A 57073-nucleotide genomic window follows, 5' to 3' on the forward strand; every position below is an offset into this window, starting at 1 on the left:
CAGGCTCGCCTGACGCACCGGGCGCCGGGGCCGTGGGTGCCGCCGGCGTTGGCACGGTCGGCGTGGGCGCAACCGGCGCGGAAGCACCAGGTACGGCCGTTCCCGGCGTGGGCGATGCCGGTGCCGGGGCTGCCGGTGCCGGCGGCGATGGCGCAGGTGTCGGCCCGCCTGGCAGCACCGGCAGGACCGAGCCCGACCCGCCGCCTTCTCCCTGGCCGGAGGATTGCGCCGGCTGCTGGTCGCGTATCAATTCGTCGAACACCGACCCGGTGCCGCCGCGGCTGTGCATGAGGGTGAGCACGATGGAGGTCAGGAAGAAGATGCCGGCGAGAATCGCGGTCGCCCGGGTCAGCACATTGGCGGCGCCGCGGCTGGCGAACATCGAGCCGCCTCCACCGATGCCCAGCGCCCCGCCCTCCGAGCGCTGCAGCAGCACCACGGCAACCAGTGCGATTGCCACGATCAGGTGGATAACGAGAATGACTTCTTCCATCGTCCCAATCCAATGGGCGCCGACCGCACCGACGCCCTCATGCGGCGGCAGGCTTTAGCGCGAAACATACCCGAGTGCAAACGGCCATTTGGGAAGCCCCGTCGGCGAATCAAGCGCCCGGTCGGGCACTCTGCCTCGGCTGCGCCGTTTAGCAGGGCGCGAACTGGCCGATAATGCCGAGAAAGTCCTTGGCCTTAAGGCTCGCCTGGCCCACCAGGCTGCCGTCCACGTCGGGAATGGCGAAAATGTCGGCCGCGTTGGTGGACTTCACCGAGCCGCCATAGAGAATGCGCATAGCCCGCGCCGCCTCGTCGCCCAGCCGCTCCGCCAGCCAGTGGCGCACGGCCCGGTGCACCTCGCCGATCTCGTCGGACGTGGGCGTCACCCCCGACCCGATGGCCCACACCGGCTCGTAGGCGATGATGGTGTTCTCGGCCCCGGAACCCTTCGGCACCGATCCGGCGAGCTGGCGCGAGACCACGTCCAGCGTGTCGCCTGCCCCGCGCTCCAGTTCGGTCTCGCCGACGCAGATGATCGCCACGAGGCCCGCCCGATGGGCGGCTTCCGCCTTCCGGCGCACCAGAGCATCGCTTTCATCGTGATAGTGGCGGCGCTCCGAATGGCCGAGAATCACGTAACGGGCGCCGGCGTCGCGCAGCATTTCCGCCGATATGTCGCCGGTGAATGCGCCGTTCGGCTCCGGGTGGCAATCCTGGCCGCCGGTGCCGATCTTGCTCTCGCTGAGCATTTCGTGCACTTGGCGGATCAGGGTCGCCGGCGGGCAGACCACCACATCGCAGCCGAGTTCCACACCGTCGAGCATGCCGGTCATCAGGCGGATTTCGCCCAGCGACTCCGATGTACCATTCATCTTCCAGTTGCCGATGATGATCGGCCTGGGTCCATTCACCGCCATTCGTCATCCATGGGTATCGGGCCCGCCCTGGACGGCACCATCCATGCCGCCCGCTCATGGCGCTATAATGAACCCCGTGCGTCGCCGGGACGCAAGCGTCCTGCAACGGATCGCTCGGCATTGCGGGGGGCTGGCAGGCTTGCCCCCGGGGCCCTGGCCGCCCATATCATGCCGTTGACCGCGGCAGGCTTGCGTCTGCCGCGGCATTGGTGTTTATGCGCGGATAGCGCAGAATGGGCGATAGCGGCCAAGATGCCGGCGAGTGCCAGTTGAAACGAGCTCTTAGACGTCGGGACTGACGAGATATGCTCACAACAATGCGAAGCAAAGTGGCCGGATGGGTGGCCAAGGCATTCATTGGTCTGATCGCCATGAGCTTCGCCGTCTGGGGCGTGGCCGACATGTTCACGGGTCCGCGCAACCGCGCGCTTGCCACCGTCGGCGACCGCGAGATCAGCCAGGAGCAGTTCCAGGACACCATGCAGCAGCGGCTTCGCATGATGTCCCAGCGTCTCGGCCGGCCGATCTCCGTCCAGGAGGCGCGGCAATCCGGCTTCGACCTGCAGGTCCTGAATGATCTCATCCGGCAGACCGCGCTGGAGGTGCAGGCCCGCAATCTCGGGCTCGAGGTCCCGGATCTGGCAGTCGCGCAGCGTGTGGCGCAGATCCCTGCCTTCCGCAACGCCCAAGGCCAGTTCGACCGCAGCACATTCCTGCAGGTGCTGAGGGCCAACAACCTGACCGAGCAGCAGTTCATCGCCATCGAGCGCGCCGACCTGCTGAGGGAGGCGGTCGCCAGCACCATCGATCGCAACTTCAAGGTGCCAGAGACCTTGGTCCGGGCGGCTCACGAATTCCAGAACACCGAGCGTTCCGGCAAATATCTCACCCTGCCACTGGCCATGGCCGGCGACGTTCCGCCGCCCACCGATCAGGAGATCCAGGCCTATTACGAGGACCACAAGCGCACCTTCACCGCACCCGAGTTCCGCACCCTGACGGTGGTGAGGCTCGAGCCGGCCGACATCGCCGATCAAGTCACCATTTCCGACGCGCAGCTGGAGCAGGCTTACAAGCAGCGTATCGCCGAGTTCACCACGCCGGAGCGGCGCACCGTTCTGCAGATCCCGTTCAAGGACGAGGCCGAGGCCAAGGCGGCGCGCGCCCAGCTGCAGACCGGCGCCGATTTCGAGACCTTCGCCAGGGAGCGCGGCCTCACGGAAGCGGACTATAGTCTCGGCACCGTCACCAAGAACCAGATCCCGGACGAGTCCCTGGCCGATGCGGCCTTCTCCCTGCAGCCGGGCCAGATCAGCCAGCCGGTGGAGGGCCGCCTCGCGGTGGTGCTACTGAAGGTCACCAATGTCGAGCCCAGCGTGGTGAAGCCGCTCGCCGAGGTGCGCGACCAGCTTCTCCAAACCCTGAAGCTGGAGCACGCGCGCGAGGAGATCGCCGCCATGTATGACCGCTTCGAGGACGAGCGGGCGAGCGGGCTGAGCTTGCGCGAAGCGGCGGAGAAGCTGGACTTGCCCGTCCTCCAGGTGGATGCGATCGACCGCTCCGGCAATGGCCCGGACGGCAAGCCGGTGGCCAATGTGCCGGTGCGCGACAAGCTGGTTGCCGCCGCCTTCGACAGTGACGTCGGCGTCGAGAACGACGCGATAGCCACCGATGACGAGGGCTATGTCTGGTTCGAGGTGGTCGAGGTGACGCCCGAGGCGGTGAAGCCGCTGGACGAGGTGCGCACCGAGATCATCGGCCTGATCAGCGCCGAGCGCCGCCGCGAAGCACTGGAGCAGAAGGCGCGCGACCTCGCGGCGGAACTGCGCGACGGCACCAAAACCATGGAGCAGCTGGCGCAGGAACTCTCCGTGCCCGTTGCGACGACGCCGCTGCTGAAGCGCACGGGCGAGGTGCCAAATTTCGGCAAGCCTGCCGTGGCGTCCCTCTTCTCGACCCCGATCGGTGGCGCCGGCGTGGCCTTTGACCCCGCCAGCAACGTTGCGCAGATCATCCGACCGACCGAGGCCAAGCTGCCGGAATTCGATCCCGACGGCGCCCAGGCCAAGGCCTTCGCGCAGGCTTTGAGAGGCAGCATGGCCGAGGACCTGTTCGGCCAATATGTGAGCAGCCTCGAACGGGAGATCGGCGTCACGGTCAATAACGAGCTTTGGTCGAGCATCACCGCACCGCAATCGTGACCGCTCGTTCCAACCTCATTTCGAAGACGTGACATCATGCCGACCGAAGCCGAATTCGAAAACTTCGCGCGCCTTTATGACCAGGGCGCCGCGCAGGTCGTATCCACCCGCCTGGTCGCCGATCTCGAAACCCCCGTCGCGGCCATGCTCAAGCTGGCCCGCGACGAGCGCTACAGCCTCCTGCTCGAGTCCGTCGAGGGCGGTGCCGTGCGCGGCCGCTACTCGATCATTGGCCTGAGGCCCGACATCGTCTGGCGGGTGCGCGACGGCAAGGCGGAGATCAATCGCCAGGCCCTGGCCAAACCGGACGGCCCGTTCACACCGCTGGACGAGGAGCCGCTGACCGCGCTCCGCAGCCTCATGACGGAATCGCGCATCGACTTGCCCCGTGATCTGCCGCCCATGTCCGCCGGCGTGTTCGGCTATATGGGCTATGACATGGTGCGCCTGATGGAGCGCCTGCCCGAGCCCGGTCCCGACGTGCTCGGCGTGCCTGACGCCATCCTGGTGCGGCCGACGGTGATGGCCATCTTCGATGCCGTCAAGGACGAGGTCACCATCGTCACCCCCGTCTTCCCCAAGCCCGGCCTTTCGGCCAAGGCGGCCTATGCCCAGGCCGCCGAGCGGCTGGCGGAGGTGACCGCCTCCCTCGACCGGCACTTGGACCATGGCATGCGCGAGCGCTGCGATGCGGCCGCCATTGCTGCGCCGGTGTCAAACACGCCGCCGGAAGAGTTCAAGGCCATGGTGCGCCGCGCCCAGGACTACATCCTCGCCGGCGACATCTTCCAGGTGGTGCTGAGCCAGCGGTTTGAGACCGCGTTCTCGCTCAGCCCCTTCTCGCTCTACCGCGCCCTGCGTCGGGTCAACCCCTCGCCCTTCCTCTATTTCCTCAATTTCGAGGATTTCTCCCTGATCGGCTCGAGCCCCGAGATCCTGGTCAGGGTTCGCGACGGCAAGGTGACCATCCGTCCGCTGGCCGGGACTCGGCCGCGTGGCGCCACCCCTGCGGAAGACGACGCGCGGGCGAAGGAGCTGCTGGCCGATCCGAAGGAACGCGCCGAGCACCTCATGCTCCTTGACCTCGGGCGCAACGACGTAGGCCGCGTCGCCAAGATCGGCTCCGTCACGGTCACCGACCAGTTTGCCCTCGAATTCTATAGCCAGGTGATGCATATCGTCTCCAATGTCGAAGGCCGGCTCGACGAGCGCTATGATGCGATCGCCGCCCTGGTCGCCGGCTTTCCCGCCGGCACGGTATCGGGCGCACCGAAAGTGAGAGCCATGGAGATCATTGCCGAGCTCGAGCGCGACAAGCGCGGCCCCTACGCCGGCTGCGTCGGCTATTTCTCGGCCAATGGCGACATGGACACTTGCATCGTGCTGCGCACGGCCCTGGTCAAGGATGGCAAGATGTATGTGCAGGCCGGTGCCGGCGTCGTGGCCGACAGCGACCCCGAGGCCGAGCTGCAGGAATGCGTGAACAAGGCGAAGGCGCTGTTCCGCGCCGCCGAGGAGGCGGTCCGTTTCGCCGGAGAGGCGAGGATGGGACAATGATCATTCTCATCGATAACTACGACAGCTTCACCTATAACCTCGTGCACTATCTCGGCGAGCTCGGCGCCGAGGTGCGCGTCTTTCGCAACGACGCGATCACCGTGCCCGAAGTGATCCAGGCGGCCCCGGATGCCATCGTGCTCTCTCCTGGGCCCTGCACGCCCAACGAGGCCGGCATCTCCGTCGAGCTCATCGAGAAGGCCGGTGCCAGTATACCGGTCCTCGGGGTGTGCCTCGGCCACCAGGCCATCGGCCAGGTCTATGGCGGCAGGGTAGTACGCGCGCCGAAGGTGATGCACGGCAAGCTGTCCACCATCCACCATTCCGGACGTGGCGTGTTCCGCGGCATCAACGATAACTTTCAGGCGACCCGCTATCACTCCCTCATCGTCGAGCGGGACACCCTGCCCGACAGCCTTGAGGTCACTGCCGAGACCGACGACGGCGTCGTCATGGGGCTGCAGCACAGGCAGCACCCCGTCTATGGCGTGCAGTTCCACCCGGAAAGCATCGCCTCGGAATATGGCCATCAGCTGCTGCGCAACTTCCTCGACCTTGCGCAGCGTGCCAAAGCGGCCTGAGCGGCGTCATGGCGGATCTCAAACCCTTGATCGCCAGGGTCGCTGAAGGCCGCTCCCTCACCCGCGAGGAGGCCAAGCAGGCCTTCGACATCATGATGTCCGGCGAGGCGACGCCCACCCAGATCGGCGGCCTGCTCATGGCCCTCAGGGTGCGCGGCGAGACGGTGGACGAGATCACCGGCGCAGTCGAAACCATGCGCGCCAAGATGACCCGGGTGGCCGCGCCGGCTGACGCCATCGACATCGTCGGCACCGGTGGCGACGGCGCCCGCACCTACAACATCTCCACCTGCGCGGCTCTCGTCACCGCCGGCTGCGGGGTCAAGGTCGCCAAGCACGGCAACCGGGCCCTGTCCTCGAAATCCGGCGCCGCCGATGCCTTGGCCGCGCTCGGGGTGAATATCGAGGCCTCGCCCGAGACCATCGCCCGCTGCATCGAGGAAGCCGGCGTCGGCTTCATGTTCGCCCCGTCCCATCACGCCGCCATGCGCCATGTGGGCCCGAGCCGGGTCGAGCTCGGCACCCGCACCATTTTCAACCTGCTCGGTCCCCTGTCCAACCCGGCCGGGGTGCGCCGTCAGGTGGTCGGCGTCTTCGCCCGGGAGTGGCTGGAGCCCCTCGCCCAAGTGCTGCGCAATCTCGGCACGGAGCGGGTCTGGGTCACCCATGGCGCCGATGGGCTCGACGAGGTCACCACCACCGGGCCAACCTATGTGGCCGAGCTCAAGGACGGCGCCGTCCGCACCTTCGAGATCACCCCCGAAGACGCTGGCCTCCCCCGTGCGAGCTTGGATGCCTTGCGCGGCGGCGAAGGCGCCGAGAATGCGCGCGCCATCCGCGACGTCCTCGCCGGACATCCCGGCCCGTTCCGTGATATCGTGCTTTTGACCAGCGCGGTCGCGCTGCTGGTGGCCGATGAGGTGTCCTCGCTGGGCGAAGGTGTCGAGCGGGCAGCGGCCTCCATCGACAGAGGTGCCGCTGCCGCCGTGCTGGAACGGCTGGTTTTCGTATCGAACGGACGATAGCGCCATGGCCACCATCCTCGACGAGATCGCAGCCTACAAGCGCGAGGAAGTCGCCGCAGCGAAACGGGCAAGGAGTTTCGCCGACCTCGATCGCGAGGCCCGTGCTTGCCCCACACCCCGCGGTTTTGCCACCGCCCTGCGCGAGAAGCTCGCGGCGGATGCTTACGGTCTCGTCGCCGAGATCAAGAAGGCCAGCCCGTCCAAGGGCCTCATCCGCGCCGATTTCGACCCGCCCAGCCTTGCCCGCGCCTACGAGGCGGGCGGTGCCGCCTGCCTCTCCGTGCTCACCGACACACCGTCCTTCCAAGGCCATCCGCGCTTCCTTACCGAGGCGCGCAACGCGACTGCCCTGCCCGCCCTGCGCAAGGACTTCATGCTCGATCCCTATCAGGTGGCGGAGGCCCGTGCTTGGGGCGCCGACTGCATCCTGATCATCATGGCCATGGTGGATAATGCGCTTGCCGCGGAGCTCGAACAGGCCGCCCTAAGCTACGGAATGGATTCACTCATCGAGGTTCATGACGAGGCCGAGCTCGACCGCGCTCTCGAGCTCTCCTCGACCCTGATCGGCATCAACAACCGCAACCTCAAGACCTTCGACGTGTCGCTCGCCACCACCGAGCGCCTCACGCCCCGCATCCCCGGCGACCGCCTCGTCATTGCCGAAAGCGGCTTGAGCACGACAGTCGATCTCGCGCGCCTCGCCCGCATTGGCGCCCGCTGCTTCCTCGTGGGCGAAAGCCTCATGCGCCATGGCGATGTGGCGGCCGCCACCCGGCAGCTTCTCGGCCTTGCACCGGCCCAATCGACCGTGGCTGTGCCATGAGCAACCCCCGCCTCACCCATCTCGATGAAAAGGGCGAGGCGCGCATGGTGGACGTGTCCGACAAGGCCGTCACCACCCGTGTTGCGACTGCCGCCGGCAGCGTGTGGATGAAGCCCGAGACCCTGGACCTGATCCTGTCGGGCGAGATCCAGAAGGGCGATGTGCTCGCCACCGCCCGTATCGCCGGCATCATGGCCGCCAAGCGCACCCATGAATTGATCCCGCTCTGCCATCCCCTGGCCATCACCAAGGCCGAAGTCACTCTCACGCCCGATAGCAACGCCTCGCGCATCGATGTGACTGCCACCGTCAAGGTCGACGGCAAGACAGGCGTGGAAATGGAAGCGCTCACAGCCGTCTCCGTCGCCTGTCTCACCCTTTACGACATGTGCAAGGCGGTGGACCGCGCCATGCGCATCGGCGACATAAGGGTGGTCGAGAAGACCGGCGGCAAATCCGGCCCCTATCGGGAGGCCTGACCATGGCCGGGCCGCTGCTGCCGGTTGAGGAAGCGCTCGCCCGGGTGCTGGACGGGGTTGCGCCCATGCCCGCCGAGCAGGTGCCCCTCGATGAGGCCTGGCAGCGCACCTTGGCGGACGATGTCATCGCCACCCGCGACCAGCCGCCCTTCGATGCCTCGGCCATGGATGGCTATGCGGTGCGCGGCGATGATGTCGACCAAAAGACCCCCCGCCTTTCCGTCATCGGCACCGCGCAGGCCGGCCACGCCTTTCGCGATACGCTCGGCCCGGGCCAGGCGGTGCGCATCTTCACTGGCGCGCCACTGCCCGATGGCGCCGATACGGTCGTCATTCAGGAAAACACCCGCCGCGAGGGCGACGCGGTCGTCCTCACCGAGCCCGGCCAGCGCGGCCGACACGTGCGCCGCCGCGGGCTCGATTTTCGTGCCGGTGATGTGCTGATCCCCGCCGGTGTCCGGCTCAATGCCCGCCATATCGGCCTTGCCGCAGCAGCAAATCATGGGATGCTTGCGGTGAGGCGGCGCCCGCGCATCGCCATCCTGTCGACCGGCGATGAGCTCGTTCCACCCGGCGGCAATCCGCGCGCCGATCAGATCATTTCCTCCAATGATCGCGCCCTGGCGGCTTTCGCGCGTGCCATGGGCGCTGAACCCATCGATCTCGGCATTGCCGGAGACAGCCTGCAAGCCCTGGACGAGGCCATCGGCCGCGGGCTCCATGCGGACGTGCTCGTGACCATCGGCGGCGCGTCCGTCGGCGAGCGCGACCTGGTACAGCAGGCGCTGACGGCGCGGGGCCTCGCCCTCGATTTCTGGCGAATCGCCATGCGCCCCGGCAAGCCGCTGATGTTCGGCCGCCTTCCCTCGACACGCGTCCTGGGCCTGCCCGGCAATCCCGTATCTGCCCTGGTCTGCGCCCGCATCTTCCTGAGACCGCTGATCGCCGCCCTGCTCGGCCGCCCCCATCGGGACGAGCTGGAAATGCTGCCGCTCGCCAAGTCGCTTCCCGAAAACGATCAGCGGCAGGACTATCTCCGGGCCCGCTTCGTGCACCGGCCGGACGGCAGCCTCGCCGTCGAGCCGTTCAGTCTCCAGGACAGTTCGCTGCAGCAGAGCTTTGCCGCCGCCGATTGCCTCGTCATCCGCCGCCCCTTCGCGCCCGCCGCCCCCGCGGGCAGCCTGGCGGAGATCCTCCGGCTGGATTTTTGAGCCAGCCCCGGCTTCCTCCCCGGGCCACCAACAAGCCTACAACCTCATACCAACGTCGAATCGCATTAACAGTTTGTAATGTTATTATGATGCTTGGGCCCGTCGAAGAAATCGGCCGGCTACCGGATTGCTGTTGCCAGTTCCAGAACAATAAAGTCGTTCGGTCAACCGGGCGATTAACGGGTGGATACCGGAAGGAGTGTCTTCATGACTGTCGACTCCTCATATGTTGGCGGACAATCTGCCGGCACGCAAAAGATGAGCGCCGAAGACAAGAAGGTTATCTTCGCCTCTTCACTTGGCACAGTCTTCGAGTGGTATGACTTCTACCTTTACGGATCGCTATCCGCGATCATCGCGGCGCAGTTCTTCTCTGGCGTCAATCCGACGGCAGCCTTCATCTTCGCCCTGCTGGCCTTTGCCGCCGGCTTCGCGGTGCGTCCATTCGGCGCCATCTTCTTCGGCCGGCTGGGCGATCTGGTCGGCCGCAAGCACACCTTCCTGATCACCATCGTGATCATGGGCCTGTCCACCTTCTTGGTGGGCATCCTGCCGACCTATGCCTCCTGGGGCGTGCTCGCGCCGGTGATCCTCATCGTCCTGCGGCTGCTGCAGGGCCTGGCGCTGGGCGGCGAATACGGCGGTGCCGCCACCTACGTGGCGGAGCATGCACCCCGCAACCGCCGCGGCTTCTACACGAGCTGGATCCAGACCACGGCCACGCTGGGCTTGTTCCTGTCATTGCTGGTCATTCTCGGCATCCGCACCTCCATCGGCGAGGAGGCATTCCGGGACTGGGGATGGCGTATTCCCTTCCTGCTGTCCATCATCCTGCTCGGCATCTCCGTCTGGATAAGGTTGCAGCTCAACGAGAGCCCGGCCTTCCAGCGCATGAAGGCTGATGGCAAGGGGTCCAAGGCGCCGCTCAAGGAAAGCTTCGGCCAGTGGTCGAACCTGAAGATCGTCATCCTTGCCTTGCTCGGCCTCACCGCCGGCCAGGCGGTGGTCTGGTACGCCGGCCAGTTCTACGCCCTGTTCTTCCTTACACAGATCCTCAAGGTCGACGGCGCCAGCGCCAACATCATGATCGCCATCGCGCTGGCCATCGGCACGCCGTTCTTCATCCTGTTTGGCTGGCTCTCCGACAAGATCGGCCGCAAGCCGATCATCATGGCCGGGTGCCTTCTGGCGGCGTTGACCTATTTCCCGATCTTCAAGGGCCTCACCCATTTCGTGAACCCGGCGCTTGAGGCGGCCCAGGCCTCCGCTCCCGTGACCGTCGTCGCCAATCCCGACGAATGCTCGTTCCAGTTCAATCCGGTCGGCACGGCAAGCTTCACCAGCTCCTGCGATATCGCCAAGTCGGTGTTGGCGGCGTCATCCGTGAACTATGAGAACGTCTCGGCCCCCGCGGGCACCGTGGCCTCGATCAAGATCGGCGACCAGGAGATCCCGAGCTTCAACGGCACCGGCCTGCCGGCGGATCAGCTGAAGGCGCAGCAGGACGCGTTCAAGAAGACGGTGACGGAGGCGATCACGGCCGCCGGCTACCCGACCAAGGCCGATCCGGCCCAGATCAATCGCGTGATGACCGTGATCCTCCTGACCATTCTGGTCATCTACGTCACCATGGTCTACGGTCCGATCGCGGCAGCCCTGGTCGAACTGTTCCCGACCCGCATCCGCTACACCTCCATGTCGCTGCCCTATCACATCGGCAATGGCTGGTTCGGCGGGTTCCTCCCTCCCACGGCCTTCGCCATCGTGGCCGCGACCGGCAATATCTATTCCGGCCTGTGGTACCCGATCGCCGTTGCGGTGATGACCCTGGTGATCGGCATGCTGTTCCTGCCGGAAACCAAGGACCGCGACATCTACGCCAACGACTGAGCGCTCTCTCGCGTCGGCACCCGCGCCCCGCCCTCCACGGCGGGGCGCTTCGTTTCCCGCCCCTCCGCACGCCCGGTGGCGCGGAACTTTCTACGCCGCTTGCCCGTTTTCCCAGCCGGACAGCCCCCGACCAAGCCGCTCTCGGGGGCGAGTTCCGGGAGATACCACATGGAAATCGGCACCATCCTGCTCATTATCTTGATTCTTTTGCTGATCGGCGCTGTGCCGGCCTGGCCCTACAGCCGCGGCTGGGGCTATGCACCCGGAGGGGTCATCGGGGTCATCCTCATCATCGTCCTGATTCTGGTCCTCCTGGGGCGGATCTAGCGCCTTCCCGCGACCGGCATAGCCGGTTCGCGGACTATTCCTCGCGCAACTCGAAGCGGTCGCCGAACTGCGCAGGCGGTCTGATCGACTGGCGCTCCGCGGCCGGCGCGGCCTCGATGCTCGCGAGCAGCGCATTCTGCAGCAGCGCCTGGACTGTGCTGATCCTGTCCCTGACCTCCGCCATGGTCCGCGCGAGAACCGCCCTGTCGAGCGGATCGGCGCGCATCTGTGCAAACATGGCTTGCCGCGCCTGGCGCAACTCGGCCACGGCCTCCATGAGTTCGGCGCGTTCCGCAATGAGCCGGCGCATCACATCCCGGCGAATGGCCGGGGGATAGGCTTCGAGCACCCTGCCGGCGGCCACCGCGACCCGACGTTCGGTCAGGTGGCCACCCAGCATGGCGCCGGCGGCGAACAGATTGAAGCAGATCGACACGAGCAGCGCCGCCGCCAGAGCCATGGTCGATCGGGACGTCCTGGTCACAGCAGCCCTCCAATGTCGCCTTGACCCGCGGCGAGCGCAATGAAGGACAAGGGCACGCCGAGCACGTCTTCCGGCGCCAGCGTCTGCAGCATCAGTACGACGCCCGCCACGAAGGAGAGCGCCGACAAGCTCGCGCCGGCGATCCAGAAGCTCTTGCCCGGGCGCCAGCCCGCTTCCGCCGCGTCAACGGCCGACAAGACCCGGCCAATGTCCGCCGCACCGAACGGCTGCGGCTGGACCGCCGCACGAAGCTGCCGCTCCCAGGCCCGAAAATCAGCCAGGAGCGCTGCACAAGCCGGGTCTTCGCTCACCAAGGCCTGCGCCTGTGATCGCAATTCATCGGGCCATAGAGCGAAATTGGCACCCAACCGTAAAAGCGCTGCCTCGAACTCATCTCTGCTCATAGCGCCGTCTCCCTGCTCATCCTGCTGCGCAGTGTGCGGCGGGCCCGCACCAGCAACTGCTCCGCTGCGCCCTCGCTGATGCCGAGAATCCCGCCAATTTCCGCATTGCTTCGCTCGCCCTGAATGGCCAGCAGGAGGGCGAGCCGCTGTTTTTGCGGCAAGCTGCGGATGAGGCGGGCGGTCGCCGCCAGATCCTCGCGGCCGCCGAGCGCATCGAGCGCGCTCGGCCGTTCGTCCGGTGGCTCCACCGCGGCGCCGAAGGGCAGCCATCGGCGGAGGCGCTGCCGGCGGGCGAGGTCGAGGCAGCGGTTCACCACCACGCGATACAGCCAAGTCGTGAAGCTGGCTGGGCCCGGCCGCCACGCGTCGGGCCGGCGCCAGAGCAGCAGGAACACGTCCTGGGTAATGTCGTCCGCGTCCGCTGCCCGGCCACTGAACGCGAGCGCCAGTCCGCGGACGCGCCCGCCATGCCGCTGCATCAGCATGGTGAAGGCCCGCCGGTCGCCAGCCGCAACCTTGGCGAGAAGCGCCTCGTCCGAAGCTGAGTCATCGGCCGGCCCAGCCACGTCGTTTGCCGCCTCCCGCATCTCGCCGCCGCCCTGGCCATCACCAGTGGCGCCAGACCCGCCGGGTCACATAGGTGTTTCCTGCCGGGCCGGTCACCCTCGAGTACCGATAGCTGCGGTATGGCCCATGGACAACACGGCTTGACCGCGACCACGTGGCGCCGCCCGGCCCGGTGGTGGTGACGTGGCGGCTGCAGCCATAGGGCCCACAGCGGGAGGTCTTGCTGCGGCTCGCTCCATCCGGACCCACGCTGTGGACGTGCCGGTCGCATACGCCCCCTGAGCAATGGCCGCTGACCGACCGGCTTGCCCCGTTCGGACCGATCCAGCTCCGCGACCAGCTGTCCGCCTGGGCGGTGCTTGCCGTGAGGAGCAGGGCCACCGCTCCAGCGAATATCACGGAATATTTCATGTGCTTCCCTCCTGTTGGAAATGCATTTCAACGGGCGCCGCCGAGCAGCGCGCCCAGGCTTTCGCGTGAGATGCCGCGGCCACCCTGATCGAGGCGATCGAACCAGGGGGCCGGCGCACCGACATATTCCTCGCGGGAGACCCTGCCGTCGCGATTGCCATCCATGCTCGCCAGCCGCTCGGCCGGCGTGGGCATCTCGTTGCCAAGCTCCGCCACCCGGGCCAACCGCTTGGCAAAATGCTCCCGCGCCCGGCCCTTGCCCGCTTCCACTTCCGCGATGGTGAGCGCGCCGTCGCGATTGCTGTCCAGCCGGTCGAAACGCTGGGCGCGTGCTGCACGCAGCTCCTCACGGCTGATGAAGCCGTCCTTGTTCCCATCGAGCTGGTTGAAGACCGCTCGCCCGGCAAAGCCCAGTTCCTGGGCTTCGGCCAAGCTTGCGCCGGTCAGCATCACCGCGGCGGCCACCGCGGTAACGAGAGAAGGGCGATTCGCCATGTCCAAGTCTCCTTCGTCTATCGGCCGCATCCTGTTTGCTGCCGTTCAACGAAGCTCGGGCCTCCTCCCTACGGTCGGAGCGAAATTTTTCCGCCCGGCGCGGGGGCCATGGCCCTTCGTATGCAGAAGCGAACGCAAGAAGCCATGCTGCCGGCCAGGGCTCACCCGCTTGAATCCGCATCGAGCCTTGACAACAGCCCTGGCTCACCGCTAACTGCTTCTGTTCGTTATTTCGAACGATCCGCGGGATTTGAGGAGCAGCTTGCGCCCGCGTTACCAATCGCTAAAGCGCCACGGACAGCGGTCCGTGACACGCAATCGGCCTTTGCGGAGATCGAACCCATGTCCCTCCACCACCCTTTCCTTGATGCAGGCACGGAACTCGCCAAGCCTCTGTTCGTTGATGAGGTGCTTGCGGGATTCCTCGTTGCACATGAGCGCGCGTTTCGGTTTCACGCGGCCAATGCGGCATTCGCGCTCCTGGACGGCAGCCGCTTCGTCTCGCGCGAACGGGCCGAGCAGGCAGCCTCGCGCCTGAAGCGCGCGATGGAGCAACGACCGCGCCCGCGGGCCTGACCACCTTTCGTCCGTGGTTAGCTGTCTGTTTGGGTTCCTGTCACCGCGCCGCGGTGGCAGCGTTGAGGCCCGGCATCTTCCCTCCCCTGGTGCCGGGCCTCCTTTCTCTAGAGAGCGAAACTTTCCGCGCACCGACATTGCCTGTCCTCGCCCGGTCTGCTCTATTGGCGCGGGCTAGACGGAAGGGCAAGCCGCGTGAACTCGCAACCATCAGCCACGTCATCAGCCGGTCGTGCCCGAGCCGCCCAGGCCATCGCCGATGCACCCGTTATGCTCGCCGACGGCGGCGTCGAAACCAGGCTGATCTACGAGTTTCACCGGGCGCTGCCGGACTTCGCGTCCTTCCTGCCCCTGTTCGATGAGGCTGGTCGCCGCGACCTGACCGCTCTTTACCGCAGCTATCTCGCCATCGCCACGGAGTTCCGGCTGCCCATGCAGGTGGGCACGCCCACCTGGCGCGCCCATCCCGAGGGCCTTGCACGCCAGGGCTTCACCGCGCCGGACGACCTCGCCCGGGTGAACGGCGAGGCGGTACGCTTCCTGATCGACATGCGCCGTGAGATGGGCCTCGATGATCTGGTGGTGATTGCCGGCGTGATCGGTCCGCGCCGCGACGGCTACGATCCCCATGGCGCCCCTCAGGCCGGTGCGGCGCAGGCCTATCATGCAGCTCAGGCCGCAGTGCTCGCACAGGCAGGGGTAGACCTGCTCTATGCTCCGACCTTCGCCAGTGTGGAAGAGCTGCTCGGCGTGGCCCGCGCCATGGCCGCAACCGGCTTGCCCTACGCGCTGGCGCCGGTGGTGGATGATCAGGGGCTGATGCCCGATGGCACGCCGCTCAACGAGGCGGTGCCGCGGATCGATGCGCAAGCCTCGCCTGCCCCCGTCCATTGGCTCATCGGTTGCGTGCACCCGACCCGGTTGCGGACCGCCCATGAAAGCCCCGCCTGGCCTGCCGCCAGCAGCCCGCGCGTCGTCGGTCTCAAGGCCAATGCTTCGAGCCTGCCGCCCGAGGAGCTCGACAAGCTCGACCATCTGGAGGAAGGCAATCCAGGCCGCTTTGCCCAGGAGATGCTTCGTCTCCACCGCGATTTCGGCCTCAAGGTGCTTGGCGGCTGCTGCGGCACCGACCACCGCCACATCCGCGCCATCGCTGAAGGCCTGACCGCCCGGATGACAGAGGAGATGACCTAATGGCCAACAGACCCGCCGCCGTGCCCACCACCCTGCTCGATGACGAGGTCGTCCGGATCACCCGATGGGACTTCGCGCCGGGGGCCGAAACCGGCCATCACGTCCACGCCTACGGCTACGTGGTGGTGACCATGACCGACTGCGCCTTCGCGCTGGAGGAGGCCTCCGGCACCCGCCGGGTCGATATGCCTGCAGGCTCCGCCTACCACCGCGAAGCTGGCGTTTCGCACAATGTCATCAATGCTGGCGCGGCACCCATGGCCTTCATCGAGATCGAATACAAATAGCCCGTCGCTAACCTTCCCCCGAACCAAACCCCAGCCGGCCACGGATGACCTCCGCTGCGGCGAGCAGCCTGTCCAGATGCTTCGGCTTGTTGCGCTCGACCATCTGCGGCGCCAGGGTCGAGAGGCTCACCGCGCAGATCACCTTGCCGTCCGGGTCGAGAACGGGCACGGCGAGTGCCCCCAGCCCCAGGGCCACGTCGTCGACCGCGAACTCGTAGCCCTGCTGGCGGATCTTGTTGAGCCTGGCGCGCAGCTTGTCGCCATCGGTGATCGATTTCGGCGTCAGCGCCGCCAGCGGCCCCGACAGGACCCGCTCGATCTCCTCCTCCGACTGATAAGCCAACAGCACCTTGGGGGCGCCGCCGCAATTGAGCGCCATCGAGCCGCCCACCGGCCACCAGCGCAGTTCCATGCCGCCCGCCCCGTGGATCCGCTCCAGACAGATGGCGGCGCCGTTCTGGTAGATCGACAGAAAGGCCGTCATGTCGAAAGCCGTGGCGAGTTCCTCGAGCAGCGGGGTCGCAGCCGCGCGCAGATCGAAATTGTCGATGACGTTCTCCGCCAGCCTGCGGATCATCCGGCCCAGCCCATAACGCTGCGTGGCCGGGTCCTGGGCGATGAAGCCACTGTTCATCAGCGTCACCAGCAGGCGCCGGGTGGTGCCCTTGTCGAGCCCCGTCTGCGCCGCGATCTCGGCCAGCCCCTGCAGGCTCTTCCCCTCGAACGACTTCAGAATGGCGATCGCCCGGGTGACCGCGCGCACATTCATCGAGCTCCTGTCCTCGCCGGCTGACGGTATTCCCGCGCCCTCGGACGGCCTGGCATTGTCCCTCACGTCCACATCGCCTCCCCTGACCTACCCCTTGCGCAACCGTGAATAGCGGAGTTCCCGCACCCGTGCACCCGGTCTGATTCACCCGTTCGCCACGCCGAGATCATCGCACAATCATTTCGTATCATGAAATGAATTTTGTATATTGACACGACCAGGCCGCGGTGCTTGTTTTGACCCAATCAAAAGAACCGGAGGATCCCTTGGCGGGCAGCGTGAGAATTGGCGAGGTCAGTGTTGCGCGCATCGAAGAGATGCTGACGCCCGGCTTCGATCCGGCCTTCCTGTTCCCGGCCTACAGCCCGGCGCTGCTCGAGGCGTTCCCGATCCTCAAGAGCCCGAATTTCCTCGACCCGGCGTCTGGCAAGCTCATGTCCAGCATGCACAGCTGGCTGTTGCGCGTGGGCGATGATGTCGTCCTGATCGATACCGGCTGCGGCAACCACAAGCACCGCGCGCCGGCCGCCTTCCAGCGCTTCCACATGCTGAACCTGCCCTATCTCGACCGGCTCGCCGCGGCAGGAGTGGCTCCGGAAGACGTGACCTACGTCATCAACACCCATCTCCACGTCGATCACGTGGGCTGGAACACCGTGCTCATAGATGGCCGCTGGGTGCCCACCTTCCCCAAGGCGCGCTACATCTTCGGCGCCCGGGAATATGCCAACTGGACCAGCGACGGCCGCAGCCTGCGCGCCCAGCCCGAGGGCGGGCCGGTCATCACCGACAGCGTCATGCCGGTGGTGGAGGCCGGCCTCGTGGATTTTGTCGAGCCGGGCGACAGGCTGCTGGGCGTCATCACCTTCGATGCAGCCCCTGGCCACACGGACGGCCAGCTCAACATCCGCGTCGAATCCAACGGCGAAATGGGCATCTTCACCGCCGACGTGCTGCACCAGCCCATGCAGATCGTCTGCCCCACCCTCAATTCCCGCTTCTGCGAGGACAATGAGCGGGCACCCGCCACCCGTGCCCGTCTCCTGAACATGGCCGCCGAAGCCAATGCCATTCTGTTTCCCCAGCACTTCGGCGCGCCGCACGCGGGCTATGCCCGGCGCGAGGGCGCAGGCTTCGCCTTCGAGCCGGTCGTCTGGACGAATTGAGGAGAAAAGCTGCCGATGTCCCTGGCCGAGAACATTGCCGCCGGCACCCATCCGGTCATCGACCGCCTGACCCAGGATCTCGGTCCCGACACCGTGCTCGCCGATGATGCGACGAGGACCTACTACGCCAACGACATCTTCTGGCAGCCGGGTATTCTGCCGCTCGCCTTGGTCCTGCCGAAGACGGCCGAAGAGGCGGCTCATGCAGTGGCGACCGCAACCCGCGCCGGCATCGCCGTGGTGCCGCGGGGCGGCGGCATGTCCTATACCAAAGGGTACCTGCCCGCCTTGCCCGACTCGATCGTCATCGATGCCCGCCGCCTGGACCGGATTATCGAGCTCAACACCGACGACATGTATGTGACCGTCGAGGCCGGATGCACTTGGGCCAAGCTCAACGAGGCCCTGGAAGGCACCGGCCTGCGCAGCGCCTATTGGGGGCCGCTCTCCGGCATCAACGCCACCGTGGGCGGTGCCCTCTCCCAGAACAGCGCCTTCTTCGGCTCGACCACCCATGGCACGGTGGCCGAAAGCGTCATCGGCGTCACCGTGGCGCTGGCCGATGGTCGCATCGTCACCACCGGCTCCGGCGGCCGTAAGGATGCCAAGCCCTTCACCCGCGAAGGCGGGCCGGACCTCACCGGCCTGTTCCTCGGCGACAACGGCGCCATGGGCCTGAAGCTCGCCGCCACCATTCGCCTCCACCCGAAGCCCGCCGAAATCGGCTTTCTCTCCTTCGGCTTCGAAACCATGCCCATCATGGCCCAGGCCCAGGTGGAGATGGCCCGCACCCGCGCCATTTCCGAAGGCTTCGGCATCGACCGCACCAAGGCGGAGCATTCCGCCTCCGTGAACAAGCTGATGGACGGGGTGAAGACCCTCGGCAACCTGGTCGCCGGCGGCAAGACCATGCTCGGCGGCCTCAAGGACGCGGTCAGCGCCGCCACCGGCGGCACCGCCTTCCTCAAGGCCCACAACTACACCCTTCACCTCGTGCTCGAAGCCCGCACGCCGGGCGAGCTTGCCGAATCCATGCAGCGCGTGCGCGACATCGGCAACCGCTATGGCAAGGAGATCGAGAACACGGTGCCGAAGGTCATGCGCTCGAAGCCCTTCGGCCCCACCCGCGGCATGCTGGGGCTCGACGGCCAGCGCTGGGTGCCCATCCACGCGGTCTTCCCCTTGAGCAGCGGCCGCAAGGTGGCCGAGGCGAACGATGCTTTTTTCGCCTCCAAGCGCGATTTTATGAGCAAGCACGGCATCGTCTATTCCGTCATGTCCATGACCGTGGGCAACGAGTTCTTCCTCGAGCCGGCCTTCTACTGGATGGACGAGATCACCCCGCTTCACGCCAAGAGCCTGGGCGACGACGTGGTGAGGCCCTGGCGCGACCGCCCCGCCAATGTGGAGGCACGCAACGCGGTGGCCGAGCTGAGGCGTGCCACGCAGGAGCTCTATGTCAGCCTGGGCGGCGTCAGCTGGCAGGTGGCTCGCGATTATCCCTTCAAGGACGTTCTCGCGCCCGAGACCTGGTCGCTGCTCGAAGGCATCAAGCGCGCGGTCGACCCGCAGGGGCTGATGAATCCGGGTTCGCTGGGCCTGGCTCAATAGGAGAGGAACGACGATGGGTTTCACCATCACCGAAAAAATCCTGGCCCGCGCCGCCGGCGTGCCCTCCGCGAAGGCGGGCGACGAGCTGATGGCCAAGCCCGATTTCGTGCTCGCCTATGACTTCCCCGGCTATACCGATGTCTATTTCAAGAGCATGAAGGAGGATTTCGGCATCGAGCGCGTGGCAGAGCCCGAGCGCTTCGCCATCTTCATCGACCACATGGTGCCGGCCACCACGCCCAAGGAAGAAGAGCTGCACATCGGCACCCGCACCTGGTGCAAGGAGAACAACGTCCCCCTGTTCGAGCGCAAGGGCATCGGCCACCAGGTGGCCGCGGAAGTGGGCTATGCCACGCCCGGCGCCTTCGTCGTGCATTTCGACGGCCATATCAGCCAGCTCGGAACCTTCGGCACCCTCGCCATCGGCATGCGCCGCAACGTGCTCGAAGCCTTCGTGCGCGAGAAGGTTTCGATCCGCGTGCCCCACACGGTGCGCGTCAACCTGTCGGGCGAGCTCACCCCCGGCGTCATGGCCCGCGACGTCTTCCACCACCTGGTGCGCACCATGGGCCCGGCCTCCTGCCGCTTCCAGGTGTTGGAGATCGGCGGGCCGGCGCTCAAGTCCCTGACCACCGAGGGCCTGCAGACCATCACTGGCCTCGCTATGTTCACCGGCGCCATCACCGCCATCGTCAATCCGGACGAGGAACGCCTCGCCTATGCCCTGCCGCGCGCCCGCAAAAAGCTGGAGCCGGTATTCAGCGACGCGGACGCGGACTATGCGGCGGTCTATGACATCGACTTGACCGGCCTCGAGCCCGTGGTCGTGATCCCGCCCACCCCGTCCAACACCCGCAACCTCTCCGACTATCTCGGCCTGGAGATCAATGCCGGCTATCTCGGCTCCTGCGCCTCCGGCCGGCTGGAGGATTTGCGCATCGCCGCGCAGATCCTCAAAGGCCGCCAGGTGAAGGAAGGCTTCATGCTGAACGTCATCCCCACCAGCCAGGAAATCATGGCCGCCGCCGGCCGCGAGGGCCTGATCTCGACCCTCGCCGAAGCGGGCGCCTTCGTCTCCTCGCCCAGCTGCGACTACTGCTTCGGCCGCATCGCCACCATGACCGAGAAGCAGCGGGCGGTTTCCACCGGCACCCTCAACGTCCGCGGCCGCATGGGCAGCCCGGATTCCGAGATCTATCTGTGCAACGCGGCCACCGTCGCCGCCACCGCGATCGAGGGCAAGATCGCCGACCCCCGCAAATATCTGTGAGGCTCGAGCCATGCCGTTGAACAACCTGCGTGGGCGTGTCGCCTTCATCTTCGAGGAAGAGGACTTCGACGTCGACCAGATCGTCGGCGTGAAGAACATCAAGATCACCGACGTGAACGAGCTGGCATCCCTCGCCATGTCGTCCTACGACCCGGATTTCGCCAAGAAGGTCCAGCCGGGCGACCTCCTGGTCGGCGCCGGCAATTTCGGCTACGGCCACCCGCATTACCCGCCCATGCGCGCCATGCGCCATCTCGGCATCGCCGGGGTCATCGCCGAAAGCTTCTCGCCCGGCTACTGGCGCGGCGAGATCAGCATGGGGTTCCCGCAGGTGAGCTGCCCGGGCATCCTGAAGCTCGTCGAGCGCTGGGACGAGGTCGAGGTCGACTGGCAGGCCGGCCTCGTGCGCAATCTCACCAAGGGCACCGAGCTTCCCTTCGAGCCGCTCTCCAAGAGCGACGAGCAGATGCTCTTGGCTGGCGGCCTCGTGCCCTACCTCAAGCAGACGACGCCTCCCAGCGAACTGACCGCCGAAAGAAAGGGCCACTGACATGGCGAGGACCAGCGAGTTCCGCGACCGCGTGCTGAACCAGAAGACCGTTTGGGCCGCCGGCGCCTATGACGCCCTGTCCGCCAAGCTGATCGAGGACACGGGCTTCGATGCGGTCATGACCTCGGGCTTCGGCGTCTCCGCCTCCCATCTCGGCCTGCCCGATGCCGAGCTCTACACCATGTCGGAAAACCTCAGCGTCGTGCGCAATGTCATCAACGTGGTGAACGTGCCGGTCATTGCCGACATCGACACCGGCTATGGCAATGCCATCAACGTCATGCGCACCGTGCGCGAGTTCGAGGCCGCCGGCTGTTCGGCCGTCATCCTTGAAGACCAGGTCGCGCCCAAGCGCTGCCCCATCTGCGTCGGCGGGGTCGAGGTGATCGACAAGGACGAGGCCGTCTCCAAGATCGCCGCCGCTGCAGCCGCCCGGCGCGACCCGAACATGCTGATCATCGCCCGCACGGACGTGGTGGACGAGCAGGAGGCGATGGAGCGCGGCAAGGCCTATGTGGCCGCTGGCGCCGACATCATTCAGCCTATCAGCCGCTGCTTCAAGTCCATCGAAGGCTTGCGCGCCCTGCGCCAGGCGGTGGGCGTGCCGCTGTCGCTGCAGCTGCTTGGTTGGCTCGAAGGCTTGGCGCCGAAGGAGGTCGAGGAGGTCGCCGGCATGGCCACCTTCGCGCTGGTGCCGCTGATGACCGCCGCCGCCGCCCTGCGCGAGAACCTTTCCGCGCTCGCCAAGTCCAAGACCACCAAGGACCTGCCGCGGCCGCGCACCGACCACAATGATTTCATCGACTTCATCGGCTTCAAGAAGGTCGAGGAGCTGCAGCTCAAATATCTGCGTGCGAGCTGATGAGAGGACGCAAGGATCTCAGACTGGGGAGGACCAGACCAATGTTGACCCGTAGATTTATCCTGGCCGCGACGGGCGCGGCTCTCATGGCCGGCAGCTTGGCGGCGGGCGTTCACGCCCAGGACAAGCCGCCGGTGCGGATCGGCGCCATTCTGCCCCTGAGCGGCGCCGGCGCCTTCGACGGCCAGCTCGCCGCCGAAGGCATGGAGGCCATGGCCGCCCTCATCAACGACAAGGGCGGCATCCTCGGCGGCCGCAAGATCGAGCTCGTCAAATATGACGACAAGGGCACGCCGGAGGAAGGCGTGAGCGCCGCCAAGCGCGCCATCGAGCAGGACAATGTGGACGTGCTCGTCGGCGGCTGGTTCAGCGCCGTCGCCTTGAGCCTGAAGGAAGAGACCCGCGACAAGATCATCACCGTGATGACCTCGTCCCAGCACCCGAAGGTCACCGAGGAAGGCCACAAATACCTGTTCCGGCTGAACGCCACCTCGACCATGAACTCGCAGACCTACTCCAAGTTCATCTGCGACAAGATGGGGCTGAAGTCGGTGGCCTTCATCACCATCAATGACGACTACGGCCGCCTCGAAGCGCAGAACTACGAAAAGCTGCTCGGCGAATGCGGCATCAAGACCCTCGGCAACGAGTATTACAACCGCAACGACACGGACTTCACCACCGCGCTGACCAAGCTGCGCGCCCTTAAGCCGGATGCGATCTACGTCTCCGCCATCAACACCTCGCAAGGCGCCACCATCTACCGGCAGATTCGCCAGACCGGCTACAAGGGCACCATCATCGCCTCCGCCGGCAATATGAACCCGAAGCTGGTTGAACTCTCCGGCCCGGCGCTGGAAGGGGTCTATTCCGCCTCGCTCTATGCCCCCGACAGCGACAACCCGACCCTCAAGGCCTGGGTCGCCAAGTACAAGAGCATGTTCAAGAACGAGCCTGCCTTCATCGGCTCGCTCGGCGCGCAGGCGGTGGAGCTTCTGGCCGGCGCCATCGACGAGGCGGGCGACCCGCGCGCCTATGACAAGATCGCCGCGGCCCTCAAGGGCCATCCCTGGGATACGCTGCTCGGCACCATGAAGTTCGACGAAAAGGGCCAGGCGCTGCAGAACACCTACCTGGTCCAGGTCGTCGACGGCAAGATCACCTCGGTCAAGAACTGACCTGAAAACACCTGGCGGGAGGGTGCCCGGACACCGTGGCCCCTCCCCCTTTTTGGTTTGCGAGCGCGCCCCATGGAATTCGTCGTCTTCGCCCAGCAGGTCGTGAACGGCCTCGTCAACGGCATGGCCTATGTGCTGATCGCGACCGGCCTCACCCTCATCTTCGGGGTGCTGCGGATCGTGAATTTCGCCCATGGCGAATTCTACATGCTCGGCGCCTTCTTCACCTACTACGTGGTCTCGCTCGCCGGGCTCGACTATGTCTCGGCGACCATCATCGCGACCGCGGTGGTCGCCGCCGTCGGCATTCTCGCCAACCGGCTGTTCTTCTGGCCGCTCAGGCGCGAGCACGAATTCACCATCCTGCTGTCGAGCCTCGGCCTCGCCCTGCTGCTCACCAATGGCGGCGAGGTGGTGTTCGGCGCCGACCCGAAATATGTGTCGAGCCCGTTCTCCGATGAGATCGTCGAGATGGGCAACCTGATCGTCACCCAGCAGCGGGTGGTGATCTTCGCCGTCGGCGTCATCGTGCTCATCGCCCTTTACCTGTTCATCAAGAACTCCCGCATGGGCAAGATGATGCGGGCCACAGCCCAGAACCCGGAGGGTGCCGCCCTCACCGGCATCAATATCCGCCAGGTCCACACCTACACCTTCGCCCTCGCCTGCGGCCTGGCCGCGCTGGCCGGCGCCCTGGTCGGCCCCACCGCCATGATCTACCCCACCGTGGGCGGCTGGGCCGTGCTCAAGGGCTTCATCGTCGTCATCATGGGCGGGCTCGGCAGCATCCCCGGCGCCCTGGTCGGCGGCCTCGCCCTCGGTGTCATCGAGTCCTTGGGCGGCGGCTATATCTCGCTGGGGTTCGCCGAGGCCATCGGCTACGCCATCATCATCATCGTCCTGCTCTGGCGCCCGCAAGGCCTGTTCGGCACCGCGCGGAGGGCTTGATCCATGGCCAGCAAGCTCCTCCCCCTCATCGCCCTCGTCGCGGCCGCGCTGCTGCCGCTCCTGACCGGCTCGACCTATTTTCATCACCTCATGGTGTTGTGGCTGCTCTATGCCCTGCTCGCCCTCAGCCTCAACATCATCATCGGCTATCTCGGCGAGCTCACCTTCGGCCATGCCGCCTTCTTCGGCATCGGCGCCTATGCGGCCGCCATTCTCGGCATGGATTACGGCCTTGCCGGCATTCCCGGCATCCTCGCGGCAGGGCTCGTCGCCGGCCTGTTCGGCCTGGTCATCGGCTATGTGGCCCTGCGCATTGTCGGGCCGCAATTCGCGATCCTCACCCTCGGCTTCGGCTCGATCATCTACACCATCACCAATTACTGGGTGGATGTCACCCGCGGCCCCATGGGCATTTCCAACATCCCGCCGCTGACCTTCTTCGGCGGTGCCCTCACCTTGGAAAGCGCGCAGCAATATTATTACGTGGCGCTGATCTGCGTCGTGGCCTTCGCCTATGCCTGCTATGCCCTCGTCCACAGCCGCACCGGGCGCGCCTTCATCGCAACCCGCGAGAACCCGCAGCTCGCCGCTTCCATCGGCATCGACATCTTCCATATGAAGCTACTTGGCTTCGTGGTCGCCACCGCCATTGCCGGGATCGGCGGCGCGCTCTATGCCCACTATGTCAAGGTGATCACCCCGGAGCTGATGGGCCTGCAATACATGTCGGCCCTCATCATCATGGTCATCGTCGGCGGCCGCGGCACCATCGCCGGGCCCATCATCGGCGCCCTGATCTATGTCGGCCTGTTGGAGCTGCTGCGGCCGCTCGGCGCCATGCGCCTCGTCATCTTCGCCGCCCTGCTCATCGCCTCGGTCATCTTCCTGCCCGGCGGCATCGTCAGCCTGTGGCGGCGCTATGTGGAGCAGCCCGTGCTCCGCAAGACCGCCACACCCCAGCCCAGCGCCACCGTGGAGGCGGCGGAATGAGTCCTATTCTCGAAACCCACAGGCTCACCCGCAAGTTCGGCGGCCTCACCGCGGTCAGTGACATCGATCTCACGGTCAATCCCAACGAGATCGTCGGCCTCATCGGCCCCAATGGCGCCGGCAAGACAACCCTGTTCAACTGCATCGCCGGCTCGACCACGCCCACCAGCGGCACCGTCGCCTTCGAAGGCCGCGACTGCACCGGTTTCAAGGCGCACAAGATGGCGCGGCTGGGCGTCACCCGCACCTTCCAGATCACCAGCATCTTCCCGGCCATGTCCACCTTCGACAATGTGCGGGCCGCCACCTTCCGCACGACGTCCAAGGGCTGGGTCCCCGCCATGTTCCGCACGTCAGCCTATCGCGCCCAGGAAGCGGCCGTTGTGGACAAGGTGCATGAGATCCTCGATTTCGTTCGCTTGAGCGAGCGCGCCCATTTCCCGGCCGATGCCCTGTCCTATGGCGAGCACCGCCGGTTGGAGATCGCCATCGCGCTGGCCGCCGACCCCAAGCTCCTGCTGCTCGACGAGCCCGCCGCCGGCATGAACCCGGAAGAGGGCCAGAAGCTCGTCGGTATGATCAACGAGATCCGCGGCCGCGGCATCGCCGTGCTGCTGGTCGAGCATCACATGCGCGTGGTCATGGGCGTCTGCGACCGGGTGGTGGTGATCGATCACGGGGTGAAGATCGCGGAAGGGCCGCCGCGCGAGGTCGCCGACAATCCAGACGTGATCCGGGTCTATCTCGGACGGGAGCAGGTCAGTGCTTGAGGTCCACGGCATTACCGTGCGCTACGGCCGCCGGGAGGTCATCCACGGCATCAGCCTCAACGTCGCCGAGAAGGAGGTGGTGACCCTGGTCGGCTCCAACGGCGCCGGTAAGACCACCGCGCTCAAGACCATTTCCGGCCTCTTGCGCCCCACTGCCGGCAGCATCTCCTTCGACGGCAGGCGCATCGACACCATGGAGCCGCACGAGATCATCGCCCATGGCGTGGTGCAGGTGCCGGAAGGCCGCCTGCTCTTCGCCGATATGACCGTCTACGAGCATATCGAGCTTGGCGCCCTGCGTGCCCGCAACGCCACCCGCAGCTTCGCCGACCGGCTGGAGTGGATCTATGCCATGTTCCCCATCCTCAAGGAGCGCCGCGACCAGAAGGCCGGCACCTTGAGCGGCGGCCAGCAGCAGATGCTGGCGATCGCCCGCGGGCTCATGGCCGAGCCCCGCTGCCTGATGCTGGACGAACCCTCGCTTGGCCTCGCCCCCATCATGGTCGACCAGCTGGCCGATGCGATCCGCAGCCTGCACGAGGCCGGCCTCACCATCCTGCTGGTCGAGCAGCGGGTCGACCTCGCCCTGCGCCTGGCCCAGCGCGGCTATGTGCTAGAGACCGGCAATATCGTGCTGGAAGATACCGCCGAGAACCTGCTGAACGACACGCGGGTCAAATCAGCCTATCTCGGGACCTGACCCAGTGCTGGGACGAGCGACCGTAAAGCCCGCCTATGTGGCGACGCCCTTCGGCCAGCTACGTTACTGGCATGCGGGTTCCGGTCTGCCCCTTGTGGTTCTGCCCGGCCTGATCCTCGGTGCCTCGGTGCGCGCCAGGCAATGCGCTGCGGAATTCGGTGACCGCACCGTCATCACCCCCGAGCTGCCGGGTATCGGCGGCTCGGCGGATACGTCCGGCGATGGCATGGAAGGCGCGGCGCAAACCCTTGCCGCCGCATGGCAAGCGCTCGCCCTGGATGACGCGCCGATTCTCGCCTATGACCTTGCCGCACCGCTTGCCCTCGCCCTGCACAAGGCCCTGGAAGGCCGCCCTTGCGCCCTGTTCGCCGCCGACCTGGAACTGGCCCGCGGCTGGGCAGCGAGTGGCTGCCGGACACCCGACCTGACACCCCGCCCCGACGGCACCCATCTCACCGCCCTCTGGGCGCATCTGCGCGATCGCCACTTGCTCGACCCGCGGCACCCGACCCTCCCCGCCGCCATCGGGGCGCCGCTGCCCACCGACGCGGAGCTGGACGAGACCCTGGTCGCCGCCGCGACCCGCCCGGAACGCTACGCCGCGCTATGGAATGATTGTCTCGCGGCCATGGCTGACCTGGGCGATGCCGACTCCAGCACCGTGCTCGAAGACATCCCCATGCCGGCCATGATCGACAAGCGCTTGGCCGAGTTGGCAGTCAAAGCCCAGCCGCCCCGTGAGCTACGCCATGCCGCCCGGCCGGCGCGCACCGACGAGGTCTGGTGCGACTATGTCGAGACGCCGGCGGGCCATATCCATGTCCGCCGCGCCGGCGACGCCCCCCGGGCGCTGCTCATGTTTCAATCGGCGCCCGGCTCGACCGCACCGCTCACGCCGATCATCGAGGGGCTGGGCACCATTCGCTCCGTCTATGCGCCCGACTTCCTCGGCAATGGCCGTTCCGACAAGCCCAAATACCCGAAGACCGATATCCCGGCGCTCGCCCGCGATGCGCTCACCCTGGCCGATACCTTGGGCCTCGAAACGTTCGACCTGTGGGGCACCCATACCGGCGCCTGCGTCGCCCTGGAGCTCGCCATTCTCGCCCCGGAGCGCACCGGCCGCGTGGTTCTGGAAGCACCGCCCCTGCTGCCGCCCGGCTTCACCGCCGACATCCTCGCCAATTACCTGCCGCCGCTGAAGCCCGACCGCTGGGGCCTCCATCTGCAGCAGGCCTGGAACATGCGCCGCGACATGTTCCTGTTCTGGCCGTGGTACCGCCAGGACCGCGCTGCCGTCCGCAAGCTGGGCGTGCCCGACGCCCAGCTCCTGCATGACTGGACCATCGGCCTTCTCTCCAGCGGTGCGACTTACGACCGTTCCTACCGCGCCGCCTTCGAATACGACACTCAGGCGCGCCTTCCACTGCTCACCCGCCCGGCCATGATCTGCGCTGGCCCCGCCGACATGCTTGTGGAAGGCCTGAAACTGGCGGAGCGCATCGCCCCGCCCGGCACTGTCGTCACCCCCACGCCGGCCACCATCTGGTACCCCGGCCAGATGCCCACGGCCGTTGCGGAAACGCTCACCCTTTACCGCGACTTCCTCGGCGGCCGCACATAGCCACAGGCGACTAGACCCGTTCTGGCGTCGCAGGCCCCTCCACTCGTTGCGACGACCGGGCACAGCGCCGCCAGCTCTTTATTCTCCTTCGATGGCATGATGCGCCTAATAAGGCGCAAGAAGCTGCTGCTGTCGCCTCTGATCGCTGGCACGTCGGTAACGCCACGCCGAAGAAACATTCGCTTCGCCTATTAGACGAGCGTAGAATAGGGCTCGTAATGGGGGGAGGTGAGGTTGGTATGCGCTGTCTGAGATTGGCTTCAAGTCGAAAGGAACGTTCTGGCGACCGGACCGTTCTGCGCCGGCTTGCTCCGCTGCGGCAGGTTTTCATCTTGCTCTTGGCATGCCTGATCCCGGCGGGCGCGACGGTGGCGGACGAAACCGCCGGCACCGTGACCGGCGCGGCGAGCGAGACGGAGGACACCGCCATTGCCATGCGGCTTGCTCAGCTGCTGCAATCGGCGCGGGCCGTCGTATCCCAGCACCAGGACCTGATCAACAACCCGGATCTGGGCGAGAAGGGCCTCACCCCCGAGCGGGTGCTCGCCGAGACCGTCGCCCTCTACCAAAAGCAGACCGGCCACGACCTGAGCACCATCGACCCAAGCTCCAAGGAAGGCCGTCTGCTGCATGCCCAGATGGAGGCGATCAAGGAGGTTGTCGCCGAGAACCAGGAAACCATCAACAAGCCGGGCCTGGCCTTCAAAGGCTTCATTCCCGCCGTGTTCGGGCGGCTGGTGAACGAGGCCTTCGCCGAGCGCGTCGGAGAGGAGGCCCGCGTGAAGGTGACGGCGCCGGAAAAACTCATCCGTAACCGGAAGGCGCGGCCGGATGACTGGGAAGTGTCCATCATCAGCAAGAAACTCGGGCAGGCCGACTGGCCGAAGGGCGCGCCTTACCTGGAGAGGACCAGCGCGGACGGCCGCCCGGCCTTCCGGCTGATCGTCCCGGAATATTACACCCGCTCCTGCCTGACCTGCCATGGCGAGCCGGCCGGCAAGATGGACATCACGGGCTACCCGATGGAAGGCGGCAAGGAGGGCGACCTCGGCGCCGCCATCAGCGTCATCATATTCGAATGACCGTCGCAAGCACGACACGGGGCGACCTCTCTCCCGCGGTCGCACAGGATATGGCCCAGCAGCGCGACAGCTCGCCGGAAGACGGCCTGCCGGCGCCGGCCGGTTCCCGGTTGGAAGGGCTCGCCGCCCTGCTCCGCCGGACCTCGATCCCGCTGCGGGTGGCGGCGATCGCCCTGCTGCTGCTGGCGGGAATGATCGCAACCAACCTCATCATGATCAGGGAGCTCGACAACAACTCCCGGCAGATCACCCGTGCGACCGACCTTTTCAGTCAGCTGGAGGCTGCAAACGGCGCCGCGACGGCTTTCGGCAACGTCCGGTATTGGCTGACCGACCTGGCGGTAAGCCTGTTGACCATATCCGAACGCAACGCCGAGGCGGCCCGCGCCGATCTGCAGCGCTATCTGAACCAGCTCAGCGTCACGCACCCCGAGATCGCCGCCGAAATCGCGCGCGAGACCGACGCCTATATCGAAAGCGCCCTTCAGGCCGTCGAGGCCTATACCAACGATCAGCGCGTGATCGGCAATACGCTGCTTGCCCAGGGCCGCACCCACAGCCAGCAGGTGGAGCAGCGCCTGGCCGAGCTCACGCAAAGCCTGCATACCGATGCCTGGGACGCCCGGGATATGGCGACCAGCAGCGCGGCATCCGCCATCCGCATCGCCATCATCGTGCTGGCCAGCGTGGTCTTGCTGGGGGGCCTGCTCACCCTGCTCGTGCTCCATTCCATCGTGGTGCCGCTGCGCCGCCTCAACCGGGCCATGGGCTCCATGATCGAGGGCCGCTACGACGTCCCCTTGCCGCCGGTCGGCCGCGACGAGATCGGCATCATGGCGCGCACCCTGCGGCTCTTCCGCGACAGCATTACCGAGCGCGAACGGCTGCAGTCCATCGCGCAGGAGCAGCGCCGCACCATCGAGACGGCGATCGAGACCATTTCCGAAGGCTTTGCCCTGTTCGATGCGGATGATCGCCTGGTGATGGCAAACTCGCGCTACCGGGCGATCTATCCCGGCGTGGCGGACCTCATCGTGCCGGGAACCCGTTTCGCCGACCTCATTCGCGCGGGAGCCGAGCGGGACCTGGCCGATTTCGGCGACCTCTCGAAGGAGGCCTGGATCGAGCAGCGCCTGAGCCGCCATCGCGACGCCGAGGGGGTGATGGAGCAGCGCTATGCCGATGGCCGCTGGGTGCGCATCAGCGAGCGCAAGACCCCTGACCACGGCACCGTCACCGTCTATACCGACATTACCGAGCTCAAGCAGCGCCAGGCCGAGCTGCAGCGGGCCAAGGAGGACGCCGACGCCGCCAACCAGGCCAAGAGTCAGTTTCTGGCCAGCATGAGCCACGAGCTGCGCACGCCTTTGAACGCGATCATCGGCTATAGCGAAATGCTCATCGAGGAGGCCGAGGAACTTGGCCAAAACGACTTCGTTCCCGACCTCGGCAAGATCAAGAAGGCGGGCAAGCACCTGCTGAGCCTGATCAACGACATCCTCGACCTCTCCAAGATCGAGGCGGGCAAGACCGAGCTCTATTTCGAGACCTTCGAGATCGACGAGCTGATCTCGCAGGTCAAGGCGACCATCGCCCCGCTGGTGGCCAGGAACGACAACCGGCTGACCGTCGAGGTCGATCCCCATGCCGGCATCATGCAATCCGACCAGACGAAGCTGCGCCAGAACCTCCTCAACCTCCTGAGCAACGCCTCCAAGTTCACCTCGAACGGCACCATCGCGCTCAAGGTTCGCCGCTGTCCGGTCGAGGACGGTGGCGACTGGATGGAGTTCGAGATCGCCGATACCGGCATCGGCATGACGGCCCAGCAGAAGGCGAAGCTGTTCCAGGCCTTCACCCAGGCGGATTCATCCACCGCCCGCAATTATGGCGGCACCGGGCTTGGGCTGGCCATCACGAAGCAGTTCTGCCTGATGCTGGGCGGCGACATCACGGTGGAAACGGAATATGGCAAGGGCTCGTCCTTCACCATGCGCCTTCCCGCCGTGCACCCTCAGATCGAGGCGGCGGCAAGTCCCGAGGATGCATCGGCCATCAAGGCCACCATCCTGGTCATCGACGACGAGCGGGCCAGCCGCGACAGCCTGAGTGCCGCGCTGACCAAGGAGGGCTATCGGGTGGTCACCGCGGCCGGCGGGCGCGACGGCCTGCGGCTGGCGAAGCAGGAGAAGCCCGACGCCGTCATCCTCGACGTGATCATGCCGGAGGTGGACGGCTGGACCGTGTTGCGCTGGCTCAAGAGCGACCCGGAGCTGAGCCCCATCCCGGTGATCCTCGTGACCGTGCTGGGCGATCAGGACATGGGCGTTGCCCTCGGCGCGGCCGAGCATCTCACCAAGCCGATCGATCCGGCAGAGCTCCTGGAGGTGCTCGATCGCGTGCGCCGTTCCGGCGATCGCCCGGATGTGCTCGTCATCGATGACGACGAGACCACCCGGGACATGCTCCGCCGCACCCTCATGCGTGAGGGCTGGACCGTGCGCGAGGCCGTCAACGGAGCGGCGGGTCTGGCCGAGGCGGCCGCCGCCAAGCCGAGCGTCATTCTGCTCGATCTGATGATGCCGGAGGTGGACGGCTTCGAGGTGCTCGCCAAGCTGCGCCAGGATCCGCATCTGCGCGATATTCCCGTCATAGTGGTCACCGCCAAGGAATTGACCGCCCAAGAGCGTGAATGGCTGCGCAGCAATGCCTTGGAGATTTTCCAAAAGGGTGCTTATGGTCGCGCGGAATTGGTGGCGTCCCTGCGCAGCATGATCGAGGTGGCGCGCGGGGCCGCTGCGACGTCGTTGAAGGCCAATTGAAGCTGGGGAGGCTGAGAGGCGGACGAGGTAACAATGATGGCCAAGATCCTGCTCGTCGAAGACAACGAAATGAACCGCGATATGCTGTCGCGTCGGCTCAATCGGCATGGCTTCACCGTGGTGATCGCCCCCGACGGGGAGAGCGGCGTCGCCATGGCGGCCAGCGAGGTGCCCGATATCGTGCTCATGGACATGAGCCTGCCCGTGGTCGACGGCTGGGAGGCGACGCGGCGCATCAAGGCCGATCCGCGCACCAGCGCCATTCCGGTGATCGCCCTCACCGCCCACGCCATGGCCTCTGACGAGCAGCGGGCGCGCGAGGTCGGCTGCGACGACTATGATACCAAGCCGATCGAGCTGCCGAGGCTGCTTGAGAAGATCCAGCGCTTGCTGCCGGCGGCGCCTGGCCTTCGCTAGCCGGGCGCGGCACGAAGCGCACTGGACGGGAGCGGGAGGGAAGAGACGCCCCTGGCTGCCGTGAGGCAGCGGATATTGCGGGAGCAGGCGGGATGATGTCCGACGCCGAATTCCAGAGATGGACGAGGCTGGTTACGGTCCAGCAGGATCTCGTCACGCCCATACGCACGATCCTCGATTACCTGGAGATCCTGTGCGACGATGTGCGGCGGCTGGCGTTGCCGGACGTTCTGGAGCATCTGGACAAGGCCACCGCTGCGGCCCGCTGCTTGGACGAGATCGTCGGCCGACTGCTGGATTCGGACGGGCCCCTCGACATGGACGCGCAACGGGAGTTCGGTGGATCTCAGGCCAAGCTCCGGCACGAGCTCAGGACGCCTCTCAACGCCATTATCGGCTATGGCGAGCTGGCATTAGAGGATCTGCCGCCGGCCCCCGCTGCGGAAAAGCTGCGGCCCGAGCTGGAGAAGCTGCTGGGCGAGGCGCGCCGGCTCATCGCCTGCATCAACGCGCTGGGAAAGTTCGGCACCGGTGCCGAGCCAGGCGCGGATGACCCCGCCCAGACCGTCATAGCCGATCTCTTTCGCACGCTGCATCCCGACCGGCCGGAGACGCGCGGCTGCGAGGTCGGCCGGATTCTCGTCGTCGACGACAACGAGGCCAACCGCGATCTGCTGCGGCGGCGGCTGCTCCAGGAGGGCCACCAGGTGGAGCTGGCCCAATCCGGGCGGCAGGCGCTCCAAATGCTGGAAAAGGAGGAATTCGACCTCATCCTGCTCGACCTGATCATGCCGGGCATGAATGGCATCGAGGTGCTGGAACGCCTCAAGTCGGATCAGCGCCTCTACCAGGTCCCGGTGGTGATGATCTCCGGCTTGAGCGAAACCGATGCGGTGATCCGCTGCATCGAGGCAGGCGCCGAGGACTATCTGCCCAAGCCCTTCAACCTGGTGCTGCTGCGTGCCCGCATCAATGCCTGCCTGGAGCGCCGGCGCTGGCGCGGCCGCGAGCAGGAATATCTTGCCAAGCTGAAGATCGCCAAGGATCGGTCCGAGGCCCTGCTGCGCAATATCCTGCCGGACCCGATCGTGCTGCGCCTCAACGAGGGCGAAACCATCATTGCCGACCGCTTCGAGCAGGCGACCATCCTGTTCGCCGACATCGTGGACTTCACGCCCGCCGCCGCCAAGATGGCGCCGGCCCATCTCGTGGGAGAGCTCGCGGAGATCTTCTCCGCCTTCGACGATCTCGCCCTGCGGCTCGGCGTGGAGAAGATCAAGACCATCGGCGATGCCTACATGGCGGCCACCGGCCTGCCCTCCCCGCGGGCCGATCATGTCGAGGTCATGGCGGAATTCGCGCTCGGCGCCCTCGACGTGCTGGGCAGCATCAACCGCGACGGCGGGACGGACTACCGCATTCGCATCGGCATCCACACGGGCCCGGTCGTGGCCGGCATCATCGGCCGCCATAAATTCATCTACGATGTGTGGGGCGATACGGTGAATATTGCCAGCCGGCTTGAATCCCATGGCGCGCCCAACCGTATCCAGGTGTCGGAGCCGGTGCGCAATGCGCTCGCCCATCGCTACGAGTTCGAGCCTCAGGGTGCTCTCACCCTTAAAGGACGAGGCCAGGCCTGCGCCTTCTTGCTGGTGCCGCGGCAGCACGTGCGCTGCTGATCGCATCCCGAAATGGCTTGATCCTTGCATCGGACGACGCAGGCGGGGATCGATATGGATCATATCGAGACATCCCCATCGATCAGCCAGCTTACGAACGGGTCTCAACCTGCCCGCTCGTAGGGGAGGCTGGCTGGTTGAAGGTGGCGGCCTGTCTTTTCCTGCGTTCAGGCAGGCCGCCACTGCTCCAGCAGGGCCGCCAAGGCCTCAGGGCCTCATAAGGAGGCTTGGGGCCACTTCCCCGCCAAATCTCTCATGCGCGAAGGACTTGATGATGTGGCTGCAGCTGCGGGATGTTGCTAGACGACGCATCGGTTAGGGAGCATGATCCCGGCGTTGGCTTGGAAATGCTTCCAATCGCGTTACCCGGGAGATCGCTGCCATGGAGCCTCAGAATAGGGGCAGGCGCAAACTTCTGGCCGGTGCCGGGGCAGCAGCGCTGGTCACGGGTATCCCCGCCCGGGCGGCTTCCGGCGCCACCAATACGAGCGGCGCTTTAGAGGTCATCGATTTCCACAGCCATTTCGTCGGCTCTGCGTTCACCTCCAACGCTGGCGCAGCCGCACCCGCCGCCCAGAAAGCACGCTGGCAGCAGGTCAACCGCAATCTCTCTGATGTGCAGGCGCTGCTGTCGTCGATTGAAACGGCAGGCGTCGCCGCCCGTGTCGTGAGCACGCCCTTGGAGTTCATTCGCGGTGCAGATGGTGAGATACCGCCGGACGCAGAAAGGCGTGCCAACGACCAGCTCGCCGAGCTTGTGGGACGTAACCCCGGACGTCTCTACGGGTTGGCCACGGTGGACGCCTATAACGGAGATGCGGGCGCGCAAGAACTGACCCGTGCCGTGCGCGAGTTGGGGCTGCGCGGCGTCTTTCTAGAGGCGGCCAAGAAAGACCTTCTGCTCGACGCACCAGAAGCACGCCCAACACTCACCGCGGCCGCCACGCTGGGTGTACCGGTTTTCGTTCATCCGATCTCAGACCCGCAGCTGAGCAGGCGCCTTGCGCGCTATGGACGACTGGGAACGACCTTGAATCGGGGGACCATCAATTCGGCAGCGCTCGTCGCGCTCATCGAAAGTGGCACCTTCGATGAGCTGCCGGGCCTGCGCATTGTGGTTACGACCCTTGCGATCGGCACGGTTCTGCTCGCGGGCGGGTTCGGAGACGGTCTCGGCCTCCGGAGCGACACGCCGGAGCTAAGCCGCCGGCACGTCTATATCGATACAATGGGGCTCAGCCCGGTGCTGATCCGCAGCGCCGTGGATCTGTTGGGCGCAGACCATGTTCTTGCCGGTACGGACTGGCCGATCTTTGTCGAGAGGTCGGTACCGGAACGCCTGCAGGCGGCAATGGCGTTCTCCGGTCTCAACCCGGTCGAGCAGCAATGGATTGCCGGGGCCAATGCGCAGAAACTGCTGGGCATCGCCTAGAGCATTTTTCGAGCGGAGTGGATGCCGGTTCCCGTGAAGAAAACGCGGCCAAGCAGGAACTTGGAGCGGAAACCCTTTTGAGGCTCTACATCCAGAATGCTTGGCGCGAGCCGTCGGCCGTCATCGAGGGCTCCGGTTCCACAATCGCATCCACCGACATGGCGGCTTGGCCGCCTGGGCCGGAAGACGCGGCGCTCGACTGCCCACCCTGGCCACCCGGCTTGAAATGGGCTGTGTTGTCGCCCGGGGAAAGCTCGGCAGCAAGCGCCTCCGGACCAACCGGCGCGGCGTCCGCAATGGCAACCTCTGTATGCACCTCTGCCAGGATTGCGGGGCTCACCGGTTTGGTGAGGACTGCAACCGAGCCGTCGTTCCACAGCACCTTGACCACCGCTTTGCTGCCGGCAGCCTCTGCAAAGGTCCGGTCCCACGCGCGCGCGAATTCCACCGCATGGACATAGCGCTCGCCCACATCCAGTCCGCTCTGGAACGTCCAATACTCTGCCCCATACCAATACACGTTTCCTTGAAGACGATGGCCGCCGGCTTCGATCACCGCCCTGTCGGCGACGTCGCCGGTCGTGGGCGAAGGGAGCAAGATGAGTTCATCCGCATCGATCAGGTTGGCGGCCCCGCTCAGTGGCGGCTCTCCGTAGGAGCCTTGCGGCGTGTTCCGCGCGCGAGAGACGCCTTCCACCACGGGAATCGGCGGCGTGCTCAGGGCATATTCCCCGTCACTCAGCTCATATGCTTCCGCGGAGCCGAATCCATACTTCTGATAGGTCCTGTTCCAGGCGTCCGCCGCCGCTCGTGCGCGATAGCTCCGCATTTCCTCGACCGGTCCGGGAATGATCGACCAATATCGGCCCTCGTATTGATAAGTCGGGCCTATGGACTTGAATCCGGCATAGATGCCCTGTTGCCTCAGCGTTTCCGGGCTGGGCCCGTTGATGGCCAACGGCTGCTCCGTTTCGAGTGGACGGGCGGCAGGGTCGTCCCAACCAGCGGGCAAGCGGTTCAGGCCGGCGAAGTCGTTGAGGAACGCGGAACGCTCGGGTGCCAAGGCGTCCGACTTCCCGACAGCCGCGAGGACAGGTTGTGCCTTCTCGACCAACGGCCTCATTCTTTCGGGAAACGGGGGCAAACGGCCTTCGCCGAACCGCGATGGCGCCACGGCGGCGGTAGAGCAGCATATTCCGCCACCTTTCAGCCCGCCGCCCTTCTCGATCAGCCCGCTTTGCGGATCCATATGATAGGCCTTGAGCTCCGATCCCCGCTGCGCCTCGCCGTTGATCCAGTCCACGGCCTGGTAGGTTCGCTGCTGGCCGGGCACGCTCCGCAGCGCAACGATCTCTCCCGTGCTCTTGATCCTCGTAACCGTCAACGTCTCGCCCGTGACCGGATGATCCCACGTCCTGCGCTCGCCGTGCGACAGGGAGAGAAACCGGCGAGGAATATCCGAAAACGGCTGGCCCGGCTGCGCCTCGCTGAACTGCCCCTCCACGGAGGTGATGTCCAGTGAGGGCGAGCTCAGGTCGCCCGGTGCGGACGGCATGCTCCCCCCGGCTTCTGCTTCGGACGTGACCTCGAAGGCCATGCCGCCGCGCCGCGCCACCATGGCGACGGCGGCCTCGCCGGTAAGCGCCAACGCCCCACCGATGATCTGCTTGATGTCGTCGTGGCGGATCCCCTCCTCGATGTTGTAGATGCCGCCGACAATGGGGATCTGGCTGATATACCAGTTCTTCAGGAACTCGAGCCCGCGGATGAGGTCCCGATGGCCCTCGGTCTCCGCTTCATAGTCGGCAACGATGCGCCCGGCCTCGGCACTGATGTCATCAGGCGTCGGCATCTTGCCCCCCAGCCGCAGATTTTCCTTCGCGCGGGCCATGACCCAGGCCTGTTGCGGCAGGGAAGCATTGAACGTTTCCTCGGCGCGTTGCAGGTCGGCGCGCGGATTGATCACGTGATGATGATGGTGTTCATCATGCTCGCAGCGGAGAGCGAGCACGTGCCCCACCCCCGGCCGATCGGCGAGTTCGAGAAACCGCGCGAGCGGTGTCACGCGGACGGTTTCGGTCACCCCGAAAGCGTGGAGCGCGGAAAAATCCGTCTCCTCATATTCGAGATCGTCCCGTGATTGCCCCGTTTCTCGTTGCAGGATGTCGAGCGCGGCCGCTGCACGGTCGAAGCTTGGTGGCTTTCCGAAATTGGCGTTCCATCGCTCGGCGAAGCTCGACACCGCCTGCTTCAGCGATGCCTTTGGATCCTTTCGGTTGGGCGGCTCACCGCTTGAGCTTGCCAAATGAAATGCGGCCTGCACCAAAGGGTTGAAGCTGTCCCGCGGATGCTCCTGCCAGCGGATGATCTCGTCCTGGAAAGCCTTGAGCAGGCTTTCGCGGTCCACGAGCACCTCCGGCGGCGCCTCGCCGCGGCTGATCGCCCTTTGCGCAAGAACAGAGGCGAGCGAGAATTCGATCGTGCCGATGGTATGGTGAACATCGAGGCCGTTGTCCCGGGCCCACTCCGCGAGCAAGTCCCGGCGGTCTTCGTCGCTCAGTCCGTCCAGTCCCGGGGTATGCACGAGGCTCGCATCGTCGGCGAGTTCCGCGATCGTCTTGCCGGCCGCATTGAGGATCGTTGCATGCTTGAAAAGCGGGGGAGCGGCAGGATCTCCTTCCAGCTCATCGAAGCTGAAGATCTGCGTTTTCCGCCATTCCCGTGCGAGCGCCTCGAGGAAGGTCTTGCGGAGAACCGATAACCTGCTGGGGGAGCTGAGATCGAACGATATCTCCTGCGGCTTGACATTGTTGTACAGCAGCGCTGCCTGATCGATGGAGTGGCCGTCCCGGGTTGAGAAGATCTGCGCGATCCCTGCGCTGCCCAATGCGACACGGGCACCTAGGACGCGCGGATCGATCCGGACATGAGGATCGCTGTCATTGATCTCGGTCAGCGCGGCTGTGGCTGACATCGCCTGGCTGCGCGGGACCTCCCAGTCCACCCAACTGAGAGCGCGGCTGAGATCGCCGACCAGCGCGTCGCGCCATTCGGATCTTGAACCGCCCTCCGGTCCCTTCTCGTGGTGGGATTGTGCCTCGCTGTTCAACGGCGGGGAAGCCTGCGCAGGATCGCTCATGTCGTCCATCATGTTGCAATACGCATGTGCAACATTCGGAAAGCCTGGAAGAGGGTAAGGCGATTTTCCGGCTAAAGCCGGGCTTGGCAGCTTATGTGACGATCAGCCACGCAAGTGACCATGGTTTCCAACCGGGAGCCAAAGCATGCTGGCCGTGGCAAACACCCCAGTGGCACGAAGGTCGTGCTCTAAATCGTTGATTTCCAAGGGAATGGTGGGCCCGGAGGGACTCGAACCCCCAACCAAGCGGTTATGAGCCGCCGGCTCTGACCAATTGAGCTACAGGCCCCCGGGCGGGTGCGCGCATGCCGCGACCCGGCCGAAGCATTTCCCCTGGCTACACCAAAACGGCCGCGGCGGAAAGGTCTGCATCGCGAAGGAGCCAGCAGGTCCTGCCCTTCCTTGCGCCCCGCCCTCGGATGCCGCAGAATGGACTTATTCCGCCGCAATTCTCCCCGTCCCGTATTTCTATTGAGAGTGTTGCCATGTCTTCCCTGTTTCAAGGTGGTCGCGGGCTGTTGCCCTTGGTTTTGACAGCCGGTCTGCTCATGGGCGTGGTTGCCGCCGTCCCCGCTCGGGCCCAGGATACCCAATCCGAGGATCAGATCCGGACCCTGAGCCTCGTCGGCACCGGCGAGGTGCGCGCCGCGCCGGATGAAGCCACCATCACCATCGGCGTCGTCCACCAGGCCAAGACCGCCGCCGAAGCCGTCAAGGCCAACAATGCCGCCATGGCCGAAGTCTTCTCGTCCCTGAAGGCCGAGGGCATCGCCGAAAAGGACATCCAGACCTCCAATTTCTCGGTCAATCCGCGCTACGTTTATCCCAAGGACAACAGCGGTCCGCCGACCATCGACGGCTACGAGGTGTCGAACCAGGTCTCCGTCCGCATCCACGATCTCGGCAAGCTGGGCGCGGTTCTGGACAAGGTCGTCGCGTCCGGCTCGAACCAGATCAACGGCATCAGCTTCGGCCTGTCGGAACCCGAGAAGCTGGAGAACGAGGCGCGCAAGCTGGCCATTGCCGATGCCCGGGCCAAGGCCGAGCTTTACGCTCAGGCCGGCGGCTTCCAGTTGGGGCCGATCCACGCGGTGGTCGAGGGCGGCCGCAGTTTTCCGCCGGTACCTATGATGCGGCGCGAGGCGTTCGACATGAAGGCAGCCGCGCAAGCCGTGCCGATCGCCCAGGGCGAGCAGGTCGTGTCCATCCAGGTGAATGTCACCTGGGAGATTAGATAAACGCTAAGATTGCATCAGAAAGAAATGCAGTAACTGGTTGTTACCCCGCGGCGCTTATCCTGACCAGGTCTCCACACTGCTCAGGAGGGCGCCGGTATGGGCACGCCGGTCGCGACCAAGGCTCAGCATTTCTTGCGCCGCTATACCGAGGCCAAGATCAACACCTTTCGGCAGTTGTTCACGATCGAGAGGCTGGTAAGGGTTAGCGGAACGGAAAACCCTCACTTCGAACAAGAGGTGCGCCTGGCGATAGCGGCCGGGCGCGAGCAGCGCCACGCGCTGCGCTGCGCGCTTCTCGATGCCATCGCGGAGAGCGGCGAGGCCGCCCATTTCTGGCTGCGCAGGCTCGATGCCGCAGATCGGGCAGCCCGGCCGAACGAAGCCACGTTCGACCGCCTGCTCAGCCTTGATCGGATCGCCGATATCCGCAGGGATGCCGCGCACGCCCAGGACTTTTTCACCACGTTGCGCGTCGTGGCGAACCAGATCTTCCGGCCCTATTCCCAGCTGCTCACCGATATCGTCTTCAACCAGTCCAACCAGAAGGCGCCGCGGCCGCTGGCGCAAGCCATCGCCGCCGGCCTGGCCGCGCAATCCCTCGAGAGCGCAACGCAGGCAGCCTCAAGTCATGGCGCCGCGCGTTCCCAGAACTGAAGTTCCTTCACGGTCTCGGCTTCGCAGTTGAGATCCTTCCACGCGAGCCGCGCCACAACGCCCGGCAGCTCCACATACCCGCGCTTGCGCCAGAACGGGTCGAGCGGCCGGTAACCGGCTGGCCGCAACGGATGATCAGCCGGCCTGATCACCGCACAGAACATGGTGATGGGCAGGCCCAAGGCGCGGGCATGCGCCTCCCGCCCGTCAAAGAACATGTGGCCGATCCCGCGGCCGCGATAGGCCGGATCGAGCACTGATTCCCCGAAATAGCAGACCTGCGATATGTCGATGCCGGCGGCTGCAACCGGCGCGCGGAACGTATCGGGCTCGTCCACCAGCGGCACGCAGGTGGCGGCGCCCACCAGCTGCTGTTCTTCAGGCAATGCATCGTCGCTCACGGTGACGACGGCCGCATTGGGCGACTTGGCATAGTTGGCGAGATAGCGCTCCTCGTAGGCCAAGTCGCCGTCATAGAGGTAAGGGAACTCGCGGAACACCTGAATCCGCAGCCGCGCCAGCCCCTCGATCACCGACAGCACCTCGGTGCCGGTCAGTGTCCTCACCGAGAGGCTCACCCTCGGCCCTCCACCTGGGCGATCCAGTCATTGAGGTTGTAATGGGTGGCGATCCGGGTGATCGCCCCGTCGGCGATCTCCAGCAATCCGCCCGCCGGCAGCCGATAGGTCTGCCCGCGCGCCGGCGGCAGGCCCTCGTCGGTGGCCAGGTACTGGCCGTTCACGGTGAACGAGGCGGCGGCATGGCGGCCGTCATCGCTGGCCATCACCACGAGATCATCCAGGTGCTCTTTGTAGCACCGGGCCATGTGCTCGCAGAATTCCCGGAACAGGGCCTTGCCCTGGCGCTGGCCGCCCTGGTTCACGTCATGGACCACATCGTCGGCGAGGCATGCAAGCATGCCTTCTATGTCGCCGCGATTGAAGGCGTCGTAGTAGCGGGTGACCAGCTGGATTGATTTGATGCGTGCGTCAGTCATGACCGCCATCTGACGGAAAGGACGCACTTGGTCAAGAGCTGGGGGATTGCTTTCCCCAGTCTCGACCGCCGGCCGCAGCTGTCCATCAATTATCCAAGAAGCTCCTGAGTTTCCGGCTGCGGCTTGGATGCTTGAGCTTGCGCAGCGCCTTGGCCTCGATCTGGCGGATACGCTCGCGCGTCACCGAGAACTGCTGGCCGACCTCCTCGAGCGTGTGATCGGTGTTCATGCCGATGCCGAAGCGCATGCGCAGCACCCGCTCCTCGCGCGGGGTGAGCGAGGCCAGCACCCGGGTCGTCGTCTCGCGCAGATTGCTCTGGATCGCTGCGTCGATCGGCAGGATCGCGTTCTTGTCCTCGATGAAGTCGCCGAGGTGGCTATCCTCCTCGTCGCCGATCGGCGTCTCCAGCGAGATCGGCTCCTTGGCGATCTTCATCACCTTGCGCACTTTTTCCAGCGGCATGCCGAGCTTGTCGGCCAGCTCCTCCGGGGTCGGCTCGCGCCCGATCTCGTGCAGCATCTGCCGCCCGGTGCGCACCAGCTTGTTGATGGTCTCGATCATGTGCACGGGGATACGGATCGTCCGTGCCTGGTCGGCGATCGAACGGGTGATCGCCTGCCGGATCCACCAGGTGGCATAGGTCGAGAACTTATAGCCCCGGCGGTACTCGAACTTGTCCACCGCCTTCATCAGGCCGATATTTCCTTCCTGGATCAGGTCCAGGAACTGCAGGCCGCGGTTGGTGTATTTCTTGGCGATGGAGATCACCAGCCGCAGATTGGCCTCGACCATTTCCTTCTTGGCGATGCGCGCCTCGCGCTCGCCTTTCTGCACCATGTGCACGATGCGGCGGAATTCCGGGATCTCGAGCCCCGTCTCGCTGGCCAGGTGATGGATCTCGCTGCGCAGGTCCTTGATCGTGTCCTTCTCTTCGGCCACGAACTCCCGCCAGCCCTTGCGGGTGAGCTTCGACACGCGCTGCAGCCAGCGCGGATCGAGCTCCGATCCCTGGTACTCGCGGAGGAACTCGTCGCGCGGCACGCCATAGCTCTCGGCCAGGCGCATGAGCCGGCCTTCCAGCGACAACAGCCGCTTGTTGATGTCATAGAGCTGCTCGACCAGGTTCTCGATGCGGTTGTTGTTGAGCGACAGGCTCTTCACATCCACGATGATGTCCTGGCGCAGCTTGGCATAGCGCCGCTCCTGGGCTGGCGACAGGGCATTGGCCTGCATATGCTGCTCGACCAGCTGGTCCTGCAGCTTGCGCAGCTTCTTATAGTTCTGGGCGATGTTGTCGAAGGTCTCGAGCACCTTCGGCTTGAGCTCCGCCTCCATGGCCGCCAGCGAGACGCTGTTCTCGTCGGGATCTTCGTCATCCTCGTCGAGCGCGCCCTCGAGGCCTTCCATGCCCTCCTCGTCCAGCGGCCGCTCCTCCGGCGGCGCGGCCGTCGGTGCCGCAGCGCCATTGCCGCTGCCGCCCTCGACGGGCGCGGCGATTGGTGCCTTGGCGTCGGGCCCCGCATAGGTCGCTTCGAGATCGATGATGTCGCGCAGGAGCACGCGCCCCTCATTGAGTTCGTCGCGCCAGATGATGATGGCCTGGAAGGTCAGCGGGCTCTCGCACAGCCCGGCGATCATCGCTTCCCGGCCGGCCTCGATCCGCTTGGCGATCGCAATCTCGCCCTCGCGCGACAAGAGCTCCACCGAGCCCATCTCGCGCAGATACATGCGCACCGGGTCGTCCGTGCGCTCGACCGGCTCCGTGGCGGCGCGCTCGCGCTTGACCGGCAAGGCCGCCTCGACCCTGTCGGCCGCCTCGAGAGCCTCCTCGGTCTCCTCCTCGCTCTCCACCACGTTGATGCCCATTTCAGAGAGCATCGCCATGATGTCTTCGATCTGCTCTGAGGAGACCTCTTCCGAGGGCAGCACCTCGTTCAGCTCGTCATAGGTCACATAGCCGCGCTGCTTGGCGAGCTTGATCATCCGCTTCACGGCGGCATCGGACATATCCAGCAGCGGACCGTCCTGGTTCTCCGGCACGCTTTCCTGGACTTCCGCTTCTTCCGCCGTGCTCGTGCTCATCCGTTCGTCTCCGCCGACCTATGCTCGCCTGCCCGCCAAGGGGAAGACGCCCACTGTTTCCATCGCGATTGGCGCCCCGCGCGGGGGCACACTTGCCTAAACACAACAGCTACCGCGGCCTCGCTCCGGCCACCCGTCGCCCAGCCCTGCCATTTGCATCATGGGGCCGCAATCCCGCCATTGCGGTCTAAACGGCAGATCCCCCTTGCCGACCCGAAGCCTCCCCGAACCCCTCGATCGCGGCCTCCTCGCCGAATGTCGATCGGAATTGGGCGCTGGCTTCGTTCAACCGCAGTTCTGTCTCCTCCGTAGGGTTCTCCGCAAAGGCCCGTTCTGCATCCGCTAGCTCTCGACGCAATATACCGGCCTTCCTGTGCAACGCGACCATATGGAGCCAAGCAACGGACGTATCCTCAGCGGCAGCATCTGGAAACGCAAACCAATCGCTACGATGCGTGAATCCGGACTCGAGCCTTGCGAGGACCTCCGCGTAACCTCTCGCCGTGAGGTGGTTCCGCAATTCTGTCCTGTCAAGGCCTTCCACCAAAGCGGCGATATCTAGGATTTCGCGGCGCAGCCTGTCAAGAACCGGGCTTGACAGCTCCAGCTCTGCCACAGCCTCGGGATTCGGCTCGATCAGATACGGGTGGTTGAGAAGCGTGAGCATGATCAGCCGCTCGCGCCGGTCACCGGCCGCGGCGTCCCCTCCGGTGGCCGCGACACGGGCCCGCAAGGCGGGCGTTGGGCTTGAGGGCAGCAACCAGTGCGGCAGCGGCGCCCGGCCGCGCCGCCACTGGTCCACATTGCCCCCGGGATAACGCGCGAGGCTCGAAGGGGCCCCTGCCCCCCGGTAGCCTCGTCCCCGCGGCACGAACGGCTGGCGCCGCCCTCCCCAAAGGCCGGCTAGCCGTTCGCGGAAATGGCTGCGGTAATGTGCCTTGATTCGCGCATCGCTGATTCGCTCGACCGCCTCGTCCAGCTTCGCCTCGAAGGCGGCGCGGCGCTCCGGCGTCGTCAGGTCGGCCGCCTCGCTCTCCCGCCGCCACAGCACGTCGGCCATCGGCACCGCCGCCTCGAGCGCGCCCAGCATGGCCGCGGGGCCGCCATGCCGCACCAGGTCGTCGGGATCCTGCCCCTCCGGCAGGAAGGCAAACCGCAGGGAATAGCCGGGCCGCAGCTCCGGCAGCGCCGTGTCGAGGGCCCGGTAGGCTGCCTTGAGGCCTGCCTCGTCGCCATCGAAGCACAGCACCGGCTCGGCTGCGGCCTTCCACAGCAGCTTCAGCTGTTCGGCCGTGAGCGCCGTGCCCATGGGCGCAACCACATGGTCGATGCCGACGCCATCCAGAGCGATGACGTCCATATAGCCCTCGACCACCACGATCGCGCCCGCCTCGTAGGCGGGCTTCCGTGCCCGGTCGAGATTGTAGAGCATCGCGCTCTTGTGGAAGAGCTCCGTCTCCGGCGAGTTGAGATATTTCGCCTGCGCCGTGGGCGAAAGCGCGCGGCCGCCGAACGCCACCACCCTGCCCCGCGCATCATTGATGGGAAACATGACGCGGTTGCGGAACCGGTCATAGGGCACGGGGATGTCGTCGCCGGCAATCAGCAGCCCGGCCTCCACCATCTGCTGGGTCGTGACACCCTTCTCGGCGAGATGGGTCTTGAGTGCATAGCGGTCGTCCGGGGCGAAGCCCAGGCGGAAGCGCCGCCGCAGGTCCTCCCGCATGCCGCGGCTATCGAGATAGCGGCGGGCCCCCTCGCCGCCCCGCCCGGCCAGCTGCCCCTCGAAGAAGCGGGCCGCCAGCTCCATCACCTCGATGAGGCTCGTGCGCTTCTCCTCCCGCTGCCGCATCTCGGGCGAGGGTTCGGGCATCGGCAAGCCGGCTTCCGCCGCCAGCCGCTCGACCGCCTCGGGAAAGCTCAGGCCTTCCTTCTCGGTCAAGAAGGTGAAGATGTCGCCTGAGGCCTTGCAACCGAAGCAGTGGTAGCGACCCTTCCGGTCATCCGCATGGAAAGAAGGAGATTTCTCCTGGTGGAAAGGACAGCAGGCCCAATAGTCGCCCCTCTGCGGCATGGACTTGCGCCGGTCCCAAACGACCTTGCGCCCCACCACCTGGGAAATCGGCACACGCTGGCGGATCTCGTCGAGGAAACTGTCTGAAAACCGCATGGCACCCGTCCGTCGATCGGCCAGACTAGCGCAAGCACGCGCCTGTGTCCGGCGCAATCTGGTTAATCGACGGCGAGTGTCGGATCAACGTCCAAGCCCATCTAAGTAGGCCAGCCGTCTCAATGCATCGAATGAAAGTCCGTAGCTCCCGAAGCATCGGCATGACCGGGATCCGGCGGCCTGTGGAACGGATCTTCCACCGGCACATTCTCGGCCGCCAGCTTCTCGATCGCCTCGAGCCTGCTCATCGCCGTGCTCACCGCCCCATGGTAGTGATGAAGGCCTTGCACCTGATCGGCACTCTTCCCCTGCAAGAGCGCGGTCAGCTCGCCGCGAAGCTTCGCGTCAGTATCCTTGATGCTTTCGGTGAGTTGGCGCACTTCGCTGATGGCTTGCCGCTTCACCTCTGCGGCAACCTGTGCACCATAAAGCGACATCTCCAGGTCCGGAGCTCGCACCGCCAATGGCTTGGTCGTCTCTTTGAGCTTGCCGACCGTTTCGCTGATGAGCACCCCGCTGGGCCTGACCCCCATCTCCAATTGCCTGTTGAGAATGGCAATATTGCTGCTCAATTCGTCGAGACGGACGAGATTGGCGGGAAGAATTTCCTTAATCGGCGTTGAAACCACCTCGCGCGGACCCTCTGGCAATCTTCTCATCACAATTCCTCAAAAAATGCATTTCCAACAAATAACCTCCAGGCGATGTGGCCTCGATAGCTCAACTTGGCGGGTATTGCCACTGCCACAAGGCCGAGACGCTCACTACTTCAGCTTCTCCTTGGCGATCGCTCCGGCCTTTGCCACGTCCAGCGCCCCGGCATGCCGCGATTTCAGCTCCGCCATGACCCGGCCCATGTCCTTGAGGCCGCTCGCACCAAGCTCGGCGATGATGCCGTCGACGGCGGTCTGCACCTCCGCCTCGCTCAGTTGCCGCGGCATGAACTCGCGGATGACCGCGATTTCCTCCCGCTCCTGCTCCGCGAGCTCCAGCCGGCCGGCCTGCTCGTAGACCTGCTGTGATTCCTCCCGTTGCTTGATCATGCGGGCGAGAATGTCCAGGAGCTCCGCGTCATCGAGCTCATCGCCCTTGCCGGCCCCGCGGTTGTGGATGATCCGGTCCTTCACCGCGGCATTGATCAGGCGCAGCGTCGATATGCGGCGCTTGTCCTGTGACTTCATCGCCGCCTTCAAGCCCTCATTGACCCGCTCGCGGATGGTCGCGCTCATTGATCTCGTCTCCATTTGCAATGAGAGGCAATAGCCATGCCTATATCAGGCCCCGGGCGGCAGACGCCACCCCATTTGCCGCACCTCGCCTATTGACCTCCGTTGTCCCGTCCCATACGTAACGCCCAATTACCCATGGCGCGACCCGCTCGCCGGCTTGCCCGGCCCCGAGCCCGCGCGTCGCCGCCAGGCCTCTCCGAGGGAGATACCCATGTCGACCCCTTCCCAAACCGATCCGGCCCTGGGGCCGGAGGAATCGTCCACGGCTGCCGGCGAGCGGCTCCGTCGGGCAGGCGCTCTCGGCGGCTGGACCGTCCCGAAGCCGACAGCCCTCCTCGTCCTGGCTGACGGCACGGTCATCGAAGGGTTCGGCATCGGTGCTGAGGGCTCAGCGGTTGGCGAAGTATGCTTCAACACGGCCATCACCGGCTATCAGGAGATTCTCACCGATCCCTCCTATGCCGGCCAGATCATCGCTTTTACCTTTCCTCATATCGGCAATGTGGGGGCCAATGACGAGGATATCGAGACGGCCAATCTCGCGTCCTCCCATGTGCGCGGCTGCGTGCTGAAGACGGCGATCACCGAGCCTTCGAATTACCGGGCCCAGCGCCATTTCGACCATTGGCTCAAGGTGCGCGGCATCATCGGCATCAGCGGTGTCGACACCCGCGCGCTGACCGGCCTGATCCGCGACCGCGGCTTCGTCAATGCCGTGATCGCCCACAATGCCCGCGGCGCGTTCGACATCGATGCCTTGAAGCAGGAGGCGGCCGCGTGGCCCGGGCTCGAGGGCATGGACCTGGTGCCGGAGGTCTCGGCCACGCAGCGCTACGACTGGGACGAGACCCTCTGGCAGTGGCCCGAGGGCTTCGGCCGCCAGGAACAACCGCGCTACCACGTCGTTGCGGTCGACTACGGGCTGAAACGCAATATTCTGCGCTGCCTCGCGAGCCAGGGGTGCAAGGTCACGGTGGTGCCGGCCACCAGCGCCGCGGAAGACATCCTCGCCCTCGACCCCGACGGGGTCTTCCTCTCGAACGGCCCTGGCGATCCTGCCGCCACTGGCCAATATGCCGTCCCGGAGATCCGGAAGCTCATCTCGTCAGGCAAGCCGGTGTTCGGCATCTGCCTTGGCCACCAGATGCTGGCTTTGGCCGTCGGCGCGAAGACACGCAAGATGCACCAGGGCCATCATGGCGCCAACCATCCGGTCAAGGATCACACCACCGGCAAGGTGGAGATCACCTCCATGAACCACGGCTTCACCGTGGATCGCGAGTCATTGCCGGAAGATGTTGAAGAGACTCACGTTTCCCTGTTCGACGGCACCAATTGCGGTATCGCCCTGAAGGACAAGCCGGTGTTTTCGGTGCAATACCATCCCGAGGCCTCCCCGGGGCCGCAGGACAGTCACTACCTCTTCAAGCGCTTCATCGACCTGATCGAGCGCAAGAAGCAGGGTGATACGACGTAACCGTTTTCGGCAGGGCTTCTCCCTCGAAGCTGACCTTCACCGAACCGGCCTGCGGGAACCTTCGCGGAATCAATCTCGCAAGATTTCAGTGCATCGCATTGAAATCGCTTGGCTGCGGTCCGGCATGAGATGCCGGCTCAACGCCGAAATGATTTCCTCCAGCCTCTCCCCAATACCGGTCGGCGGCCTCGTAGCCGATCATTTCCAAATGCACCAACCCTCGGTCCACGTGCTGTCGCAGCTCGGTTGCGAGGGCGTTGACGCGCTCGATCCAACCAGGCGCCCGATTATGCAGTTCGAGGTTCAGGGCATCGGCCAAGCCCAAACCTGCTTGCTTGATATTCCATATCTGGTTCAGCAGATGTGAGTTTGGGTCAGCATCATGGATGCTGTTGCCCAGATAGATTGCCGGCTTTGACCAGTGGCGTTTGAACTCACTTATCTCATTCGACAGATAGCTGAGATCTGAAGGTCTCAACGGGCCCGCAATTCGAGCGATGTCTTGATCTCTGAGCAGGCCGATGGCGTCCACGCCCGTCTCAATTCCAAACACGCTACCGTCAACAAACTTCCTGAACTCTCCCAAATCTTTTGAAAAATTTTCTATAAATCCAGAAGGCATTTTAAGTCTCCCAAGCATATAAAAATAAACACGTTGGCTAATATAGAAAATATACTCTTACTTCAACCCCGCCGGTACTCTATACACGGGGAGACACGCCAATCCTCACAGGCGTGCTCACGCGGGTTGGATTCACTCAATGACGATCTCCTTCAGGGTAAGCCTAGGGCCTCCATGGACCGAACCGTGGGCCCGCGTGCACGGGCCGCCTCCGATTCGCCCGTCTCGGGCCAAGTCAAGCGAAATCTCGTAAACGTGAGCAATTTTAGGGAACCGCTTCCAGATCGTCCACGTTCTGGGATTGAACAGCAAACCGGAAGCACAGGACGACGCGCTGCGAGAAGTCCTTGGTTTCCAAATGATGAACGCAAAATGAACGCACTATTCAGGCCAGGTTCCTCGAAGGCGTTTTACTTCTCCGCAATCTGAGCGGATAAGAGAGAGATACCGCCGAGGTGCGGGAGCAAGAACATGACGGGACGTTTTATCATGGCAATGCTGGTCGCTGCGGGGCTGGTTAGCGGCCTGGCAACGGCGGTGACACCGTCGGCGGTCGAATCTGCTCAGCCGAAGATCGCTGCGAGCCCAGTGGCATCGGCTCACTCGGGCCGCAATGTCACGGCCATCAAGAATCAAGCATGGCCCCCGGCCGCAATGATCACGGTCGAGCCCTGCGCGATCGCGGAATGCCGCGACGCCTAAAGCAGCAGTTTCCTTGCTAGCCCGCCAGATCCGTTTTGATCTGGCGGGCTCGACTTGTTTAGCCCGCCGTTAGTAGATTCCCGGCACCAGCCGCCACGTCCGGCGGCTATAGGCGTCGTATTCGGCACCGAACTCATGCCGCAGGAAGCGTTCTTCCGCATTCATCCGCGCAACCAGCGGCACCAGCGTGAGCACCGCCAGCAGACCCCCCACCCCGGACCGGAACGCCAGCGCCCAGCCCAGAAGGTTGAGCAGCAGCCCGAGATAGCTGGGATGCCGTATGCGGCCATAAATCCCGGTGGTGACCAGCTCGTGGCCGGGCTGAATGGCAACGAGGCCGCTGAACCTGCGCCCCAGCACATAGACCGGCCACAGCCGTAACACGCCGCCCACCGCGAAGATCGCTACACCCAGCCAGCGCACCGCCTCTCCATCGATCGTCCAGAAGTCCTTGCGGTCGGTATAGGCCGGCAGGAATGCCGACAGGAGCCCGATCACCGCAAAGGCCACCAACACCCAGCGATTGGACCGGTCTTCCCGCTCGCCCGGGCTCAGATTGCCTTCGCTGAACAGCGCCGCCACCGTGAGCAGCACCGTCACGATGGCCAGCGCCGTCAACGCCGGTTCTCCGAAAAACGCTGCAATCCCGCCGCGGCCGAGCACAGCCAGCGCGAGGTAGGCAAGCGTCCCCAAGATCGCGAACAGTGCATATCTGGGTTCCGGCGGCATCGGTTCCTCCATGCCCTGGATCCTAAATGGTTGATGAATGCGCCATTCAGCAACAGTTGCAACAGCGCTCGCCAATGTGCTCGCAGGGGGCAAGGAGAGAGAGCCTATCATGGGTACACTGGTCACAATGGCGATCTGGTCTTTGGTGGCCGTCGTCCTCATCTCGGCGATGGCGATCGCCGGCCTCCCCGGCTGACCCGACGAAAGGCCATTCCGGGGCGGCAGCGGAGATTCAAAACTGGTCAGGTCCGGATCGATGGTGTAGGAAGCGCGCGACTTTCGCCGACAAGGGCGCCCCAGCCGCATGCCGAAACGCACCGACATTACCAGCATCCTGATCATTGGCGCCGGTCCGATCATCATCGGCCAGGCCAGCGAGTTCGATTATTCCGGCACCCAGGCCGTGAAAGCCCTGAAGGAAGAGGGCTACCGAATCATCCTGGTCAACTCGAATCCCGCCACCATAATGACCGATCCCGAGCTGGCGGATGCGACCTATATCGAGCCGATCACGCCGGAAATCGTTGCCAAGATCATCGAGAAGGAACGGCCGGACGCGCTTCTGCCCACCATGGGCGGCCAGACGGCCCTCAACACCGCTCTGTCGCTGCGGCGCATGGGCGTGCTCGACAAGTTCGGCGTCGAGATGATCGGCGCCACCGCCGAGGCCATCGACAAGGCGGAAGACCGCGAGCTGTTCCGCGAGGCCATGGCGCGGATCGGTCTCGAAACGCCCCGCTCGGAGCTTGCCCATTCCCTCAGCGAGGCGCTCGCCGCCCTGGAGGTGATCGGGTTGCCGGCCATCATCCGCCCCTCCTTCACGCTGGGCGGCACCGGCGGCGGCATCGCCTACAACCGTGAGGAGTTCCTCGAGATCATCGAGCGCGGCCTCGATGCCTCGCCCACCAACGAGGTGCTGATCGAGGAGTCCGTTCTCGGCTGGAAGGAATACGAGATGGAAGTCGTCCGCGACCGCGACGACAACTGCATCATCATCTGCTCCATCGAGAACATCGACCCCATGGGCGTGCACACCGGCGATTCGATCACCGTCGCCCCCGCCCTGACCCTCACCGACAAGGAATACCAGGTCATGCGCAACGCCTCGATTGCGGTGCTGCGCGAGATCGGGGTCGAGACCGGGGGCTCCAACGTCCAGTTCGCCGTCAACCCCGAGGACGGCCGCCTGGTCGTCATCGAGATGAACCCGCGCGTCTCGCGGTCCTCGGCCCTGGCCTCCAAGGCCACCGGCTTCCCCATCGCCAAGATCGCCGCCAAGCTGGCGGTCGGCTATACCCTGGACGAGCTTGAGAACGACATCACCGGGGGCGCAACCCCGGCCTCCTTCGAGCCGACCATCGACTACGTCGTCACCAAGATCCCCCGCTTCGCCTTCGAGAAATTCCCCGGCGCCGAGCCCCTGCTCACCACCTCCATGAAATCGGTGGGCGAGTGCATGGCCATCGGCCGCACCTTCCAGGAATCCCTCCAGAAGGCGCTGCGCTCGCTCGAAACCGGGCTCACCGGCCTCAACGAGATTGAAATCGAGGGCCTCGGCCAGGGCGACGACAAGAACGCCATCCGCGCCGCCTTGTCGCGCCCCACGCCGGACCGGGTGCTCAAGGTGGCGCAGGCGCTGCGCCTCGGCGCCTCTTATGAGCAGATCCACGCCTCCTATCCCATCGACCCCTGGTTCATCGCCCAGATCGAGGGCATCGTCCGTATGGAGGAGAAGCTGCGCGCCCACGGCCTGCCCGAGGATCAGTTCAATCTGCGGCAGCTCAAATCCATGGGCTTTTCCGACGCGCGGCTGGCGGAGCTCACCGGCTTGACCGAGGCCGACGTGCGTGCCAGGCGCCACGCGCTCGCCGTGCATCCGGTCTATAAGCGCATCGACACCTGCGCTGCCGAATTCGCCTCGCCCACCGCCTATATGTATTCCACCTACGATACCGGCCTGCCCGGCCAGGACGGCAACGAGGCCGAGCCGTCGAGCAGGGAGAAGGTTATCATTCTCGGCGGCGGCCCCAACCGCATCGGCCAGGGCATCGAGTTCGACTATTGCTGCTGCCACGCCGCCTTCGCCCTTGCCGACGCAGGCATCGAGTCGATCATGGTCAACTGCAATCCCGAGACCGTGTCGACCGACTACGACACCTCCGACCGCCTCTATTTCGAGCCGCTGACCACCGAGGATGTTCTCGAGATCATCAGGGTCGAGACCCAAACCGGCCGGCTGAAGGGCGTCATCGTCCAGTTCGGTGGCCAGACGCCGCTGAAGCTGGCCCGCCCGCTGGAGGCGGCAGGCGTGCCCATTCTCGGCACCTCGCCCGATGCCATCGACCTTGCCGAGGACCGCGACCGCTTCAAGGACTTGATCCAGCGCCTTGGCCTCACCCAGCCGCGCAACGGTATCGCCTCGTCCGCCGAGGATGCGCGCCGGATCGCCGAGGAAATCGGCTATCCGGTGGTGATCCGCCCGTCCTACGTGCTTGGCGGCCGCGCCATGGAGATCGTGCACGAGCCCTCGCAGCTCGAGCGATACATGGCCGAGGCGGTGGTCGTCTCCGGCGAAAGCCCGGTGCTGATCGACAGCTATCTGCGCGACGCGATCGAGATCGATGTGGATGCGCTCTGCGATGGTGACGAGGTCTTCGTCTGCGGCATCATGGAGCACATCGAGGAAGCGGGCATCCATTCCGGCGACAGCGCCTGCTCGCTGCCGCCCCACTCGCTCCCGCGGCAGGTGATCGAGGCGCTCGAAGCCCAGACCAGGGCATTGGCCAAGGCGCTGCACGTGGTCGGTCTGATGAACGTGCAATATGCCTTTAAGGACGGCACCATCTACGTCCTCGAGGTCAACCCGCGCGCCAGCCGCACCGTGCCCTTCGTCGCCAAGGTGATCGGTCTGCCCGTGGCCAAGATCGCGGCGCGCATCATGGCAGGCGCGAAGCTCTCCGACTTTGCGTTGACCCCGCCCCTCTTCAACCACATCGCCATCAAGGAGGCGGTGTTCCCCTTCGCCCGCTTCCCCGGGGTCGACACGGTGCTCGGGCCGGAGATGCGCTCCACCGGCGAGGTCATGGGCCTCGACCGGAACTACGGCACCGCCTTCGCCAAGAGCCAGCTCGGCTCGGGAGCGGCGGTCCCGACCTCCGGCACCGCCTTTGTTTCTGTCCGCGACGCGGACAAGCCGCTGATCCTGCCGGCCATCCGCAAGCTGGTCGATCTCGGCTTCACCATCATCGCAACCGGCGGCACCCAGCGCTTCTTCGCCGAGAACGGCATCGAATGCACCAAGGTTAACAAAGTGTTGGAAGGCCGTCCTCACATCGTGGATGCGATCAAGAACGGCCAGGTCGACCTCGTCTTCAACACCACCGAGGGCACTAAGGCACTGGAAGACTCCCGCTCCATACGGCGGGCGGCTCTCAACCACAAGGTGCCCTACTATACCACGCTCGCCGGTGCCATAGCCGCCACCGAGGGCATCGCCGCCTGCAAGGCGGGTGCGCTTGAAGTGCGTCCCCTTCAAGACTATGTTGGCGCGAGCAGGCAGCTCACCAAGGCTTGAGGCGGGCTGGAGAGCATATTGCGTCGCTATGCGAATTTGCGCATAGTCGCTGCATAAGCTCCTCATTTCCTCAAATGCAATGATTGAGAAGCTGGGTGCCGGCGATGTCGCACCAGATGGGTTCGAACTGACGGACGGATGACGATGGAAAAGGTTCCAATGACTGCGAGCGGCCATGTAGCTCTGCTTGACGAGATCAAGCATCTCAAGACGGTAGAGCGCCCGCGCATCATCCAAGCCATTCAGGAAGCACGCGCCCACGGCGATCTTTCGGAGAACGCCGAATATCATGCGGCCAAGGAACAGCAGAGCTATATGGAGGCCCGCGTCGCCGAGCTGGAAGACAAGCTGTCCCGCGCTGAGGTCATAGATGTCAGCAAGCTGTCCGGCGATACCGTCAAGTTCGGCGCCACCGTGACGCTTGTCGACGAGGACACCGATGAGGAGGCGGCCTATCAGATCGTGGGGGATTTCGAGGCCGACGTGAAGCAGGGGAAGATCTCGATCTCCTCGCCCATCGCCCGTGCGCTCATCGGCAAGAGCGTCGGCGACACCGTCGAGGTCAACACGCCGGGGGGCGGCAAGTCCTACGAGATCCTCAAGATCAGCTTTCAGAATACCTGAGGGATTCCGGCTGGCGCTGGGCCCATTGCGATGTCGGGTTTAGACGCGAGATAGCCGACCGCGCCGGCGATTTCGCGAGCCTTTTCACTCCGACATCAGCAATGCAAAAGCCTATGACATAGGCCACGACGGCAGCGTCATCCAATAGCACTGACGCCATCGACGCCCGTTCATGGTAGTAGGCGCACGAGTTGGTACTCAGGATCGGTGTCTCGGGCCTGCTTCCTGGCGACGAGGCATCCCGATCCCTATCAAAACACCCGTATGTATCGAGAGTCGCCCTGGAGACGTTCATTCTTTCCGTTCTTGGAGCATTTCGCGCGAAGTGGATTCCAGTTCACGTGAGAAAATGCGACCAGGCAAAGACTCAGAGCGCTTCCGCGATTCGAAGAAAAGCGGAAACGCTCTGAGTTCGCGAGGACGCCGCCTGCTTAGAGCAAGATGTCGGCGTTCCAGGCCACCTCGGCCGCAAGCGACGCACCCGCGTCAGCGAACTGCGTCAGCGTTGTACCTGCCTCGGCCAGTTGAGCGTCGGCATCCCGCTTCTCCCGGGGCAGCGCGGCGCTGCGGCAGTCGTCGCATCCCGAGGAAACCGGGAAGACGGCTGAGCGGCTGTCATCGTCGAATAGATACATGACCAACTCCAATGGCTAGTGTGGGTAAGGCCCCGCGACCGCTTCACTCTAATCGCGGGCAGCAAGGCCAATCCTCCACCTATACGTGCGTAAAATATGGCGCAATCGGAACGTTTTTCCGCTGGGAGCTTTGCCGTCGTGGACTGGCTCAGGCCGTGTCGATCGGAAGGCCAGGCTCGTATTTCGAAACCCCGAGCACGAGTCGCGTTTTCACGCTGGCCACATTGGGCAATGCGGTGAGCTCGCTGATGAAATGCTGGACCTCGTTGATGTCCCGCGCCACGCATTTCAGCAGGAAATCGCTTTCGCCGGTCACCATATAAGCTTCACGCACCAGGGGCTTCGCCAGCATGTGGTTTCCGAAGGCATGAAGATCCGCCTCCGCTTGGCTATGCAGGCCAACCGTCGCGAACATGGTCACCTCGAAGCCGAGTTCGCTGCCCGACAGCAGGGCGGTATAGCCCTTGATCAGCCCGGCCTCCTCCAAGGCCCGCACCCGCCTGAGGCAGGGCGGGGCCGAAATGCCGGCGCGCCGAGCCAGCTCGACATTGGTGATACGGGCATTCCTTTGCAACTCGCGCAGGATGACGCGATCAACTCTGTCGAGCTTTATGCGGCGCATTCTATCAACCGGCGATTCGCGAATTTGCCGAGCAGCACCATACAGGGGAAGCCGGTCGGCCGTCGCCTCCAATCTACGTCTGTCATAAGCCCGCCATGAGCCCCGCGTTTCCTGGCATGCTGGACAGGTCTGCCTTGTCAGCTTACATCTGATCGCCTAGGGAGCAGGATGCTATGTCCATGATGCATACGAAAGTGCTGATCCTCGGGTCCGGCCCGGCCGGCTATACCGCAGCCATCTATGCTGCTCGCGCAATGCTCGAGCCGGTCCTGGTCCAGGGAATCCAGCCGGGCGGCCAGCTCACCATCACCACGGACGTGGAAAACTATCCTGGCTTTGCCGACGTGATCCAGGGCCCCTGGCTGATGGAGCAGATGCGCCTGCAGGCGGAACATGTCGGAACGCAGATCGTTTCCGACCACATCGTGCATGCGGACCTCTCCCGGCGTCCGTTCCGTCTCACCGGCGATTCCGGCACGACATACGCGGCCGACACCCTGATCATCGCCACCGGCGCCCAGGCCCGCTGGCTCGGCCTGCCCAGCGAGGAGTTGTTCAAGGGCTTTGGCGTCTCTGCCTGCGCCACCTGCGACGGCTTCTTCTTCCGGGGCAAGAAGGTGCTCGTGGTCGGCGGCGGCAATACCGCGGTCGAAGAGGCACTGTTTCTCACGAACTTCGCGTCCGAAGTCATTCTCGTGCACCGGCGTGACAGCCTGCGCGCGGAGCGCATCCTGCAGAACCGGCTCTTTGCCAACGAAAAGATCTCGGTCCGCTGGAACGC

54 protein-coding genes and 1 tRNA gene (1 of these 55 cut by a window edge) are annotated in these 57073 nt (G+C 65.1%); 35 read left to right on the forward strand and 20 right to left on the reverse strand.

The genetic code is table 11. The annotated features are described in order from the left end of the window. On the reverse strand, positions 1-493 hold a 493-nt coding region (secG, locus tag E4P09_RS24775), incomplete at its 3' end, for a preprotein translocase subunit SecG (RefSeq protein WP_137392351.1). 148 nt (positions 494-641) lie between these two features. Continuing rightward, entirely contained in the window at positions 642-1409 is a 768-nt protein-coding gene (gene tpiA, locus E4P09_RS24780; RefSeq protein WP_137392352.1) for a triose-phosphate isomerase, read from the reverse strand. Positions 1410-1726: 317 nt separating this feature from the next. On the opposite strand from tpiA, the gene E4P09_RS24785 reads away from it, so the two are divergent. The 9 genes from E4P09_RS24785 to E4P09_RS24825 all read left to right on the forward strand — a co-directional run bounded on the left by E4P09_RS24785 (position 1727) and on the right by E4P09_RS24825 (position 11506). Further along, complete coding sequence (locus tag E4P09_RS24785; RefSeq protein ID WP_170984638.1) at positions 1727-3610, forward strand: SurA N-terminal domain-containing protein; 1884 nt, start codon at positions 1727-1729, stop codon at positions 3608-3610. Between the two features lie 36 nt (positions 3611-3646). Next, entirely contained in the window at positions 3647-5167 is a 1521-nt protein-coding gene (trpE, locus tag E4P09_RS24790) for an anthranilate synthase component I (protein ID WP_137392354.1), read from the forward strand. Beyond that, the gene (locus E4P09_RS24795) at positions 5164-5748 is read left to right on the forward strand and encodes an anthranilate synthase component II (protein WP_137392355.1); all 585 of its coding nucleotides are present in this window, start codon (positions 5164-5166) and stop codon (positions 5746-5748) included. Before trpE ends, E4P09_RS24795 begins: the two co-directional genes overlap by 4 nt. Before the next feature lie 8 nt (positions 5749-5756). Further along, complete coding sequence (gene trpD, locus E4P09_RS24800) at positions 5757-6773, forward strand: anthranilate phosphoribosyltransferase (RefSeq protein ID WP_137392356.1); 1017 nt, start codon at positions 5757-5759, stop codon at positions 6771-6773. Positions 6774-6777: 4 nt separating this feature from the next. After that, positions 6778-7599, forward strand: a complete 822-nt coding sequence (gene trpC, locus E4P09_RS24805) for an indole-3-glycerol phosphate synthase TrpC (protein ID WP_137392357.1) — start codon at positions 6778-6780, stop codon at positions 7597-7599. Then, positions 7596-8078 (forward strand): cyclic pyranopterin monophosphate synthase MoaC, encoded by a 483-nt coding sequence (moaC, locus tag E4P09_RS24810; protein WP_137392358.1) that lies wholly within the window; start codon positions 7596-7598, stop codon positions 8076-8078. Before trpC ends, moaC begins: the two co-directional genes overlap by 4 nt. Positions 8079-8080: 2 nt before the next feature. Further along, a complete protein-coding gene (locus E4P09_RS24815) occupies positions 8081-9289 on the forward strand; it encodes a molybdopterin molybdotransferase MoeA (protein ID WP_137392359.1) in 1209 nt (402 codons plus the stop codon). Between the two features lie 258 nt (positions 9290-9547). Further along, positions 9548-11179, forward strand: coding sequence for an MFS transporter (locus E4P09_RS24820; RefSeq protein ID WP_137392360.1), 1632 nt, complete (start codon positions 9548-9550; stop codon positions 11177-11179). 168 nt (positions 11180-11347) lie between these two features. Then, entirely contained in the window at positions 11348-11506 is a 159-nt protein-coding gene (locus E4P09_RS24825) for a DUF3309 family protein (RefSeq protein ID WP_137392361.1), read from the forward strand. 34 nt (positions 11507-11540) lie between these two features. Here E4P09_RS24825 and E4P09_RS24830 read toward each other — a convergent pair whose 3' ends face one another. Genes E4P09_RS24830 through E4P09_RS24850 form a run of 5 tightly spaced genes read right to left on the reverse strand, consistent with a single transcriptional unit; the run spans position 11541 to position 13867 of the window. Then, positions 11541-11990 (reverse strand): periplasmic heavy metal sensor, encoded by a 450-nt coding sequence (locus E4P09_RS24830; protein WP_137392362.1) that lies wholly within the window; start codon positions 11988-11990, stop codon positions 11541-11543. Beyond that, positions 11987-12394 carry a hypothetical protein gene (locus tag E4P09_RS24835; protein ID WP_137392363.1) on the reverse strand — a complete coding sequence of 136 codons (408 nt, stop codon included), beginning with the start codon at positions 12392-12394 and terminating at the stop codon, positions 11987-11989. The genes E4P09_RS24830 and E4P09_RS24835 overlap by 4 nt, the downstream gene beginning before the upstream one ends. After that, entirely contained in the window at positions 12391-12981 is a 591-nt protein-coding gene (locus E4P09_RS24840) for an RNA polymerase sigma factor (protein ID WP_137392364.1), read from the reverse strand. Before E4P09_RS24840 ends, E4P09_RS24835 begins: the two co-directional genes overlap by 4 nt. Positions 12982-13000: 19 nt before the next feature. Next, positions 13001-13372, reverse strand: coding sequence for a hypothetical protein (locus E4P09_RS24845; protein ID WP_137392365.1), 372 nt, complete (start codon positions 13370-13372; stop codon positions 13001-13003). A gap of 27 nt (positions 13373-13399) precedes the next feature. Then, positions 13400-13867, reverse strand: coding sequence for an EF-hand domain-containing protein (locus E4P09_RS24850; protein WP_170984639.1), 468 nt, complete (start codon positions 13865-13867; stop codon positions 13400-13402). Positions 13868-13975: 108 nt separating this feature from the next. On the opposite strand from E4P09_RS24850, the gene E4P09_RS24855 reads away from it, so the two are divergent. The 3 genes from E4P09_RS24855 to E4P09_RS24865 all read left to right on the forward strand — a co-directional run bounded on the left by E4P09_RS24855 (position 13976) and on the right by E4P09_RS24865 (position 15924). Further along, the gene (locus E4P09_RS24855) at positions 13976-14443 is read left to right on the forward strand and encodes a hypothetical protein (protein WP_137392367.1); all 468 of its coding nucleotides are present in this window, start codon (positions 13976-13978) and stop codon (positions 14441-14443) included. 195 nt (positions 14444-14638) lie between these two features. After that, positions 14639-15637 carry a homocysteine S-methyltransferase family protein gene (locus tag E4P09_RS24860; protein ID WP_137392368.1) on the forward strand — a complete coding sequence of 333 codons (999 nt, stop codon included), beginning with the start codon at positions 14639-14641 and terminating at the stop codon, positions 15635-15637. After that, on the forward strand, positions 15637-15924 hold the full coding sequence (locus E4P09_RS24865; protein WP_137392369.1) for a cupin domain-containing protein: 288 nt from the start codon (positions 15637-15639) through the stop codon (positions 15922-15924). The genes E4P09_RS24860 and E4P09_RS24865 overlap by 1 nt, the downstream gene beginning before the upstream one ends. Positions 15925-15931: 7 nt before the next feature. Here E4P09_RS24865 and E4P09_RS24870 read toward each other — a convergent pair whose 3' ends face one another. After that, positions 15932-16765 carry an IclR family transcriptional regulator gene (locus E4P09_RS24870; RefSeq protein ID WP_137392370.1) on the reverse strand — a complete coding sequence of 278 codons (834 nt, stop codon included), beginning with the start codon at positions 16763-16765 and terminating at the stop codon, positions 15932-15934. A gap of 194 nt (positions 16766-16959) precedes the next feature. Between E4P09_RS24870 and E4P09_RS24875 the strand changes: the two genes are divergently transcribed. The 16 genes from E4P09_RS24875 (at position 16960) to E4P09_RS24950 (ending at position 35797) form a co-directional block, all read left to right on the forward strand. Then, positions 16960-17859, forward strand: coding sequence for an MBL fold metallo-hydrolase (locus E4P09_RS24875; RefSeq protein ID WP_205042308.1), 900 nt, complete (start codon positions 16960-16962; stop codon positions 17857-17859). Between the two features lie 15 nt (positions 17860-17874). Further along, positions 17875-19470, forward strand: coding sequence for an FAD-binding oxidoreductase (locus E4P09_RS24880; protein WP_137392371.1), 1596 nt, complete (start codon positions 17875-17877; stop codon positions 19468-19470). Positions 19471-19483: 13 nt separating this feature from the next. Further along, positions 19484-20740 carry a 3-isopropylmalate dehydratase large subunit gene (locus tag E4P09_RS24885; RefSeq protein ID WP_137392372.1) on the forward strand — a complete coding sequence of 419 codons (1257 nt, stop codon included), beginning with the start codon at positions 19484-19486 and terminating at the stop codon, positions 20738-20740. Between the two features lie 10 nt (positions 20741-20750). Then, positions 20751-21290, forward strand: coding sequence for a 3-isopropylmalate dehydratase small subunit (locus E4P09_RS24890; RefSeq protein WP_137392373.1), 540 nt, complete (start codon positions 20751-20753; stop codon positions 21288-21290). Position 21291: 1 nt separating this feature from the next. After that, the gene (locus tag E4P09_RS24895; protein WP_137392374.1) at positions 21292-22152 is read left to right on the forward strand and encodes an isocitrate lyase/PEP mutase family protein; all 861 of its coding nucleotides are present in this window, start codon (positions 21292-21294) and stop codon (positions 22150-22152) included. Positions 22153-22193: 41 nt separating this feature from the next. Beyond that, a complete protein-coding gene (locus E4P09_RS24900; RefSeq protein WP_137392375.1) occupies positions 22194-23330 on the forward strand; it encodes an ABC transporter substrate-binding protein in 1137 nt (378 codons plus the stop codon). A 72-nt stretch (positions 23331-23402) separates the two neighbouring features. Continuing rightward, on the forward strand, positions 23403-24278 hold the full coding sequence (locus E4P09_RS24905) for a branched-chain amino acid ABC transporter permease (RefSeq protein WP_137392376.1): 876 nt from the start codon (positions 23403-23405) through the stop codon (positions 24276-24278). Positions 24279-24281: 3 nt separating this feature from the next. Next, positions 24282-25268, forward strand: coding sequence for a branched-chain amino acid ABC transporter permease (locus tag E4P09_RS24910; RefSeq protein ID WP_137392377.1), 987 nt, complete (start codon positions 24282-24284; stop codon positions 25266-25268). Continuing rightward, positions 25265-26038: an ABC transporter ATP-binding protein gene (locus E4P09_RS24915; protein WP_137392378.1), complete on the forward strand. Its 774-nt coding sequence runs from the start codon at positions 25265-25267 to the stop codon at positions 26036-26038. Before E4P09_RS24910 ends, E4P09_RS24915 begins: the two co-directional genes overlap by 4 nt. Then, the gene (locus E4P09_RS24920) at positions 26031-26738 is read left to right on the forward strand and encodes an ABC transporter ATP-binding protein (RefSeq protein WP_137392379.1); all 708 of its coding nucleotides are present in this window, start codon (positions 26031-26033) and stop codon (positions 26736-26738) included. Before E4P09_RS24915 ends, E4P09_RS24920 begins: the two co-directional genes overlap by 8 nt. Positions 26739-26742: 4 nt before the next feature. Beyond that, a complete protein-coding gene (locus E4P09_RS24925; RefSeq protein ID WP_137392380.1) occupies positions 26743-28362 on the forward strand; it encodes an alpha/beta fold hydrolase in 1620 nt (539 codons plus the stop codon). Between the two features lie 368 nt (positions 28363-28730). Next, on the forward strand, positions 28731-29444 hold the full coding sequence (locus E4P09_RS24930; RefSeq protein WP_239025364.1) for a Tll0287-like domain-containing protein: 714 nt from the start codon (positions 28731-28733) through the stop codon (positions 29442-29444). After that, positions 29441-32266 (forward strand): hybrid sensor histidine kinase/response regulator, encoded by a 2826-nt coding sequence (locus E4P09_RS24935; RefSeq protein WP_137392382.1) that lies wholly within the window; start codon positions 29441-29443, stop codon positions 32264-32266. The genes E4P09_RS24930 and E4P09_RS24935 overlap by 4 nt, the downstream gene beginning before the upstream one ends. Before the next feature lie 36 nt (positions 32267-32302). Then, complete coding sequence (locus tag E4P09_RS24940) at positions 32303-32683, forward strand: response regulator (RefSeq protein ID WP_137392414.1); 381 nt, start codon at positions 32303-32305, stop codon at positions 32681-32683. A gap of 92 nt (positions 32684-32775) precedes the next feature. Continuing rightward, complete coding sequence (locus tag E4P09_RS24945) at positions 32776-34365, forward strand: adenylate/guanylate cyclase domain-containing protein (RefSeq protein ID WP_170984640.1); 1590 nt, start codon at positions 32776-32778, stop codon at positions 34363-34365. 382 nt (positions 34366-34747) lie between these two features. After that, positions 34748-35797: an amidohydrolase family protein gene (locus E4P09_RS24950; RefSeq protein ID WP_137392383.1), complete on the forward strand. Its 1050-nt coding sequence runs from the start codon at positions 34748-34750 to the stop codon at positions 35795-35797. Positions 35798-35882: 85 nt separating this feature from the next. Here E4P09_RS24950 and E4P09_RS24955 read toward each other — a convergent pair whose 3' ends face one another. Then, the gene (locus E4P09_RS24955) at positions 35883-38936 is read right to left on the reverse strand and encodes a hypothetical protein (protein WP_137392384.1); all 3054 of its coding nucleotides are present in this window, start codon (positions 38934-38936) and stop codon (positions 35883-35885) included. A 212-nt stretch (positions 38937-39148) separates the two neighbouring features. Further along, positions 39149-39225 (reverse strand) — tRNA-Ile (locus E4P09_RS24960). A 196-nt stretch (positions 39226-39421) separates the two neighbouring features. On the opposite strand from E4P09_RS24960, the gene E4P09_RS24965 reads away from it, so the two are divergent. Together E4P09_RS24965 and E4P09_RS24970 are read left to right on the forward strand one after the other, a co-directional pair. Beyond that, positions 39422-40174, forward strand: coding sequence for an SIMPL domain-containing protein (locus E4P09_RS24965; protein WP_170984641.1), 753 nt, complete (start codon positions 39422-39424; stop codon positions 40172-40174). A 96-nt stretch (positions 40175-40270) separates the two neighbouring features. Further along, positions 40271-40828, forward strand: a complete 558-nt coding sequence (locus tag E4P09_RS24970; protein ID WP_137392386.1) for a phosphonate C-P lyase system protein PhnG — start codon at positions 40271-40273, stop codon at positions 40826-40828. Here the strand turns inward: E4P09_RS24970 and E4P09_RS24975 are convergent. From E4P09_RS24975 to E4P09_RS25000, 6 genes are all read right to left on the reverse strand, one after another. Then, positions 40801-41406 (reverse strand): GNAT family N-acetyltransferase, encoded by a 606-nt coding sequence (locus E4P09_RS24975; protein WP_137392387.1) that lies wholly within the window; start codon positions 41404-41406, stop codon positions 40801-40803. The genes E4P09_RS24970 and E4P09_RS24975 overlap by 28 nt on opposite strands. Further along, positions 41403-41810, reverse strand: coding sequence for a ketosteroid isomerase-related protein (locus tag E4P09_RS24980; RefSeq protein WP_428977741.1), 408 nt, complete (start codon positions 41808-41810; stop codon positions 41403-41405). Before E4P09_RS24980 ends, E4P09_RS24975 begins: the two co-directional genes overlap by 4 nt. 100 nt (positions 41811-41910) lie before the next feature. Continuing rightward, the gene (gene rpoD / locus E4P09_RS24985; protein ID WP_137392389.1) at positions 41911-43908 is read right to left on the reverse strand and encodes an RNA polymerase sigma factor RpoD; all 1998 of its coding nucleotides are present in this window, start codon (positions 43906-43908) and stop codon (positions 41911-41913) included. 187 nt (positions 43909-44095) lie between these two features. Beyond that, entirely contained in the window at positions 44096-46078 is a 1983-nt protein-coding gene (gene dnaG / locus E4P09_RS24990) for a DNA primase (RefSeq protein ID WP_137392390.1), read from the reverse strand. A 119-nt stretch (positions 46079-46197) separates the two neighbouring features. Continuing rightward, positions 46198-46737 (reverse strand): hypothetical protein, encoded by a 540-nt coding sequence (locus tag E4P09_RS24995; RefSeq protein ID WP_137392391.1) that lies wholly within the window; start codon positions 46735-46737, stop codon positions 46198-46200. A 105-nt stretch (positions 46738-46842) separates the two neighbouring features. Next, complete coding sequence (locus E4P09_RS25000) at positions 46843-47307, reverse strand: GatB/YqeY domain-containing protein (RefSeq protein WP_137392392.1); 465 nt, start codon at positions 47305-47307, stop codon at positions 46843-46845. A 211-nt stretch (positions 47308-47518) separates the two neighbouring features. Between E4P09_RS25000 and carA the strand changes: the two genes are divergently transcribed. Further along, entirely contained in the window at positions 47519-48784 is a 1266-nt protein-coding gene (carA, locus tag E4P09_RS25005; RefSeq protein ID WP_137392393.1) for a glutamine-hydrolyzing carbamoyl-phosphate synthase small subunit, read from the forward strand. An 85-nt stretch (positions 48785-48869) separates the two neighbouring features. On the opposite strand, the gene E4P09_RS25010 is transcribed toward carA, so the two are convergent. Next, positions 48870-49406 carry a hypothetical protein gene (locus E4P09_RS25010; RefSeq protein ID WP_137392394.1) on the reverse strand — a complete coding sequence of 179 codons (537 nt, stop codon included), beginning with the start codon at positions 49404-49406 and terminating at the stop codon, positions 48870-48872. Positions 49407-49877: 471 nt separating this feature from the next. On the opposite strand from E4P09_RS25010, the gene E4P09_RS25015 reads away from it, so the two are divergent. Further along, on the forward strand, positions 49878-50108 hold the full coding sequence (locus E4P09_RS25015) for a hypothetical protein (protein WP_137392395.1): 231 nt from the start codon (positions 49878-49880) through the stop codon (positions 50106-50108). Positions 50109-50177: 69 nt separating this feature from the next. On the opposite strand, the gene E4P09_RS25020 is transcribed toward E4P09_RS25015, so the two are convergent. Next, on the reverse strand, positions 50178-50849 hold the full coding sequence (locus tag E4P09_RS25020; protein ID WP_275406529.1) for a methyltransferase family protein: 672 nt from the start codon (positions 50847-50849) through the stop codon (positions 50178-50180). A 292-nt stretch (positions 50850-51141) separates the two neighbouring features. On the opposite strand from E4P09_RS25020, the gene carB reads away from it, so the two are divergent. Then, a complete protein-coding gene (gene carB / locus E4P09_RS25025) occupies positions 51142-54411 on the forward strand; it encodes a carbamoyl-phosphate synthase large subunit (protein WP_137392396.1) in 3270 nt (1089 codons plus the stop codon). A 144-nt stretch (positions 54412-54555) separates the two neighbouring features. Beyond that, the gene (gene greA, locus E4P09_RS25030) at positions 54556-55035 is read left to right on the forward strand and encodes a transcription elongation factor GreA (RefSeq protein WP_137392397.1); all 480 of its coding nucleotides are present in this window, start codon (positions 54556-54558) and stop codon (positions 55033-55035) included. 431 nt (positions 55036-55466) lie between these two features. On the opposite strand, the gene E4P09_RS25035 is transcribed toward greA, so the two are convergent. Both E4P09_RS25035 and E4P09_RS25040 read right to left on the reverse strand, forming a co-directional pair. Continuing rightward, on the reverse strand, positions 55467-55670 hold the full coding sequence (locus tag E4P09_RS25035; RefSeq protein WP_137392398.1) for a hypothetical protein: 204 nt from the start codon (positions 55668-55670) through the stop codon (positions 55467-55469). A 148-nt stretch (positions 55671-55818) separates the two neighbouring features. Next, positions 55819-56292, reverse strand: coding sequence for an Lrp/AsnC family transcriptional regulator (locus tag E4P09_RS25040; protein ID WP_137392399.1), 474 nt, complete (start codon positions 56290-56292; stop codon positions 55819-55821). Between the two features lie 173 nt (positions 56293-56465). On the opposite strand from E4P09_RS25040, the gene trxB reads away from it, so the two are divergent. Continuing rightward, positions 56466-57073, forward strand: partial view of a thioredoxin-disulfide reductase gene (trxB, locus tag E4P09_RS25045; protein WP_137392400.1) — the 5' portion only. 361 nt of this gene lie beyond the right edge of the window; 608 of the gene's 969 nt are visible here — the first part of the coding sequence; the start codon lies at positions 56466-56468; its stop codon lies beyond the right edge, outside the window.

It is taken from the genome of Rhodoligotrophos defluvii (assembly GCF_005281615.1).
Classification (GTDB): Bacteria; Pseudomonadota; Alphaproteobacteria; order Rhizobiales; family Im1; genus Rhodoligotrophos; species Rhodoligotrophos defluvii.

What these genes read in the sequence shown, in the direction of transcription:
- tpiA (WP_137392352.1), bottom strand. Translation starts at nt 1,409, where the DNA reads ATGGCGGTGAATGGACCCAGGCCGATCATCATCGGCAACTGGAAGATG.
- E4P09_RS24785 (WP_170984638.1), top strand. Translation starts at nt 1,727, where the DNA reads ATGCGAAGCAAAGTGGCCGGATGGGTGGCCAAGGCATTCATTGGTCTG.
- trpE (WP_137392354.1), top strand. Translation starts at nt 3,647, where the DNA reads ATGCCGACCGAAGCCGAATTCGAAAACTTCGCGCGCCTTTATGACCAG.
- E4P09_RS24795 (WP_137392355.1), top strand. Translation starts at nt 5,164, where the DNA reads ATGATCATTCTCATCGATAACTACGACAGCTTCACCTATAACCTCGTG.
- trpD (WP_137392356.1), top strand. Translation starts at nt 5,757, where the DNA reads ATGGCGGATCTCAAACCCTTGATCGCCAGGGTCGCTGAAGGCCGCTCC.
- trpC (WP_137392357.1), top strand. Translation starts at nt 6,778, where the DNA reads ATGGCCACCATCCTCGACGAGATCGCAGCCTACAAGCGCGAGGAAGTC.
- moaC (WP_137392358.1), top strand. Translation starts at nt 7,596, where the DNA reads ATGAGCAACCCCCGCCTCACCCATCTCGATGAAAAGGGCGAGGCGCGC.
- E4P09_RS24815 (WP_137392359.1), top strand. Translation starts at nt 8,081, where the DNA reads ATGGCCGGGCCGCTGCTGCCGGTTGAGGAAGCGCTCGCCCGGGTGCTG.
- E4P09_RS24820 (WP_137392360.1), top strand. Translation starts at nt 9,548, where the DNA reads ATGAGCGCCGAAGACAAGAAGGTTATCTTCGCCTCTTCACTTGGCACA.
- E4P09_RS24825 (WP_137392361.1), top strand. Translation starts at nt 11,348, where the DNA reads ATGGAAATCGGCACCATCCTGCTCATTATCTTGATTCTTTTGCTGATC.
- E4P09_RS24835 (WP_137392363.1), bottom strand. Translation starts at nt 12,394, where the DNA reads ATGAGCAGAGATGAGTTCGAGGCAGCGCTTTTACGGTTGGGTGCCAAT.
- E4P09_RS24840 (WP_137392364.1), bottom strand. Translation starts at nt 12,981, where the DNA reads ATGCGGGAGGCGGCAAACGACGTGGCTGGGCCGGCCGATGACTCAGCT.
- E4P09_RS24845 (WP_137392365.1), bottom strand. Translation starts at nt 13,372, where the DNA reads ATGAAATATTCCGTGATATTCGCTGGAGCGGTGGCCCTGCTCCTCACG.
- E4P09_RS24850 (WP_170984639.1), bottom strand. Translation starts at nt 13,867, where the DNA reads ATGGCGAATCGCCCTTCTCTCGTTACCGCGGTGGCCGCCGCGGTGATG.
- E4P09_RS24855 (WP_137392367.1), top strand. Translation starts at nt 13,976, where the DNA reads ATGGCCCTTCGTATGCAGAAGCGAACGCAAGAAGCCATGCTGCCGGCC.
- E4P09_RS24865 (WP_137392369.1), top strand. Translation starts at nt 15,637, where the DNA reads ATGGCCAACAGACCCGCCGCCGTGCCCACCACCCTGCTCGATGACGAG.
- E4P09_RS24880 (WP_137392371.1), top strand. Translation starts at nt 17,875, where the DNA reads ATGTCCCTGGCCGAGAACATTGCCGCCGGCACCCATCCGGTCATCGAC.
- E4P09_RS24885 (WP_137392372.1), top strand. Translation starts at nt 19,484, where the DNA reads ATGGGTTTCACCATCACCGAAAAAATCCTGGCCCGCGCCGCCGGCGTG.
- E4P09_RS24890 (WP_137392373.1), top strand. Translation starts at nt 20,751, where the DNA reads ATGCCGTTGAACAACCTGCGTGGGCGTGTCGCCTTCATCTTCGAGGAA.
- E4P09_RS24895 (WP_137392374.1), top strand. Translation starts at nt 21,292, where the DNA reads ATGGCGAGGACCAGCGAGTTCCGCGACCGCGTGCTGAACCAGAAGACC.
- E4P09_RS24900 (WP_137392375.1), top strand. Translation starts at nt 22,194, where the DNA reads ATGTTGACCCGTAGATTTATCCTGGCCGCGACGGGCGCGGCTCTCATG.
- E4P09_RS24905 (WP_137392376.1), top strand. Translation starts at nt 23,403, where the DNA reads ATGGAATTCGTCGTCTTCGCCCAGCAGGTCGTGAACGGCCTCGTCAAC.
- E4P09_RS24910 (WP_137392377.1), top strand. Translation starts at nt 24,282, where the DNA reads ATGGCCAGCAAGCTCCTCCCCCTCATCGCCCTCGTCGCGGCCGCGCTG.
- E4P09_RS24915 (WP_137392378.1), top strand. Translation starts at nt 25,265, where the DNA reads ATGAGTCCTATTCTCGAAACCCACAGGCTCACCCGCAAGTTCGGCGGC.
- E4P09_RS24935 (WP_137392382.1), top strand. Translation starts at nt 29,441, where the DNA reads ATGACCGTCGCAAGCACGACACGGGGCGACCTCTCTCCCGCGGTCGCA.
- E4P09_RS24940 (WP_137392414.1), top strand. Translation starts at nt 32,303, where the DNA reads ATGGCCAAGATCCTGCTCGTCGAAGACAACGAAATGAACCGCGATATG.
- E4P09_RS24945 (WP_170984640.1), top strand. Translation starts at nt 32,776, where the DNA reads ATGATGTCCGACGCCGAATTCCAGAGATGGACGAGGCTGGTTACGGTC.
- E4P09_RS24950 (WP_137392383.1), top strand. Translation starts at nt 34,748, where the DNA reads ATGGAGCCTCAGAATAGGGGCAGGCGCAAACTTCTGGCCGGTGCCGGG.
- E4P09_RS24955 (WP_137392384.1), bottom strand. Translation starts at nt 38,936, where the DNA reads ATGAGCGATCCTGCGCAGGCTTCCCCGCCGTTGAACAGCGAGGCACAA.
- E4P09_RS24965 (WP_170984641.1), top strand. Translation starts at nt 39,422, where the DNA reads ATGTCTTCCCTGTTTCAAGGTGGTCGCGGGCTGTTGCCCTTGGTTTTG.
- E4P09_RS24970 (WP_137392386.1), top strand. Translation starts at nt 40,271, where the DNA reads ATGGGCACGCCGGTCGCGACCAAGGCTCAGCATTTCTTGCGCCGCTAT.
- rpoD (WP_137392389.1), bottom strand. Translation starts at nt 43,908, where the DNA reads ATGAGCACGAGCACGGCGGAAGAAGCGGAAGTCCAGGAAAGCGTGCCG.
- dnaG (WP_137392390.1), bottom strand. Translation starts at nt 46,078, where the DNA reads ATGCGGTTTTCAGACAGTTTCCTCGACGAGATCCGCCAGCGTGTGCCG.
- E4P09_RS24995 (WP_137392391.1), bottom strand. Translation starts at nt 46,737, where the DNA reads ATGAGAAGATTGCCAGAGGGTCCGCGCGAGGTGGTTTCAACGCCGATT.
- E4P09_RS25000 (WP_137392392.1), bottom strand. Translation starts at nt 47,307, where the DNA reads ATGAGCGCGACCATCCGCGAGCGGGTCAATGAGGGCTTGAAGGCGGCG.
- carA (WP_137392393.1), top strand. Translation starts at nt 47,519, where the DNA reads ATGTCGACCCCTTCCCAAACCGATCCGGCCCTGGGGCCGGAGGAATCG.
- E4P09_RS25010 (WP_137392394.1), bottom strand. Translation starts at nt 49,406, where the DNA reads ATGCCTTCTGGATTTATAGAAAATTTTTCAAAAGATTTGGGAGAGTTC.
- E4P09_RS25015 (WP_137392395.1), top strand. Translation starts at nt 49,878, where the DNA reads ATGACGGGACGTTTTATCATGGCAATGCTGGTCGCTGCGGGGCTGGTT.
- E4P09_RS25020 (WP_275406529.1), bottom strand. Translation starts at nt 50,849, where the DNA reads ATGGAGGAACCGATGCCGCCGGAACCCAGATATGCACTGTTCGCGATC.
- carB (WP_137392396.1), top strand. Translation starts at nt 51,142, where the DNA reads ATGCCGAAACGCACCGACATTACCAGCATCCTGATCATTGGCGCCGGT.
- greA (WP_137392397.1), top strand. Translation starts at nt 54,556, where the DNA reads ATGGAAAAGGTTCCAATGACTGCGAGCGGCCATGTAGCTCTGCTTGAC.
- E4P09_RS25035 (WP_137392398.1), bottom strand. Translation starts at nt 55,670, where the DNA reads ATGTATCTATTCGACGATGACAGCCGCTCAGCCGTCTTCCCGGTTTCC.
- E4P09_RS25040 (WP_137392399.1), bottom strand. Translation starts at nt 56,292, where the DNA reads ATGCGCCGCATAAAGCTCGACAGAGTTGATCGCGTCATCCTGCGCGAG.